35 protein-coding genes and 4 pseudogenes (1 of these 39 cut by a window edge) are annotated in these 45,259 nt (G+C 64.1%); 22 read left to right on the top strand and 17 right to left on the bottom strand.

Annotation, left to right across the window (positions count from 1 at the left end; genetic code table 11):
* The 8 genes from AB4Z16_RS11600 to ssb form a co-directional block, all read left to right on the top strand.
* Positions 1–869, top strand: the 3' portion of a protein-coding gene (locus AB4Z16_RS11600) for an MdtA/MuxA family multidrug efflux RND transporter periplasmic adaptor subunit (protein ID WP_441511497.1). The gene continues 388 nt to the left of window position 1, outside the view; the window shows 869 of its 1,257 coding nt (coding positions 389–1,257); its start codon lies beyond the left edge, outside the window; the stop codon is at positions 867–869.
* On the top strand, positions 866–3,979 hold the full coding sequence (locus AB4Z16_RS11605; protein ID WP_441511498.1) for an MdtB/MuxB family multidrug efflux RND transporter permease subunit: 3,114 nt from the start codon (positions 866–868) through the stop codon (positions 3,977–3,979). The genes AB4Z16_RS11600 and AB4Z16_RS11605 overlap by 4 nt, the downstream gene beginning before the upstream one ends.
* Positions 3,976–7,251 carry an efflux RND transporter permease subunit gene (locus AB4Z16_RS11610; protein WP_441511499.1) on the top strand — a complete coding sequence of 1,092 codons (3,276 nt, stop codon included), beginning with the start codon at positions 3,976–3,978 and terminating at the stop codon, positions 7,249–7,251. Before AB4Z16_RS11605 ends, AB4Z16_RS11610 begins: the two co-directional genes overlap by 4 nt.
* A gap of 135 nt (positions 7,252–7,386) precedes the next feature.
* On the top strand, positions 7,387–8,844 hold the full coding sequence (locus tag AB4Z16_RS11615; RefSeq protein WP_441511500.1) for an efflux transporter outer membrane subunit: 1,458 nt from the start codon (positions 7,387–7,389) through the stop codon (positions 8,842–8,844).
* Between the two features lie 444 nt (positions 8,845–9,288).
* Positions 9,289–10,281: an ABC transporter substrate-binding protein gene (locus AB4Z16_RS11620; RefSeq protein ID WP_441511501.1), complete on the top strand. Its 993-nt coding sequence runs from the start codon at positions 9,289–9,291 to the stop codon at positions 10,279–10,281.
* Positions 10,278–11,135, top strand: coding sequence for an ABC transporter permease (locus tag AB4Z16_RS11625; RefSeq protein WP_441511502.1), 858 nt, complete (start codon positions 10,278–10,280; stop codon positions 11,133–11,135). Before AB4Z16_RS11620 ends, AB4Z16_RS11625 begins: the two co-directional genes overlap by 4 nt.
* Before the next feature lie 120 nt (positions 11,136–11,255).
* Complete coding sequence (locus AB4Z16_RS11630; RefSeq protein WP_441511503.1) at positions 11,256–12,521, top strand: 3-phosphoshikimate 1-carboxyvinyltransferase; 1,266 nt, start codon at positions 11,256–11,258, stop codon at positions 12,519–12,521.
* 165 nt (positions 12,522–12,686) lie between these two features.
* Complete coding sequence (ssb, locus tag AB4Z16_RS11635) at positions 12,687–13,232, top strand: single-stranded DNA-binding protein (protein ID WP_441511504.1); 546 nt, start codon at positions 12,687–12,689, stop codon at positions 13,230–13,232.
* A 45-nt stretch (positions 13,233–13,277) separates the two neighbouring features.
* Here the strand turns inward: ssb and AB4Z16_RS11640 are convergent, their stop codons facing one another.
* Complete coding sequence (locus AB4Z16_RS11640) at positions 13,278–14,582, bottom strand: threonine synthase (protein WP_441511505.1); 1,305 nt, start codon at positions 14,580–14,582, stop codon at positions 13,278–13,280.
* A 7-nt stretch (positions 14,583–14,589) separates the two neighbouring features.
* The gene (locus AB4Z16_RS11645; RefSeq protein WP_441511506.1) at positions 14,590–15,615 is read right to left on the bottom strand and encodes an amino acid ABC transporter substrate-binding protein; all 1,026 of its coding nucleotides are present in this window, start codon (positions 15,613–15,615) and stop codon (positions 14,590–14,592) included.
* A 130-nt stretch (positions 15,616–15,745) separates the two neighbouring features.
* On the opposite strand from AB4Z16_RS11645, the pseudogene AB4Z16_RS11650 reads away from it, so the two are divergent.
* From AB4Z16_RS11650 to AB4Z16_RS11660, 3 genes and pseudogenes are all read left to right on the top strand, one after another.
* A pseudogene (locus tag AB4Z16_RS11650) lies at positions 15,746–15,835 on the top strand (helix-turn-helix domain-containing protein); the annotation flags it as partial.
* 60 nt (positions 15,836–15,895) lie between these two features.
* The gene (locus tag AB4Z16_RS11655) at positions 15,896–16,615 is read left to right on the top strand and encodes a LysR substrate-binding domain-containing protein (RefSeq protein ID WP_441511537.1); all 720 of its coding nucleotides are present in this window, start codon (positions 15,896–15,898) and stop codon (positions 16,613–16,615) included.
* Positions 16,616–16,717: 102 nt separating this feature from the next.
* Positions 16,718–16,849 (top strand): annotated as a pseudogene (locus tag AB4Z16_RS11660) (IS3 family transposase); the annotation flags it as partial.
* 91 nt (positions 16,850–16,940) lie between these two features.
* Here AB4Z16_RS11660 and AB4Z16_RS11665 read toward each other — a convergent pair.
* Positions 16,941–17,834: a DMT family transporter gene (locus AB4Z16_RS11665; protein ID WP_441511507.1), complete on the bottom strand. Its 894-nt coding sequence runs from the start codon at positions 17,832–17,834 to the stop codon at positions 16,941–16,943.
* A gap of 253 nt (positions 17,835–18,087) precedes the next feature.
* On the opposite strand from AB4Z16_RS11665, the gene AB4Z16_RS11670 reads away from it, so the two are divergent.
* Together AB4Z16_RS11670 and AB4Z16_RS11675 are read left to right on the top strand one after the other, a co-directional pair.
* Positions 18,088–19,668, top strand: a complete 1,581-nt coding sequence (locus AB4Z16_RS11670; protein ID WP_441511508.1) for an ABC transporter substrate-binding protein — start codon at positions 18,088–18,090, stop codon at positions 19,666–19,668.
* Positions 19,665–21,173: a M81 family metallopeptidase gene (locus AB4Z16_RS11675; RefSeq protein WP_441511509.1), complete on the top strand. Its 1,509-nt coding sequence runs from the start codon at positions 19,665–19,667 to the stop codon at positions 21,171–21,173. Before AB4Z16_RS11670 ends, AB4Z16_RS11675 begins: the two co-directional genes overlap by 4 nt.
* A gap of 187 nt (positions 21,174–21,360) precedes the next feature.
* Here AB4Z16_RS11675 and AB4Z16_RS11680 read toward each other — a convergent pair whose 3' ends face one another.
* From AB4Z16_RS11680 to AB4Z16_RS11700, 5 genes are read right to left on the bottom strand one after another with little or no spacing between them, the layout of a single operon-like run.
* Positions 21,361–23,103, bottom strand: coding sequence for a hydantoinase B/oxoprolinase family protein (locus AB4Z16_RS11680; RefSeq protein ID WP_441511510.1), 1,743 nt, complete (start codon positions 23,101–23,103; stop codon positions 21,361–21,363).
* Between the two features lie 11 nt (positions 23,104–23,114).
* A complete protein-coding gene (locus AB4Z16_RS11685; protein WP_441511511.1) occupies positions 23,115–25,196 on the bottom strand; it encodes a hydantoinase/oxoprolinase family protein in 2,082 nt (693 codons plus the stop codon).
* Positions 25,197–25,237: 41 nt separating this feature from the next.
* On the bottom strand, positions 25,238–26,914 hold the full coding sequence (locus AB4Z16_RS11690) for an ATP-binding cassette domain-containing protein (protein ID WP_441511512.1): 1,677 nt from the start codon (positions 26,912–26,914) through the stop codon (positions 25,238–25,240).
* A gap of 8 nt (positions 26,915–26,922) precedes the next feature.
* The gene (locus AB4Z16_RS11695; protein ID WP_441511513.1) at positions 26,923–28,797 is read right to left on the bottom strand and encodes an ABC transporter permease; all 1,875 of its coding nucleotides are present in this window, start codon (positions 28,795–28,797) and stop codon (positions 26,923–26,925) included.
* Between the two features lie 42 nt (positions 28,798–28,839).
* Positions 28,840–29,970 (bottom strand): ABC transporter substrate-binding protein, encoded by a 1,131-nt coding sequence (locus tag AB4Z16_RS11700; protein WP_441511514.1) that lies wholly within the window; start codon positions 29,968–29,970, stop codon positions 28,840–28,842.
* 323 nt (positions 29,971–30,293) lie between these two features.
* Here AB4Z16_RS11700 and AB4Z16_RS11705 point away from each other — a divergent pair, with 323 nt between their 5' ends.
* The 5 genes from AB4Z16_RS11705 (at position 30,294) to AB4Z16_RS11725 (ending at position 33,511) form a co-directional block, all read left to right on the top strand.
* Positions 30,294–30,767, top strand: coding sequence for a hypothetical protein (locus AB4Z16_RS11705; RefSeq protein ID WP_441511515.1), 474 nt, complete (start codon positions 30,294–30,296; stop codon positions 30,765–30,767).
* The gene (locus AB4Z16_RS11710) at positions 30,764–31,462 is read left to right on the top strand and encodes a DUF1028 domain-containing protein (RefSeq protein WP_441511516.1); all 699 of its coding nucleotides are present in this window, start codon (positions 30,764–30,766) and stop codon (positions 31,460–31,462) included. Before AB4Z16_RS11705 ends, AB4Z16_RS11710 begins: the two co-directional genes overlap by 4 nt.
* A 23-nt stretch (positions 31,463–31,485) precedes the next feature.
* Positions 31,486–32,220 carry a DUF1028 domain-containing protein gene (locus AB4Z16_RS11715; RefSeq protein WP_441511517.1) on the top strand — a complete coding sequence of 245 codons (735 nt, stop codon included), beginning with the start codon at positions 31,486–31,488 and terminating at the stop codon, positions 32,218–32,220.
* Between the two features lie 366 nt (positions 32,221–32,586).
* Complete coding sequence (locus tag AB4Z16_RS11720; RefSeq protein WP_441511518.1) at positions 32,587–32,904, top strand: helix-turn-helix domain-containing protein; 318 nt, start codon at positions 32,587–32,589, stop codon at positions 32,902–32,904.
* A 208-nt stretch (positions 32,905–33,112) separates the two neighbouring features.
* The gene (locus tag AB4Z16_RS11725; protein ID WP_441511519.1) at positions 33,113–33,511 is read left to right on the top strand and encodes a c-type cytochrome; all 399 of its coding nucleotides are present in this window, start codon (positions 33,113–33,115) and stop codon (positions 33,509–33,511) included.
* A gap of 40 nt (positions 33,512–33,551) precedes the next feature.
* Here the strand turns inward: AB4Z16_RS11725 and AB4Z16_RS11730 are convergent, their stop codons facing one another.
* Both AB4Z16_RS11730 and AB4Z16_RS11735 read right to left on the bottom strand, forming a co-directional pair.
* Positions 33,552–34,121 (bottom strand): nitroreductase family protein, encoded by a 570-nt coding sequence (locus AB4Z16_RS11730; protein WP_441511520.1) that lies wholly within the window; start codon positions 34,119–34,121, stop codon positions 33,552–33,554.
* Between the two features lie 536 nt (positions 34,122–34,657).
* The gene (locus AB4Z16_RS11735; RefSeq protein ID WP_441511521.1) at positions 34,658–34,894 is read right to left on the bottom strand and encodes a ChaB family protein; all 237 of its coding nucleotides are present in this window, start codon (positions 34,892–34,894) and stop codon (positions 34,658–34,660) included.
* A 28-nt stretch (positions 34,895–34,922) separates the two neighbouring features.
* On the opposite strand from AB4Z16_RS11735, the pseudogene AB4Z16_RS11740 reads away from it, so the two are divergent.
* Positions 34,923–35,246, top strand: a pseudogene (locus AB4Z16_RS11740) (MBL fold metallo-hydrolase); the annotation flags it as partial.
* A gap of 286 nt (positions 35,247–35,532) precedes the next feature.
* Positions 35,533–37,098, top strand: coding sequence for a bifunctional aminoglycoside phosphotransferase/ATP-binding protein (locus AB4Z16_RS11745; protein WP_441511522.1), 1,566 nt, complete (start codon positions 35,533–35,535; stop codon positions 37,096–37,098).
* Positions 37,099–37,144: 46 nt separating this feature from the next.
* Here the strand turns inward: AB4Z16_RS11745 and AB4Z16_RS11750 are convergent, their stop codons facing one another.
* Entirely contained in the window at positions 37,145–39,049 is a 1,905-nt protein-coding gene (locus AB4Z16_RS11750) for a hybrid sensor histidine kinase/response regulator (protein WP_441511523.1), read from the bottom strand.
* 9 nt (positions 39,050–39,058) lie between these two features.
* The gene (locus tag AB4Z16_RS11755) at positions 39,059–39,811 is read right to left on the bottom strand and encodes a Crp/Fnr family transcriptional regulator (RefSeq protein WP_441511524.1); all 753 of its coding nucleotides are present in this window, start codon (positions 39,809–39,811) and stop codon (positions 39,059–39,061) included.
* 138 nt (positions 39,812–39,949) lie between these two features.
* On the opposite strand from AB4Z16_RS11755, the gene AB4Z16_RS11760 reads away from it, so the two are divergent.
* Positions 39,950–40,693 (top strand): response regulator, encoded by a 744-nt coding sequence (locus AB4Z16_RS11760; RefSeq protein ID WP_441511525.1) that lies wholly within the window; start codon positions 39,950–39,952, stop codon positions 40,691–40,693.
* A gap of 163 nt (positions 40,694–40,856) precedes the next feature.
* On the opposite strand, the pseudogene AB4Z16_RS11765 reads toward AB4Z16_RS11760, so the two are convergent.
* Together AB4Z16_RS11765 and AB4Z16_RS11770 are read right to left on the bottom strand one after the other, a co-directional pair.
* Positions 40,857–41,110, bottom strand: a pseudogene (locus tag AB4Z16_RS11765) (phosphoketolase family protein); the annotation flags it as partial.
* A gap of 85 nt (positions 41,111–41,195) precedes the next feature.
* Positions 41,196–41,402 carry a hypothetical protein gene (locus AB4Z16_RS11770; protein WP_441511526.1) on the bottom strand — a complete coding sequence of 69 codons (207 nt, stop codon included), beginning with the start codon at positions 41,400–41,402 and terminating at the stop codon, positions 41,196–41,198.
* On the opposite strand from AB4Z16_RS11770, the gene AB4Z16_RS11775 reads away from it, so the two are divergent.
* A complete protein-coding gene (locus tag AB4Z16_RS11775; protein ID WP_441511527.1) occupies positions 41,401–41,919 on the top strand; it encodes a GNAT family N-acetyltransferase in 519 nt (172 codons plus the stop codon). The two genes, AB4Z16_RS11770 and AB4Z16_RS11775, sit on opposite strands and share 2 nt — an antisense overlap.
* 1,157 nt (positions 41,920–43,076) lie before the next feature.
* Here AB4Z16_RS11775 and AB4Z16_RS11780 read toward each other — a convergent pair.
* The 3 genes from AB4Z16_RS11780 to AB4Z16_RS11790 all read right to left on the bottom strand — a co-directional run bounded on the left by AB4Z16_RS11780 (position 43,077) and on the right by AB4Z16_RS11790 (position 45,001).
* Positions 43,077–43,724: a BON domain-containing protein gene (locus AB4Z16_RS11780; RefSeq protein WP_441511528.1), complete on the bottom strand. Its 648-nt coding sequence runs from the start codon at positions 43,722–43,724 to the stop codon at positions 43,077–43,079.
* A 127-nt stretch (positions 43,725–43,851) separates the two neighbouring features.
* Positions 43,852–44,682 (bottom strand): universal stress protein, encoded by an 831-nt coding sequence (locus AB4Z16_RS11785; RefSeq protein WP_441511529.1) that lies wholly within the window; start codon positions 44,680–44,682, stop codon positions 43,852–43,854.
* A gap of 25 nt (positions 44,683–44,707) precedes the next feature.
* A complete protein-coding gene (locus AB4Z16_RS11790) occupies positions 44,708–45,001 on the bottom strand; it encodes a hypothetical protein (RefSeq protein WP_441511530.1) in 294 nt (97 codons plus the stop codon).
* Between the last annotated feature and the right edge of the window lie 258 nt (positions 45,002–45,259).

The following is a 45,259-nucleotide window of genomic DNA, read 5'->3' on the forward strand; positions in this document are numbered from 1 at the left end:
CTCTGGCTCAGGCGAAGGGGCAATTGGCGCGCGATGAGGCGCTGCTCAGCGGGGCACGGGTCGACCTGCAGCGCTACAGGAGCCTTTCAGCCCAGAACGCCGTGCCGCATCAGACTCTCGATACGCAGGTCGCGCTGGTCGCCCAATATGAGGGCACGGTCGCGGCGGATCACGCGCAGGTCACGGCCGCCGAGGTCAATCTCCAATATTGCAGGATCGTCTCGCCGATCGACGGGCGCGCCGGTCTACGCCAGGTCGACGCGGGAAATTACGTCACGGCCGGCGACGCCAGCGGCATCGTCGTGATCACGCAGCTCGAGCCGATCAGCGTGCTCTTCACCCTGCCGGAGGACAATCTCCAGGCGATCGCCGCGCGCCTGCGGGCGGGCGCGACATTGCCGGTCCAGGCCTTCAACCGCGGCGGCACGACGAAACTCGCGGATGGGTCCCTCAAGACCTTCGACAGCCAGATCGATCCCACCACGGGCACGATCAAGTTGCGCGCGACCTTCGGGAACGGGGAGCGATCGCTCTATCCCAACCAGTTCGTCAATATCCGCCTGTTGCTCGACACGCGCAGGGGCGTGACGCAAATCCCGTCGGCGGGCGTCCAGCGCGGCGTGCCCGGCACCTTCGTCTATATCGTCAACCCCAACGACACCGTCTCGGTTCGCAAGGTCGAGCTCGGCGTGACCGATGGCGATCATGTGGAGATCCTGTCGGGCCTCAAGCCGGGCGACGCGGTCGTCATCGACGGCGCCGACAAGCTGCGCGAAGGCGCCAGGATCAGCGTGCGGGCGCCGCCCGACGCAACGCCGCCGCAGGCCGCGGGCTCCGGCCGCCGCACGGGCGCGAGGCCAGGCCCGTGAGCCCGTCCCGGCCCTTCATTCTGCGGCCCGTGGCCACCACGCTGCTGATGGTGGCGATCATGCTCTCGGGCATCCTCGCCTTCCGGTTTCTCCCTGTGGCGGCTCTGCCCGAGGTCGACTACCCCACCATCCAGGTGCAGACCTTCTATCCGGGCGCCAGCCCCGATGTGATGACCTCCTCGGTGACGGCGCCGCTCGAGGTGCAGTTCGGCCAGATGCCGAACCTGAACCAGATGAGTTCGGTCAGTTCGGGCGGCGCCTCGGTCATCACTCTGCAATTCGACCTGAACATCTCGCTGGACGTGGCGGAGCAGGAGGTTCAGGCCGCTATCAACGCCGCCGGCAACCTTCTGCCGGCGGACCTGCCGGCGCCTCCGATCTACGCGAAGGTCAACCCTGCCGACGCGCCGATCCTGACGCTCGGTCTGACCTCCGCCACCGTTCCGCTGACGCAGGTGCAGGACTTCGCCAATACACGGCTGGCGCAGAAGATTTCGCAGCTTCCCGGGGTCGGTCTCGTTACCATCAGCGGCGGCCAGCGCCCCGCCGTGCGGATCCGCGCCGATATCCGCAAGCTCGCCGCCTACGGCCTGAACATCGACGACCTGCGCACCACCTTGGGCAATGCCAATATCAACACGCCCAAGGGCAGTTTCGACGGGCCGATGCGGGCCTCGACGATCAATGCCAATGACCAGATCCGCTCCGCCGACGGCTACCGTTCCCTGATCGTGGCCTACAAGAACGGCGCTCCGGTTCGGCTGAGCGATGTCGGAGAGGTCGTCGACGGCGCCGAGAACGACAAGCTCGGTGCCTGGATGAATGCGACGCCGGCTGTGATTCTGAACATCCAGCGTCAGCCGGGCGCCAATGTCATCTCGGTGGTCGACAGCATCAAGGCGCTGCTACCGCAACTCAAGGCGTCGCTGCCGGAAGCCGTCGACATGACGATTCTGACCGACCGCACGGTGACCATCCGGGCCTCGGTCCGCGACGTCGAATACGAGCTCGCCCTGGCGGTCATGCTCGTCGTGCTGGTGATCTTCGTCTTCCTGCGCAGCCCGCGCGCGACGCTGATCCCGAGCCTGTCCGTTCCCCTCTCGCTCGTAGGGACGCTCGGCGCGATGTATCTGATGGGCTTCAGCCTCAACAACCTGACGCTGATGGCGCTGACCATCTCGACCGGCTTCGTCGTCGACGACGCGATCGTCGTGATCGAGAACATCTCGCGCTACATCGAGGAGGGGGATTCCCCGCTCGAGGCCGCCCTGCGCGGCTCGGAGCAGATCGGCTTCACCATCATTTCGCTGACGGTCTCGCTGGTCGCGGTGCTGATCCCCCTGCTGTTCATGGGCGACGTGGTCGGCCGATTGTTCCGCGAGTTCGCGGTGACGCTGGCGGTGACGATCCTGATCTCGGCCGTCGTCTCCCTGACGCTGGTGCCGATGGCCTGCGCCAAGCTTCTGAAGCCGGCCGCCGAGGCGCGCGAGAACCGCTTCCAGCGCGTCAGCCGGGAAGCCTTCGACAGCATCATTGCGGGTTATGGCCGCATGCTGGACTGGGTGCTCGATCGGCAGACGCTGGTGCTGCTGATCGCGCTCGGGACCTTCGGGCTGACGGGGTACCTTTACGCCGTCATCCCCAAGGGCTTCTTCCCGCTGCAGGACACCGGGGTCATCCAGGGCATCACGGAGGCGCCGCAGTCCGTTTCCTACGCCGCGATGGCCAGCCGGCAGCAGGCGCTCGCCGCCGCGATCCTGGAGGATCCCGATGTCGCCAGCCTGTCCTCCTTCATCGGGGTCGACGGCACCAACAGCACGCTGAACAGCGGGCGCATCCTGATCAACCTGAAGCCTCACGAGGAGCGCAGATCCAACATCGCGGCGGTGATGGAGCGCCTGCGACAGCGCACGGCCGCGCTGCCGGGCATCTCGCTCTACATGCAGCCGGTGCAGGACCTCACGGTCGAGGGCATTGTCAGCCGCATGCAGTACCAGTTCGTCCTGCAGGATGCCGATGCGGCTCAGCTCGCCGAATGGACGCCGAAACTGGTCGAGCGGCTGGCGGCGCTGCCGCAGATCGCCGAGGTCGCGAGCGACATCTCCGCACGAGGGCTCGCCGTCTTCGTCGACATCGACCGCGACCAGGCGGCCCGCTTCGGCATCACCCCGGCCACGATCGACAACGCGCTCTATGATTCCTTCGGTCAGCGCATCGTCTCCACGATCTTCACCAATGCGAACCAGTACCGTGTCATCCTGGAGGCCGATCCGCTGCTGCAGACCTCCCTGCGTTCGCTCTCGGCGATCTATTTGCCGTCGGCGGTGGGCGGTGGACCTGTCCCGCTGGCGGTCGTCGCGAGGATCCGCGAGGGCACCGCACCGCTCCAGGTCTCGCATCTCGGCCAGTTTCCCTCGGCCACGGTCTCCTTCAACCTGACACCCGGAACCTCGCTCGGCGAAGCCGTGACTGCGATCAGGCAGGCCCAGGCCGAAATCGGCCTGCCGGAAAGCGTGACCAGCAGCTTCCTGGGCGCAGCGCAGGCCTTCCAGTCGTCGCTGTCGAACCAGATCCTGCTCATCCTCGCGGCGATCGTGACGGTCTATATCGTGCTGGGCGTGCTCTATGAGAGCTTCATCCACCCTCTCACGATTCTCTCGACGCTTCCGTCGGCGGGCATCGGCGCATTGTTGGCGCTGATGATGGCGGGCCAGCAACTCACCATCGTCGCCATCATCGGCATCATCCTGCTGATTGGCATCGTGAAGAAAAACGCGATCATGATGATCGATTTTGCGCTGGACGCCGAGCGTAACGAGGGGAGGACACCGCGCGAGGCGATCCGTCAGGCCTGTCTGCTGCGGTTCCGGCCCATTTTGATGACGACGATGGCTGCCGTGCTGGGGGCCCTGCCGCTGATGCTCGGAACCGGCGCGGGCTCCGAACTCCGGCATCCGCTCGGTATCGCGATCGTCGGCGGGCTGCTGCTCAGCCAGCTGCTGACCCTGTTCACGACGCCGGTCATCTATCTCTGGTTCGATCGGCTGGCCGTCGGCGCCACCGATGCCCGGTTGGCCCTGCCGCCGTCCCACGAAGTGCCTGGGCCATGAACCCGTCGCGGACCTTCATCCGCCGCCCGGTTGCGACCACGCTGCTGACCGCCTGGCTGGCAGGGGTGGGTGCCGTCGCCTTCTTCCAACTCCCCGTCTCGCCGCTCCCGGAAGTCGATTTCCCGACGATCTCGGTCCAGGCCACGTTGCCGGGAGGCAGCCCGCAAGATGTGGCGGCGACCGTCGCGAGCCCGCTGGAGCGCCATCTCGGCCAGATCGCCAATGTGACGGAGATGACCTCGTCAAGCACGGTCGGGGGAACGCGGATCACCCTCCAGTTCGGCCTGAACCGCGATATCGACGGCGCTGCGCGCGACGTACAGGCTGCGATCAATGCGGCTCGCGCCGACCTGCCGGCAAGCCTCCGTGCGAATCCGACCTATCGAAAGGTCAATCCGGCGGACGCCCCCGTGCTCATCCTGACGCTGACCTCGGATACCAAGACCCGGGGCGAACTCTACGACGCGGCCACCACGGTGCTCGCGCAAAAGCTGTCTCAGGTCGAGGGTGTCGGCGAGGTCCTCGTCGGCGGCGGCTCGCTGCCAGCCGTCAGGGTCGAGTTGAATCCGCAGGCCGTCTATAAATACGGCATCGGCCTGGAGGATGTCCGTGCCGCCATAGCCAGCGCCAATGCCCACAGCCCCAAGGGCGGGATCGATGTCGGCGATCGACGCTACCAGATCTACGCCAACGACCAGGCGGAAAAGGCGGCACAGTATCGCTCTCTAACCATCGCCTATCGCGGCGGCGCCCCCATCCGGCTGTCCGATATCGGGGAAGTGACGGATTCGGTCGAGAATCTGCGCAATGCCGGGCTCGTCGACGGCAAGCCGGGCGTTCTCCTCGTCTTGTTCCGGCAACCCAACGCGAACATCATCGGTGTGGTCGACCGGGTGAAGGCGCTCCTGCCGACGCTGCGGGCCTCGATTTCCCCCGCCATCGATCTCGCGCCTGCGGTCGACCGGTCCACGACGATCCGGGCTTCGCTCCAGGACGTCGAGCGCACGCTGGTGATCGCGATCCTGCTCGTGATCGCCGTGGTGTTCGCGTTCCTGCGCGACTGGCGGTCGATGCTCGTGCCGGTCGTGGCCGTCTCCGTATCGCTGATCGCGACCTTCGCGGCGATGTACCTGCTCGGCTACAGCCTCAACAACCTGTCGCTGATGGCCTTGACCGTCGCGACGGGTTTCGTGGTCGACGACTGCATTGTGGTTCTCGAAAACGTCGCGCGCCATGTGGAGAGCGGGATGGAGCCGCGCGCGGCCGCGCTCAAGGGCGCGCAGGAGGTCGGCTTCACGGTCCTGTCGATGAGCATCTCGCTCGTCGCCGTGTTCATTCCGATCCTGCTGATGGGGGGGATCGTCGGCCGGCTGTTTCGTGAATTCGCCATGACAACCTCGCTGGCGATCATGATCTCGCTGCTGATTTCGCTGACGACGACGCCGATGATGTGCGCCGTGCTTCTGCGCAGAAACGCCGAGCTCAGGCATGGCCGATTATATCGCGGCAGCGAGCGGGTCTTCGCCTGGATGCTGGATGGATACAGGCGAACGCTGACAGCCGCGCTTGGCCATCCCGGGGCGGTCATGCTGGTCTTGGCGGCTGTGCTGGGCCTCAACCTCTATCTCTACGACACTATTCCGAAGGGCTTCTTTCCCCAGCAGGATACGGGGCGCATCGTCGGTGCCATCCAGGCCGATCAGAGCATCTCCTTCCAATTGATGCAGCAGAAGCTTTCGCGCTTCGTCTCGATCGTCAAGGCCGACCCGGCCGTCGACACGGTGGTCGGGTTCACCGGCGGCGGGCAGACCAATTCCGGCAGCGTCTTCATCGCGCTGAAGCCGCTCGCCGAACGCGTCGTCTCGGCCGACCAGGTGATCGCGCGCCTGCGGCGGAATCTGGCAGTCGTGCCCGGCGCGAGCCTCTTCCTGCAGGCGGTTCAGGATATCCGGGTCGGCGGCCGGGCCGGCAATGCCCAGTACCAATACACCCTGCAAGGCTCGACCCTGGAGGATCTTGCGGAATGGACGCCGCGGATCGCAGCCGCACTGCAGGCGCTGCCGACACTCGCCGACGTCAACAGCGACCAGCAGAACAAGGGGCTGGAATCCAATGTCATCGTCGATCGCGACACCGCCGCGCGCCTCGGCGTCACCATGGCGCAGGTGAACAACACCCTTTACGACGCCTTCGGCCAGCGGCAGGTGTCGACCATCTATGTCCCGCGCAACCAATACCACGTGATCATGGAGGTGGCGCCGCGGTTCTGGCAGAATCCGGAAACGCTGAAGCAGGTCTTCATCAGTACCGCCGGCGGGTCGGTCGGGGGCTCTCAGGCAACCAATGCGGTCGCCGGCACGGTCGTGGCCGCGGGCAAATCGACCACGGCGAGCAGCGTCGCGGCCGATGCGGCGCGCAATCTCGCGACCAACTCCATCGGCGCTACCGGCAAGGGGGCGGTTTCGACGGGTTCGGCGGTCAGCACGGTGCAGGAGACGATGATACCGCTCTCGGCGATCGCACATTTCGGACAGGGCGCGACGCCGCTGGCCGTCAACCACCAGGGGTTGCTTGTCGCCAATACCATCTCGTTCAACCTCCCGGCGGGCGTGTCGCTGAGCACGGGAATTGAGTCGATCGAGGCTGCCATGAACCGGCTGGGCGTCCCCGCCACGATCCACGGCACCTATCAGGGGACGGCCCGCGCCTTCCAGGCCTCCCTGGGCAGCCAGCCCTATCTCATATTGGCGGCATTGGTGACGATCTACCTTGTGCTGGGAGTGCTCTATGAGAGCTTCGTCCACCCGCTGACGATCCTATCGACGCTGCCCTCCGCCGGGGTCGGCGCATTGCTCGCCCTGATGGCCTTCGGAGTCGAATTCAGCATCATGGCGCTGATCGGGGTGATCCTTCTGATCGGCATCGTTAAGAAGAATGCGATCATGATGATCGACTTCGCGCTCGACGCGCAGCGCCATCGCGGCCTGTCTCCGTTCGATGCCATTCAGGAGGCCTGCCTGCTGCGGTTCCGGCCGATCATGATGACGACGATGGCAGCGATGTTCGGTGCGATGCCGCTCGCGATCGGCTTCGGCGAAGGCGGCGAACTGCGGCGCCCGCTCGGCATCGCCATCGTCGGCGGTCTGGTCCTGAGCCAGATTCTGACGCTCTACACGACGCCGGTCGTTTATCTCTACGCTGACCGCTTCCGCGCCTGGTGCGGGAATCTGCGCAGGCGTCCCCCTCAGCCGGTCGCGGATCTCACGGCATGACGCGGCGAGACGGCGAGGCGCCGGAGCGAGCGCGGCGACGTCTCATGATGCAAAAACATTTGCTGTTGCCTGGCCGAGTCTATCGCTTCGCGGTGCGATCGGATGAACTCCAAGGATTGGCGAAGGAGTTCATGCATGCGTGACGGCGTCGCGTCCGCTTCGGTTTGCGTCTTGGCAAGGCGCAAGCCGTCGTTCCGCTGGCGCGGTATCGGCGCATCGATCGCCGTTGCGCTTGGCCTGTCGGGTTGCATTCTCGGCAGCGAGAATCCGGCGGTCGATCTGGAGGTGCCTGCCAGCTACCGGGGCGGAAACCGAAGCCCGGACGCCGCGCTGCCCGGCCTCGACTGGTGGCGCGGCTTCCGCTCCGCCGAGCTCACGAGCCTGATCGAAGCCGCACAATCCGCCAACCTGGATATCGCGGTCGCGGTTGCGCAGATCGTCCAGGCGGATGCGCAGGCCGGCATCGCCGGCGCGCCATTGCTCCCCACGGTGACCGGAGTTGGAAATACGGAGCGGATAAGGCTGGCCACGACCAGCGGCAGCTCGGGGTCCAGCACGAGGTCCCAGGTCAACGTCGGGCTGACGGCGAGCTACATGATCGACTTCTGGGGCAAGAACCGCGCGACCCTATTTGCCGCGCAGGAAGATGCCATCGCGGCCCGGTACAATCGCGACGTCGTCACCCTCAGCACGACCGTCAGCGTGGCCAATACCTACTTCCAGATTCTGACGGCCAATGACCGCTTGCGGATCGCCCGCGGCAACGTCGCCGCGGCCGAGCGGATCCTGACTCTGGTGCGGCAGCAGTTCAACGCCGGAACGGTGTCGCAACTGGATCTTTCCCAACAGGAGACGCTCGTCGCGACGCAGAAGGCGGCGGTCCCGCCACTCGAGCTTGCCGCGGCTCAGAGCAACGTGACCCTGGCCCTCCTGCTCGCCCGGGCATCTGCGAATTTCACAGTGATCGGCGGTGGCATGGCGAAGGTCTCGGTGCCGCGCGTGACGCCGGGGCTGCCATCGGAGCTGTTGCGCCGCAGGCCGGATGTGCTGCAGGCCGAGTCACAGCTCGCCGCCTCGAATTTCAGCGTCGAGTCGGCCCGGGCAGCCTTCTTTCCGCAGATCCAGCTGACGGGCGATGCCGGCTTCCAGAGCAAGGCGCTCGCCTCGCTGTTTGGGCCGGGCGCCTGGTACTACACGCTGGCTGCCGGCTTGACGCAGCCGATCTTCGACGGATGGCTGCTGCAGAGCCAGCTCGACCAGGCGAGGGGCGCGCAGTCGCAGGCCCTGCAGGCCTACCGTCAATCGGTTCTCTCGTCCTTCGCCGATGTCGAGAAGGCACTCGTGGCGCTGACCCAGACGACCCGGCAGGAAAGGCTGCAGTCGGAGGTCGTCAGCAGCGCGCGCCGGGCCTTCGAAGTGGCGGAAGCGCAGCTGCGCGGCGGCACGGCGAATCTCATCAGCGTATTGCAGAGCCAGCAAACGCTTTTCACCGCCGAGGACAATCTGGCGCAGGTCAGACTAAGCCGCTTTCTTGCCGCGACGAGCCTGTTTCAGGCATTGGGCGGCGGATGGACCCGCGATCCGCCTCTTTGATCGAGCGGCGTCTGCCTGGGCGGCGATCGCCCTGAACCCGCGCAGGATCTGCAGATTCAAGACCTGCATCGGCACTTCGGATTTGACTTCGACGGGGTCCACGAAACCGGTCCCCCTCCAGCAGCAGACGTTCTCTCCGCTACGCAATCTTTTGGCAGCATCGATCTCTGTCCTCTCTTACCCACCTCTGGCGATCAGGAACCTCGCTCAATGGCCGGCAAGCTCGGTCGATGAGGTATCACTCGCGTCGGCTGCCAGGTCACGCCTATGGTCCTGACGGGCCCTGGCAGGGTGGGGTGTGGTTCTATGGCCTCACTTGGGCGATGCTGCCACGCGGGAAGGGCGGAAGGACGGATCAATTCGCCCGGTTCCGCGTTACTGCGCGAACCGCCCGGGCGATCGGCCCCGGCGGCATCTGTCATGGCCAGCGCGGGAGCATTGACGATGAAAGCCTTTTTGGGAGCCGCCACGCTTGCTTTCGGCCTCGGTCTCGGCGCCTCGGCCATGGCTTGCGAGCTTGACCGCCCGCTGAAGATGGCAGGGCTCGACTATGATTCCGCCGCCTTCCACACCGCCGTTGCCAGCGCGATCGCCGAGCGGGGTTTCGGCTGCAAGGTCGAGCGCGTGCCCGGCGCCATCGCGCCTCTGGTCAACGGCGTGGCGCGGGGCGATGTCGACATCGTCATGGAAATCTGGACGGCCAACCCGGTCGAAGCCTGGGTGAAGGCGGCCGAGGCCGGCAAGGTCGAGCCGCTGGGTACCACCTTTCCGGATGCGAGCGAGGGCTGGTTCGTGCCGCGCTATCTGGTCGCCGGGCCGGACGCCAAGGCGCCGGACTTGAAGACCGCTGAAGATCTCAAGCGCTACAAGGCTCTGTTCGCTGATCCGGAAGAGCCGGGGAAGGGGCGCTTCTACAACTGCGTCGCAGGCTGGGTCTGCGAAGGCATCAACACCAAGAAACTCGCCGTCTACGGGCTCGCCGGGGACTTCACCAACACGCGCGGCGGCTCGGGCGAGGCGCTGGTCGCGGCGATCGAGGCCGCACTCAAGCGCAAGCGCCCGGTCGTATTCTACTATTGGGGGCCGAGCTGGCTGCTGGGTGCCTATGACCTCGTCAAGCTCGACGAGCCGCCCTTCGACCCCGCTGTTTGGGCAGAGCTCAAGGCGAGCGACAACCCCAAGCGCGCCACAGCCTATCCGATGAGCAAGGTGGTCATCGGCGCCAATGTCGACCTCGCCAAGAAGGCGCCGCAGCTGGCGAGCTTCTTCAAGAGCTACGGCACGACCAGCGACATGACCTCGAAGATGCTGGCCGAGGCGCGCGAGAAAGGGGTCACGCCTGAGCAGCAGGCCGTGGTCTTCCTCAAGACGCAGCCCGATATCTGGCGCAAATGGCTGCCGGCCGATATCGCCACGAAGGTCGCATCGAGCCTGTGACGGCCGCTTCGGTGCCGGAATTCGGCAAGGCGCTGCAGGGCGCCGTCAACCGCGCGGTTGATGCCATCGTCACCGGCTATGGCGACAAGCTCGATGGTTTCGGCGCAACGCTGACCGCGCCGGTCCGCCTGGTCGAAACGGCGCTCCAGCACATCCCGGTTCCGGCATTCGTCCTCGCGGTCGCGGCGGGCGCCTGGCTCGCGACGCGACGGATCGGTTTCGCCCTGGCGATGGCGGCCCTGCCGGTGGCGCTGGCCGGTCTCGGCGTCTGGGGTGAGGCGATGCAGTCGCTCGCTCTGGTCACCGTCGCCGTGCTCTTCGTCGTGCTGCTCGGGCTGCCGCTCGGCGTTGCGGCGGCGCGGCTTCCGCGACTGGGCCGCGCGCTCGCGCCGCTCTATGACCTCATGCAGACCATCCCGAGCTTCGTCTATCTGATCCCGGTGGCGATGGTGCTCGGGCTCGGGCGCGCGCCGGCGCTGGTCGCGACGTTGATCTATGCGCTGCCGCCCTTCGCGCGGCTGACGGAACTGGGCCTGCGCGGCGTCGACCCCGGTTTCATCGAGGCCGCCCGGGCGCTCGGCCTGCGACCCCGGCAGAGCTTCTGGCTGATCGAGCTGCCGCTTGCCCAGCCCACGATCCTGCAAGGGCTGAACCAGGCGATCATGATGGCGCTGGCCATGGTCGTCGTCGCCTCGATGATCGGCGCCAAGGGGCTCGGCGAGATCGTCCTGCTCGGCTTGCAGCGGGCCGATCCCGGCCTCGGCTTCGTCGGCGGGCTCGCCATCGTCCTGCTCGCCGTGCTGCTGGACCGGATGGCGCAGGCCGTCCTCGTGTCGCGGCGGCAGGGTGGCTGATTGTCGGGAGCCGGGCGAGGAACGCTCGGCGCTTCGTCCGCGACAAGCCGAGCCGGCCACGCTATGAGCTTGCGCGCGCCGTTTCGGCGCGGGCTTTGAAACGCGCAAAGGCTACGGACGATGAATGCGACGGCCGCACTGACGATCGTTCCGCCGGACGCGCCGCTGCGGGGCAGGGTGGTGCCGCCCGGCTCGAAATCCATCACGAACCGTGCCTTGCTCGTGGCGGCGCTGGCCGGAGGCACGAGCCGGCTGACCGGCGCCCTGAAGAGCGACGACACCCGCTACATGGCGCAGGCGGTTCGCGCGATGGGCGTCGCGGTCGAGGAGCCTGATGCGACCACCTTTGTCGTCGCCGGAACCGGCCGGCTGCAGCCGCCGGCCGAGCCGCTCTTCCTCGGCAACGCCGGTACTGCGACACGCTTCCTGACCGCAGCCGCCGCGCTGGTCGACGGCACCGTGATCGTCGACGGCGACGAGCACATGCGCAAACGCCCGATCGCGCCGCTGGTCGAGGCGCTGCGGACATTGGATGTCGCGGTGACGGCTCCGAGCGGTTGCCCCCCGGTTAAGGTCCAGGGGCAGGGGAGCTTCCCCGCCGGACGCGTGGAGATCGATGGCGGCTTGTCCAGCCAGTATGTGTCCGCCCTGCTGATGGCGGCGGCCTGCGGGCGTGGGCCTGTCGAGATCGCCTTGACGGGCAAGGAAATCGGCGCCCGCGGCTATATCGATCTGACGCTGGCGGTGATGAAGGCCTTCGGAGCGAAGGTTTCACAGCCGGATCCGGCGACATGGCGGGTGGAGCCCACCGGCTACAGGGCGGCCGACTTCCTGGTCGAACCCGATGCCTCCGCCGCCACCTATCTCTGGGCGGCCGAGGTGCTGACCGGCGGCGCTATCGATCTCGGCGTCGCCCCCTCGGCCTTCACCCAGCCCGATGCCGCCGCGCACAAGGTCATCGCCAGCTTTCCGAACCTTCCGGACGTCATCGACGGCTCGCAGATGCAGGATGCGGTTCCCACGCTCGCCGTGCTCGCGGCCTTCAACCGGCGGCCGGTTCGCTTCGTCGGGATCGCCAATCTGCGTGTCAAGGAATGCGACCGGGTGTCGGCCTTGGCGCAGGGGTTGTCGCGCATCCGGCCGGGCCTCGGCGTGGAGGAGGGCGACGATCTTCTGGTCGCGTCCGATCCGGCCCTCACCGGACAGACCCTTCCAGCGCGGATCGACAGCCATGCCGATCACCGCATCGCGATGAGCTTCGCACTGGCGGGTCTCAAGCTCAACGGCATCACCATCCTGGACCCCGCCTGCGTCGGCAAGACCTATCCCGGCTATTGGCGGGCGCTGGTTTCGCTCGGCGTCAGGCTGGAGGGCGACCTGCCATAGCCCTCCGACGGTTCGTCTGCGGCGACCGCCGGGCGCCGCGATTCGATAGGGGAAAACCACTTGAACAAAACGAGAACATCATTGATAATGCCTTAATCGGCCGATAGGGTTCGGCTCCGGTCAAGCGGCCGGTTTGTGTGAAGTGCGCAGGAAGTGGAGCCTGTCATGGCTGGTAGCGTCAACAAGGTCATTCTGGTCGGCAATCTCGGGCGCGACCCCGAAGTGCGCCGCCTCGGCAGCGGCGAGCCTGTCGTCAATCTGCGTATCGCCACCTCCGAGACCTGGCGCGACAAGCAGAGCGGCGAGCGCAAGGAGCGCACCGAGTGGCACTCGGTCGTGATCTTCAACGAGAACCTGGCGAAAGTGGCCGAGCAGTACCTCAAGAAGGGCTCGAAGATTTACATCGAGGGTCAGCTCCAGACCCGGAAATGGCAGGACCAGTCCGGCGTGGAGAAATACACCACGGAGATCGTGCTGCAGCGCTTCCGCGGCGAACTCACCATCCTCGACAGCCGCCAGGGCGGCTCGGATGAGTACAGCGAGGGCGGCGGTGGCGGCGGCTACGTCGACGATCGCTCGGGCGGCGGTGGCTCCTTCGGCCGCTCCGGCGCGATGGGCGGTGGCGGAGCTTCGCGCCAGCCGGCCATGCCCGGCGGCGGTGGCGGTGGCCGTTCCTCGTCGACCCATCTCGACGACGATATTCCGTTCTGATGTGCGGTACATAGGCGCGATGCCCTCCCGCACGCCGTGGTTGGGTCAGTCGAGAGACACGTTGTAGCTAGCAGCCAGGACCCCGCGCAGTTCGTCCCAATCGGCGTGAGCGAGGTGCGGAATCCCCACAGCCCCACGATAGGGCGCCTTCAGACCTGTTGAAGTGGAGATGTGAACTACGGGGCCGGGCGGCAAGAGTGCCTTTTGGGCAGCGATGCGCAAGGCTGCCAGACCCGCGGCCGACGCCGGCTCGCTCCATAGACCGTCGAGCGCCAAGGCAGCCTGGGCATCCGCAATACTCCGATCGTGAACCGCAACAGCGTGCCCCCTGGACCGATGCAGTGCGGCTATTCCACGAAAGCCGCCGCGGGCGGAGCCAATACCGTGAGCAATGGTTTCGACCGGCTCGAGGGTACTGGACGAGCCGCTGGCGCAGAACCGGCCAAGGGCATCCGATCCCTCGGGCTCGGCGGCGATCAAGATAGGCTCTTCCGTCGCCAGGCCCAGTGCCTTGAGCTCGGAAAAGCCTTTGCCGATCCCGAACAGCAGCTCGCCGTAGCTCGTCGGTACGGACACTGCGGCAGGTACTCGTCCGAGTTCGAGGAAGAGTTCATATGCGATGGTCTTGTAGCCCTCTGGGCCGAATGGATGGCCGGTATGGGTCGGGGCCGTGTTGCCAATCAGATACCAACCCGGCTGGCGCGACAGGACATCGAGGAGCGGCCACCGCGCCGTGCGTGGCATCGCGATCACGGCGGCACCATAGGCGCGCATCTGTCGTGCATGGGCCGGCGAAACCGCGTCGTCGCAAAGCACGATGCATTTCAGACCGGCGCGTGCCGAGTAGGCCGCGGCCGAAGCGCCATGATTGCCGGATGAAGAGATGACCGTGCCAAGGGCGCCGGCGGCGGCAGCAGCGCTGACGGTGCAAAGGCTCAGGCGGTCCTTGTGACTCCAGCTCGGATTGGCGCTCTCGTCCTTGACGAAGAGCTCGGGCAGGCAGGCCCAAGCGGCCGCCCGCGGCGCAGAAACCAGCGGCGTCGCGCCCTCGCCGCAGGACAGGCCGGGCAGGAGTGGCGGCAGGAGCGGCGCCCAGCGTTCGAGGCCGCTGCCGAAGCGTGGCGCAAACAGGTCGCCTGCAAGTCGCTCGTAGGCGTAGCCGACCTCGTAGGGATAATGGAACGGCTCGGCGCCGGTCTCGTCGATATGAGCGACGAACGGAGGAACCTGCGGATAGAGCGGGCGCCGAACGCCATCGGACATCGAGATCAGGGCGTCGGCCAGGGATGGCGATGTGGTGACCCAGGACGGCACAGCCGCCTCCGGGCCACGATCGGCGAAGCGGTCCATTCTTGCCTCAGCGCAGCGGCAGGGCGTAGATCTGGCCGCCGCGCGTCCAGAGGTCGTTCTGGCCGCGTTCGAGGCCTATGCGCGAGCCCTTGCCGAGATTGCGCTCGAAGATCTCGCCATAGTTGCCGACGGCGGCGATCATCCGGGCGACCCAGCGCTCGTCGAGACCGAGCGCCTTGCCGAGGCCCGGCTCGCTGCCGAGCAGGCGCTTGACGGCCGGCGGGCCTTTCGCGGCAAGTTCTGCCGCATTGGCGGAGGTCACACCCATCTCCTCGGCCTCCATCAGCGCGAAGACCGCCCAGCGGACGATGTCGTAGAATTGCTCGTCGCCTTTTCGGATTGCGAGCGCTGTCGGTTCCTTCGACAGGCGTTCCGGCAGCAGGACATAATCGTCGGGCCGTTCGGCCTTGAGCCGCATGCCGATCAGCGGTGTCGAGTCGTTGCTGTAGGCATCGCAGCGGCCGGAAAAGAATGCATCCTCGACCGCATCGAGCGTGGCGACCGTCACCGGCGAGAAGGTCATACCGTTCGTGCGGAAATATTCGGAGAGGTTGAGTTCTGAGGTACTGCCCTGCTGGACGCAAATGGTGGCGCCGCTGAGCTGCCTGGCGCTGGTGACGCCGAGCTTGCGTGCGACGATGATCGCCTGTCCGTCATAGAACCAGATCGGCGCGAAGCGCAGGCCGAGCTGGGCCTCGCGAGTCAAGGTCGCGGTCGCCGTCCGCGAAAGCACGTCGATCTCGCCGCTCTGCAAGGCGGTGAAGCGCGTGACGGTGGTCGTCGGGACGAAATCGACCTTGGTCGCGTCACCGAGGACGGCTGCGGCTACGGCGCGGCAGAGATCGGCATAGATCCCGGTCCATTTACCCTCGCGGTCCGGCATGGTGATGCCCGGCGTGCCCTCGGAGGTGCCGCATTTGAGAACGCCACGCTGCTTCAGCGCGTCGAGGTGCGGCCCTGCGGCAGCAGGTGGAAGCGATGAGAGCAGCAGGCCTCCCGCAAGCGCCGTGGTCTTGATGACACCCCTGATCATTCGCCCCTCCATTCTTGGTCGGTTGAGACTAGGCAGGGCAAGGCTATGCGTCCAATATCAGCTGACGCGGACTTGATAACGAAAGCTGATAGATATGCAGCATCGACAGATCGAAGCCTTCGCCGCCGTCATGACCAGCGGCAGCGCGTCGCGTGCAGCCGAATTGCTCAGTGTCACCCAGCCGGCGATCAGCCGCTGCATCGCCGAGCTGGAACGCGAACTCGGCTTTGCCCTGTTCGACCGGGTTCGCAGCCGCATAGTTCCAACATTCGAGGGGCGGATGTTCTTCCGCGAGGTCGACAGCCACTTCCTGGCGATGGCGAAGCTGGAAGCGGCGGCCGCCCGTATCCGGGAGTTTGGAGCGGGTGAGCTCAAGATCGCGAGCTTGCATTCGCTGGGAGGGCGGCTAGTGCCCAAGGCGCTGGCCCTATTCCAAAGGGCGTTCCCGAAGATCAACGTCACCTTGCAGGTGCAATCGTCCAGCCAGGTCAGGGACCTCGTAGAATCGGGGCAGTTCGACCTTGGGCTGTGCTCGGAAGAGGTCGATCTCAATGGTGTCGAGCATCAGCATTTTGCCGATTACCGGATGGTCGCTGTGCTGTCGCACGCTCATCCTCTCGCGTCCCGGGCCGTGATCCGACCGGAGGATCTGCATGACCAACCCTTCCTCCAGCTCGATTTCGACGAACGCCTGTCACGAGATCTCCACGCCGCATTCGCCGCCGTGCATGCGAAGCCGCGCGTCGTCGTGGACGCGGAGTATTCAGCTACGATCTGCGCGCTGGCCTCGGAGGGGGCGGGGATCGGCCTCGTCAACCCAGCGGCGATCGCCGGGCTGGATCGCTGGGGGGTCAGGGTGCTGCGCTTCGAGCCTGCGCTGCATTTCCGCAAGCATCTTGTTTTCCCGCCGGGGCGCCCGCGGCCGCAGCTTGTGCGCGACTTCCTTGGGATTTTGGCCGAGGTAAGGAACCGTTTTACGCTTCAGCTCGACAACGCATGACAAGGGCCAGTTCCAGACATTGGGCGATCGCCGCGAAGCGGACGCTCAGGATCAGTTTCGCCGGTCAGATGACGGCCCATCTCGGACCCACGCGGCGGGCCCTACCGAACACGCGACGATGCTCGTGCCGACGTGTTCGATTGCATTGAGCGGTTCCACAATGCCGTTCGCAGGCACTCGACCATCGGCTACATCAGCCCGGTCGAGTTCGAACAGAAGGTGGGGTTAGCCTAACGCCCTGTCCACGAAACGGGCAGCAGGCCACTACGAACATCCCGCTCTCCTCAGGCTCGAATTTCGCCGCAGCCCTCTCAAGATTGCCGCGCTAGGCTTTGCCGCGCCGGAGCTCGGAGAGAGTGTACCAGACGACCGCCGCGAAGATCACTGCTCCACCAACGATCGTCGCGAAGGGCGGCGGCTCCGCGAAGAGGAGCCAGACCCAGACCGGCGTCATGACGACTTCGGTCGTGCCGATCAAGGCCGATTCCGCCGGCGGCAGGTGCCGTGCGCCGATGATGAAGAGCACCAGCGCGATCGAGAAATTGGTCGCTCCGAAGGCCGCTAGCACCACGAGGTTATGGGCATCGAGCGAGCTCCAGGAGCTGAACGGCGCGAAGAGCAGGAAGGTCAGCACCGCGCTGATGAAGATCGGCGGCATCGCCGGAAGGTCCGGGTCCAGCCGCGGGATGACAATGACGAAGGCGAATGTCACCGTCATCAGCAGGGCCAGCAGGTCGCCGATGATGCGACCCGCGCCCAGCGAAGCCGAGATGATGATTCCGACGCCGATGAGGCAGGCGAGCCCTGCCGCCATCGTCCGCAGGACGATGCGCTCCTTCAGGAGCAGCCAGCCGAGCACGGCGGCGATGAAGGGCGCAGTCGCGTAGATCACTGCGACATTCGCCACGCTGGTCATGTAGTAGGCGCCGATGAAGGCGGCCTGGCTGATCGTCTGGAACGCGATCAGGGCCAGCCCGGTCGGCCCGAACGCCTTTTTCCAGGCCCGGCGCGTCCTGGCGCCGCCGAACATGGCCATGGGGACGATCAGGAAGAGGGCGGCAAACAGAGCTCGCCAGGCGATGGCGGTCAGGGCATCCGTCGTCAGCAGGCGCGCATAGATGCCGCTGGCGCTCCAGGCCACGGTCGCGGCGAAGACGAGCAGGACGCCACGGGAATGTGCGGTCGAAGAAGAGGTTTCGCTGGTCAAAGTCGCACGCATGGCAGGATCGGGCAGCACCGCTCGCATATCGGGCTCCGTCGCGGAATATCATTCCGCGAATAGCGAGATGTTGGCAGGAACATGCCAACCTTCTCGCGTGGGTGGCTTCGCGTCGTTGAAGGGGCGCTCCTGCGCTTGGAGAAGGGCTACTCCGCTTGCGTCGGTCAATTCCCACATCCTAGGATCGGCTGACTGCATTTGCGGCGGCGCGTCCTGCGCAGCTTTTCCACCCCCTTGGGCGAGGGTTCACGGCATGAAGCGTCGGACGTTTCTGGGTGTCGCTGCAGGTGCCGCGGTTTCCACTGTGGCCAAACCGGCCCTTGCGCAGCGGGCAAAGGTGCTGAAATTCATCCCGGAATCGGATGTCGCGATCGTCGACCCGGTCTGGACGACTGCGACCGTAACGCGCAATCACGGCTATCTGGTCTTCGACACGCTCTACGGCCAGAACGCCAATTACGGTTTCGAACCGCAGATGCTCGCCGGCCATACGGTCGAGGATGACGGCAAGACCTGGCGGCTGACGCTGCGCGAAGGCCTGCGCTTCCATGATGGCGAGCCGGTCCGGGCGCAGGACGTGGTGCCCAGCATCCGTCGTTTCTCCGCCCGCGACGCTTTCGGCCGCGCCCTGATGGACGCGACGGACGAGCTCTCGGTCGAATCCGATCGCGTCGTGAAGTTCCGGCTGAAGCGCCCGTTCCCGCTGCTGCCGGCCGCGCTCGGCAAGACCGGCACCTCCATGCCCTGCATCATGCCGGAGCGCTTTGCGGTCACCGACCCGAACAGGCAGGTCACTGAGATGATCGGCAGCGGTCCGTTCCGCTTCAAGGCCGATGAGCGCATCCCGGGCGCACTGACCGTCTATGAGCGCTTCGACGGCTATGTTCCGCGCGCGGATGGCTCGGCCACCTTCACGGCGGGCCCGAAACACGTTCATTTCGACCGGATCGAGTGGCGCATCATTCCCGATCCGCAGACGGCGGCGAATGCGCTCGCCAATGGCGAGGTCGACTGGTGGCAGAACCCCACGCCCGACCTGCAAGGCACTCTCAACGGTCGATCTGGCCTCAAGCTGGAGGGCCTCGACCCGGCCGGCGGCATCGGCTGCCTGCGCTTCAACGCGCTGCATCCGCCCTTCGACAATCCGGCGATCCGGCGGGCGCTGCTCGGCGCCATCGACCAGAGCGAGTGCATGACGGCGGTCGCCGGTGATGAGCGCTCGCTCTGGAAGGATCATGTCGGCGTCTTCAGCCCGGATACGCCGATGGCGACGACGGCTGGGACCGAGGTCCTCGTCGGCAAGCGCGATTTCGCCGCCGTCAAGCGCGCTTTGGCCGATGCCGGCTACAAGGGCGAGCGCGTCGTGCTGCTCGACCCGACCGACTATCCCTCGACCCATGCGCTCGCGGCGGTAGCTGCCGATGCCCTGCAGAAATCCGGGGTGAATGTCGAGCTGGTCTCGACCGACTGGGGTACGGTCGTGCAGCGCCGGGCGAGCCGCCAGCCGATCGACAAGGGCGGCTGGAGCATCTTCTTCACCTATCTGAACGGTACCAATAATTTCGATCCGGCGAGCCAACTCGGCATCCGCGGCAATGGCGACCAGGCTTGGTTCGGCTGGCCGAAATCTCCGCGCCTCGAAGAGCTCCGGCTCGACTGGTTCGCCGCCAAGGATCTCGCGACGCAAAAGGCGATCTGCGCCGAGATCCAGAAGCAGTTCTTCATCGACGTGCCCTATATCCCGCTCGGCGCCTATTACGAGAAGACCGCCTATCGCGGGATTACCGGCATGCGCATCGGTTTCGCTCAATTCTACGACGTCAGGCCGCTGTGACACAGTCCAAGATCCGGATCGCCGTTCTCCAGTTCGCTCATGAGACGGTGACATTCCTCCCCAACGACACGACGCGGGAGGATTTCATCTATCCCGGCTCCCCGGCCTCCGGCGAAGACCTGCTTTCTACCGATCCGAAGGGCTATATGGGCGGCTTCGTGCAGGTCGCCCGCGAGTTCGCCGATGTCGAGCTCATCGGCATCACCTCGCCGCTTTGGCCACGCACCGGAACCGGCTCGGGCTGGGTTACCGAGGATGCCTATGAGCATTTCATGAGCATCATGATCGCGGAGCTGACGGCGCAGCCGCAGTTCGACGGCGTCTATCTCGCGCTCCATGGCGCGCTCGCCGTGCGAGGCGTGCCACGGCCGGAGGCAGATATCGCCAGGCGCGTCCGCGAGGTCGTCGGCGACAAGGCCTTCATCACCGCAACCTTCGATCCGCATGGCAACGAGGACGACGCCTTCCTCGCGCAGGCCGACATGGCCTTCTGCGTGAAGTACTTCCCGCATTACGACATGCATCTGCAGGGCGAGCGCGCGGCGCGCATGCTGGTCCGCGCGATCCGCGGCAGCTTCAAGCCGGTGCATCGCACTCTGCGCATCCCGATCATCGCCCCGACCGTGGTGATGTGGACCGGCGCCTCGCCTTGGTCCGACCTCATCCAGCGCGCGCTGATCTGGGAGGCGCGCGAGCCCGACGTCTTCGTCAACGTGTTCTTCGGCTTTCCCTGGTCGGACGTGCCCGATGCCGGCATGTCGCTGCAGGTATTGACCAATGACGACCCCGACCTCGCTGAGCGCGTCATCCGCGACATGGCGGAATGGACCTGGCGCCGTCGTCAGGCGCTGCTGGACACCGTCAGGATCTACAAGACGAAGGAGGCGGTCGCGCTGGCCCGCGAGGCGGTTGCCGAGGGCAAGGGGCCCGTCCTTCTCGCCGACTACAGCGACCGCTCGGGCTATGCGACCTGGCTGCTCCAGGAGATCGTGGCGCAGAAGCTCGAACGCACGCTGATCGCGACGATTGCCTCGCCGGAGGCGATCCGCACCATCATCGCGTCCGGCGCGAAGCCCGGCGATGCCTTCGACGCGGAAATCGGCGGCCTCTTCGATGAATCGGCGGGAGCGCCGATCCGCATTTCCGGCAGGCTGCGATCCGTGGGGCCGGCGACGACCGCGCGCGGCACTGGCAAGGACTGGGTCTGCGTCGAATTCGGCCGGGGCAACGTGCTGGTGCTCAGCCCCTACCTCGTCCAGATCATCGAGCCTTCGGAGCTCTGGCAGCTTGGCCTCGCGCCTGATGATTTCGACGTGATCGCGATCAAGTCGCGCGTCCATTTCCGCCGCGGCTTCGACGATAGCGGCTTCACACCGACCATCATCCTCGTCGAGCCGCCCGAGCCCTTCATGGGCACCGTTCATCTCGATGCTCTGTCCTACGAGAATCTCACGCTGAAGGACTATTATCCCTATGGCAGCCCGAGCTTCTCACCGGAAGGCTGAGGAGTAAAGTGGTCGAGAGGGCGCCATTAGCCGACATCTGGCTACTACCCAGCAGCAGGCGTTAGATTTTGCGTCGCAGCGTAATCGACGGCGAGGATGGGCTCGCCGTCGGCGTTTCCTTGGCTGTGGTCCTCGGTTTTCCAGAGAGAAGCAGTGAATCTCCTACCGAGTTTGGACATTTGTTCCTTTAGTGTGAGGTGACCATCAGGTTGTGCCGCGAACGCATAGCTTCGGTCGCCTCAGCATCGATGTCGTCAGCGTCGTTTGCGATCGCCACTCTGTAAACTCGTCGCGCAGCCTCCGCTGAGACGAGACCTTGCTTTACATCGCGCAGCACGGCAGCTGGATCGCGCGTCGCAGGATCGCCGAAGCCTCCCGCGCCGGCCGTGCGCATGCTGAGGACGTCGCCCTTCCGAAGCGGATAGGTGCCCTTCGAGTGCAGGCGTTGCTCCGCAGGCGTGTCGGGGTTGAGAACCGTCGCCGCCTTGGAGCCGTGCAGCCCACCCTCTAGACCGTAGGGGGCGTTGACATAGCGGTCTCCGAGATTGGTGACGAGCCCGGCATCGGCCAGGAGGCGCACATCCTTGCGCACGGCCATGCCGCCGCGGAAACGGCCGGCGCCGGCGGTATCCGGGATCAGCTCCATGCGCTCGACGAAGACCGGCGCGTTCATCTCCTGAACTTCGATCGGCGTGTTGGTGCCATTGGTCGGCGAGGTCGTGGCTTCCTGCCCGTCGCAATGGCGATGGGCGCCGACGCCGCCGATCGCCGTCATCCAGGCGAGGAAGGGCTTGCCGGTATGCGGGCTTAGCGTGCCGCTGACCTTGGGATTGCAGAAACCGGAGCTCGCGGCGATAACGCGGTCCGGCACGATTTGCGCCAGTGCGCCCATCACCACCTCGTAGATGCGGTTGGCGTTTACGGCGCGCGCGCCGCTCGCCGCACCGGGGTTCGGGTTGACGTAACAGCCCTTCGGGGCGCGGATCTCGATGCAGTCGATGATGCCGAAGTTCTGGGGCGAGCGCGGCAGCGTCACGCCCTTGATCGCGGCGATGCAGTAGGAGCGGGTGTACTGCATATAGGCGTTGATGCCGGCCGGCCGCTGTGGGCCGGTGCCCTCCCAGTCGCAGATGATGCGCCCTGGCTCGACAGTCAGCGCCAGTTTGAACGGCACCGGCTCGGTGTCCGGGCCGACATCGTCGAGCACGTCCTCGAATCGGTAGGTGCCATAAGGGAGTTCGGCGATCGCCTCGACCATGGCGTCGCGGCTGCGCGCCACGATCTCGCGCATGCAAGCGGCGAGCTGCTCCGGCCCGTATTGCCGGGCGAGCCCCTGCATGCGGGCGACGCCGGTCATGTTGGCGGCGTATTGCGCATGAAGATCGCCGAGCACGTCCTTGATGCGGACATTGCCCTCGATGATGCGCAGGATTTCCTTGATCGGTTCGCCGGCCTTGTAGAGCAGTACGGGCATCAGCTTGATGCCCTCCTGGCAGGTCTCGCTGACGCCGACGACCTCCTCGCTGCCCGGTGCGCTGCCGCCGACATCGATATGGTGCGCGATATTGACCGCGTAACCGATCAATTCCTCGTCATCGAAGACGGGCGTGACCATGAAGATGTCCGGCAGGTGGCCGGAGCCGATCGTCGGGTCGTTGCAGATCACCGCATCGCCTGGGCCAAGTGAGCCTTCGGGATAGTAGTCGAGCATTTGGCGGACGGTGAACGCCATCGAGCCGAGATGGCCGGGGCTGTAGTCGCCCTGGGCGATCATGTTGCCCTCGGCATCGAAGACGCCGGTCGAGAAGTCGGAGCCCTCGCGGACGGTCATGGAATAGGCGGTGCGTAGCAGCGTGCTGCCCATCTCGGCCGCGGCGGAGAGAAGGCCGCCCCAGACCACCGAGAAGGTTACGGGATCAATCGTGTTCATGGTGGATACCTTCAGGCGAGCGTGGTGATGAGATTGCCGTGCGAGTCGACGGTAGTTTCGCAGCCCGGCGGCAGGACGATGGTGGACTCGCGTTCCTCGACGATGGCCGGCCCGGCGAAGACGTCTCCTGCGCTGAGCCGATAGCGATCGTAGACGTCGCAGAGCGTGAAGCCGTCGGTTTCGGGAAACCAGACCTGGCGCTGGCTGCGGCGGGCACGCTCGACGCCGCCGGCCTGCTTCGGCAGCTCGTCCATGGTCAGAGTCTTGCCGACTGCGATGGCCCTCAGGCGCCAATGGACCGCGACTATGGTCCAGTCCGGATCGAAAGTTCTGGCGCCGTAAGATTTGGCGTAGGCCGCATGGAAGGCCCCGCGCAGCGTTTCCAGATCTCCGGGCGCATAGGGATAGGCCGGCAGGTCCACGGCGATCTCGAAGCCCTGGCCGGCGAAGCGCATATCGCAGCTGGCGGAGAAGCTCTGGCGCTCGCGCGGCACTCCGGCCTCGTCGAGCTGCCGGCGGGCTTGCACTTCCAGGTCGGCATAGAGCGTGTTGATCTCGGCGAGGGCGTCGTCGTCCAGGTTCATCACCTGCGTGCGGGCGAGATCGAGCGAGGTCTCCGCCATCAACAGGCCGACGGCGGATTCGACTCCGGCCGCGCGCGGGAAGACCACTTTCGGGCAGCCGAGCATGCGGGCGAGCCGGGTGCCGTGCACCGGGCCCGCGCCCCCGAAAGGCACCAGAGCGAACAGGCGCGGATCCTTGCCGCAATTGATTGTGACGGCGCGCGCGGCCTGCGCCATCTGTGCGGTGACGATCTCGTGGATGCCCCAAGCCGCCTGCATCACGTCGATGCCGAGCGGCACCGCGACGTCGGCCTCGATCGCGGTCAGCGCGGCCTCGGCGTCGAGCTTCATCTCGCCGCCGAGGAAATAGTCGGGGTTGAGATAGCCGAGGACGAGGTCGGCATCCGTGACGGTCGGCCTGTTGCCGCCACGGCCATAGCAGGTCGGGCCGGGCACCGAACCCGCGCTCTCCGGGCCGACGGCGATGGCGCCGAGCTCGACCTTGGCGATGCTGCCGCCGCCGGAGCCGATCTCGATCAGGTCGACGGCGGGGATACTCACCGGCAGTCCGCTGCCCTTCTTGAGATGGGTCATGTCCACCTCGAACTGGCTGGTCAGCAGCGGCTTGCCGCCCTCCACGAGGCAGAGCTTGGCGGTGGTGCCGCCCATGTCGAAGGAGATGAGGTTGTCGGTGCCAGCGGCGGGCGCGAACCGCGCGGCCGTCAGCACGCCTGCGGCCGGGCCGCTCTCGATGATGCGGATCGGGAAGCGCTTGACGGTATCGGCGGTGGCGACACCGCCGTTCGACTGCATGATCAGCATGGGAACCAGTGCGCCGAGCGCCCGCAACTGGCGGTCGAGGCGTTCCACATAGGAGGCGACGCCGGGCATGACATAGGCGTTCATCACAGTGGTGCTGGTGCGCTCGAACTCGCGATAGAGCGGCGAGACCTCGCTGGAGACCGAGACCATCAGCTCCGGCGCTTCCTCGCGCAGGATCTCGGCGACGCGCCTCTCATGCGCTGGGTTGGCGTATGAATGCAGAAAGCAAATCGCGACGGCGACGACGCCGCGCTCGACGAGCTGCCGTGCAACGAGGCGGGCACCGGCTTCGTCGAGAGCCGTCTGGACCACGCCGGTGAAGAGCATGCGCTCCTCGATCTCGAAGACGAAGTCGCGCGGCACCAGCGGCAGGGGCCGGCCGGCCATGTTGTCATAAAGCTCGTAGCGCTTCTGGCGGCCGATCAGGATGACGTCGCGGAAGCCTTTGGTGGTGATCAGCGCGGTCGTCGGACCCTTGCGCTGGATCACGGTGTTAGTCGCGATAGTGGTGGCGTGCACGACTTCGCTGATTTCGCCCATCTGCCGGCCGCTCTGGGCCATGCGGGCCTTCAGCCCCTCGATGACCGCCTCGGCCGGATCAGCCGGGGTGCTCAGCACCTTGCCGATTTCGAAATGACCGGTTTCGGGGTCGAGCACCGCAAAATCGGTAAATGTGCCGCCGATATCGACGCCAACGCGCAAGCCCATCGTGAGGTACTCCCAGGTGGAACGGCTTTTCGAGAGCCGGATCAGTGAACGGAACTGGGCGCGAGGCCCGAGGAAGCGGAGGCGGAGGGCGAGATGTTGTCTCCTCCGAGATAGGCCTCGCGCACGGCTTGGTTATCGCGCAGCTCTGCGGCGCGACCTTCCAGCGAGACGATGCCGTTGCGCAGCACATAGGCACGGTCGACCAGTTCCAGCGCCTTGTTGGCGCTCTGCTCGACCATGAGGATGGTCAGCCCCTGCGATTTCCAGCGCGCGAGGATTTCGTAGACACGGTCGACCATGAGCGGCGACAGGCCCATTGATGGCTCGTCGATGCACAGCACGAGTGGCTTTCGCAACCAGGCCCGCGCCATGGCGACCATCTGCTGCTCGCCCCCGGACAGGGTGCCCGCGAGCTGGTCAAGTCGGCTGGACAGCCAGGGGAACTCGGCGACCGTGGCCTCGATGTCCCGATCGATATCCCGCCGCGGGGCGGCTCTACGGGCATAGGCGCCCATCAGGATGTTGTCGCGCACGGTCAGCTCGGCGAACATGCGCCGGCCCTCGGGGATCGAGGCGATGCCTTGGGCGATCACCTCGGCGGTGCTCTTGACCTGCAAAGGCCGGCCATAGAGCATGATCTGGCCCTTGCGCGGGGTGACGAGCCGCAACACGGTCTTGATTGTCGTCGATTTGCCGGATGCGTTGCCGCCGAGCACCGCCACCGCCTCGCCGCGTCCGACCTTCAGCGAGACGCCGAACAGCGCCTGGATCGGCCCGTAGAAGATGTCGACGTCCTTCAGTTCGATCGCCGGACTCTCCACCGGGCCGGGCATCGGGACCTCGGGTCCGTGGTCGAGATGGCCTTTGACGACGACTTGGCTGCGAGCGCCGCCGCCGCCCTGGCCAAGATAGGCGGCTGCGACCTGGGGATCGGCGAAGGCGCGGTCCGGCTCGTCGTCGACGATGACCTTGCCCTGCGCCATGACGACGGTCCGCTGGGTCAATTTGCGGACGATGTCGAGCTTGTGCTCGACCATGACGATCGCCATCGCCGGGAAACGCCGGCGCATGTCTAGCAGGAGGTCGGCGAGTTCGTGGCTCTCCGTCGGGTTCATTCCGGCCGTCGGCTCGTCGAGCAGCAGCAGATCCGGTGAGGTCGCGAGCGCGCGAGCAATATCGAGCCTGCGGCGATTGGCATAGGAGAGGCTGTGGGTTGGCTGATCGCGGCGCGGCCAGAGCCGCTCGCCGAAGAGCTTGAGAATCTCGTCAACCCTGGCCTCGGCCTCCCGCGCCGCCGCGCCATAGCCGCCCAAACCGAACAACGCGCCGAGCGGCTCCTTGATGCGGCCGAAGCGTGCAGGCGAACGACCGCCCCCGATCAAGGCGCGTTGGCTGCCGATCCTAACGCTCTCGGCGATCGTGAGTGCCGGAAAGACGCGGCTGGTCTGGAAGGTGCGCGCCACGCCGAGCGCGGCGATGTCTTCCGGCGCGCGCCCGTCCAGGCGATGGCGGGCAAAGGCGATGGTGCCGGCGGTAGGCTGCACGAAGCCTGTGATCGTCTGGATCAGCGTCGATTTGCCGGCGCCGTTGGGACCGACGATGCCGACGAATTCGCCGGGTGCGACCTTGAGATCGACCCCGCCGACCGCCTTGAGGCCGCCGAAGGCGACTTCCACGCCGGTGAGCTCGAGACCCCCGGCGATGGGCTGATTGCGCATGCCGTGCATCAGCGGACTCCTGCGATGCCCTGCGGCCGGAACCGCAGCGTGAGATAAAGGACAGCACCGAACAGGATCATCCGGAACTCCGCCGCCTCGCGTAGCGCCTCGGGCAGCACGATCAGGGCGATCGCGCCCAGCAGAGCGCCTGTGAGGTTTCCGAGGCCGCCGAGGACGATGATCGCGACCATCAGAAAGGAGGTATCGAGGCGGAAGCTGTCGGGGCTGATGAAGCGCTGCAGGAAGGCGAAGAGTCCGCCTGCGAGACCGGCGCAGACACCGGCGAGGACGAAGGCGGTGACGAGATAGCGCCGCACCGGAAGGCCGGCAGCATGGGCGGCGACGCGGTCCTCGCGGATGGCGCGCCAGCTCAACCCGACCGGAGAGGCAAGCAGCCGCCCGACCCCGAGCACGACCAGGACCAGCAGCGCCAGCGCCAGCCAATACTGCGCCGAGACCGACGTCATCGGTACGTCCCTGAGGAAGGACAGCGAAGGACGCGGGACGCCGAACACGCCGTTCGGTCCGCCGGTGACATCGGTCCAGTTCAGCAGGACGAGCCAGATCAGCACGCCGATGGCAAGCGTCGCGAGGCCGACGACATGGCCCGTCAAGCCGGAGCAGAGGAGACCAATCAGCCCGGCCAGCGCGGCACAGAGCAGCGCCGCCGCGAACAAGGCGAGATCGGCCGGCGCGCCCTGCTTGGCTGTCAGCGCGGCGACATAGGCACCGACGCCGAAGAAGCCGGAGAAGCCAAGGAACATGATCCCTGAGGCGCCCGACAGCATCGTCAGCCCCGCAGCGAGCAAGGCGAAGATCGCGACCTGGAGCGCCACCTGCATGACGTAGGGAGAGACCGGCAATAAGGGCAGGGCGGCGCAGGCCGCCACAGCCACGGCCAGCAGCGGATAAGGCAGTGCGAGCAGCCGTACCTGTGGCAGCGGCTGGCCGCCCTGGCCGATGAGGATGCTCGTCGACGGCATGACGCCTGAGGCGCCGCGCGAGCCGCCGAGCGCATCGAGACGCTTGTCGCCGAACAGGCCCTGGGGCCTAAAGGTGAGGATGACCAGCAGGATGCCGAAGGCGACCATGTCGCGAAAGCCTTCGCCGACATAGCCGACAGCGAGCGCCTCGAGTACGCCGAGAAGCAGGCCGCCGGCGACCGCGCCGGGAATGCTGGCCAGCCCGCCCAGCAGGGCGGCGGTGAAGCCCTTGAGGCCGAAGGGCACACCCATCTGGGGATAGACCGTCTGGTAGTACATCGCGACCATGACACCGGCGATGGCGGCGAGCGCCGAGCCGAGGCCGAAGGCGAGCAGGCGCAGACGGTCGGTGTTCACGCCCATCTGCCTGACGGCGTCCATGTCCTGCGACATCGCCCGCAAGGCGCGCCCTGCCCAGCTGCGCGTCAGGAAGAAATAGAGCGAGGCCATGGAGGCGAGAGAGATCGCCAGGATGGCGGCGTCCATGCCCGTAACATAGGCCGCACCGATGGTGACGCTGTAGCCGGAAAGCGGGTTCGGGAAGGCATGCGCTTCCGGCGTCCAGATGATCTCGGCCGCCTGATCCAGTATGAAGGTGATCGCGAGCGTGGACAAAAGCGGCGCGATCCAGGGTGCGTTCTCAAGCGGGCGCAGCGCGACCCGCTCGATCAGCATACCGACCGCGGTGGTAACCGCGACCGAGGCGAGCGCCGCCAGCGGGAGCGGCAGACCCAGCCGCACGCCGGTATAGGCGAAGAGCGCGCCGAGCATCAGAAGAGAGCCCTGGGCGAAGTTGATCAGATTGGTGACGCCGAAGATCAGCGAGAAGCCGATGGCGACGAGCGCGTAGACGTTCCCTATTACCAGTCCGTTCAGGATCTGGCTGAGGAATTCGACCATGATTGCGGGCTCCCCTTTGAGGCCGGCAGCGTTCGAGGGCGGTCAGTTGTAGGGGCGGTAACCTTTGCCCTTGACCACGATGTAGTTAATCTCGCGCTCGCCGAGATCGCCGGAGCCTTCGTATTTCAGGCTGCCGCTGACGCCCTGGATCGGCGCCGAGGAGGCAATCTGGTCCCGGATGGCCTGGCGGGTCAGCGGCTTGCCGTCGGCGACGAGCTGCTTCATCGCGCTGGTGACGATCAACATCGCGTCCCAGGTGAAGGCGGAGTAGTAATTCGGTTCTTTGGCGAACTTGGCCTCATAGGCTTTCGAGAATTTGATCGCCTCCGGAGCATCGGCGAGAAATTGCGTCGGCATCACGACCCCTTCTGCCGCATCGCCGGCCAATTCGATGAATTTGGGGTCGTTCAGCGTATCGGTGCCGGCGACCTTCAGGGTCGGGTCGGCCTGACGCAGCTGCTGCATGAACAACGCCGATTCCGCATAGTGGCTCACGAGAAAGATTCCATCGGGCGCGGCAGCTTTGATCTTGGTGATGAGCGGGCGGAAGTCTCGCGTCTCGGGGATCATCGCCTCGGACAGCACGGCCTCGGCGCCGAGTTCTTTGAGGCGTTTGGCAACCAGCGTGTTGGTGACCATGCCCCAATCGTCTTTGAAATAGACGATCGCGATCTTCTTCATGCGGAGCTTCTTGATCAGCATGTCCACATGCGGCTGCACCATGGAGGCTTGCGTCGGCGTGGTGCGGAACTGATAGGGGCTTATCTTGACATAGTCGGGGTGGCTTGCGGTGGGCGCCACCTGAGCCAGCTTGGCCTCGGCGAGAATTGGCCCGGCCGCCATCGATTCCGTTGAGGTCTGCCCCCCGACCACTGCAAGCACCGCAGGATCCTGCCCGAATTTCTGGGCGATGGTCGCCGCTTCCCGCGGGGCGCCGCGCGTATCCTCGACGCGGATCTCGATCTGCCGTCCGCCGATGCCGCCCGTTGCATTCACCTCGTCGGCGAACATCGAGGCTGCTTCCTTGAAACGCGTACCGAGGGCGGAACGCTCGCCCGACATCGGGCCAAACAAACCAATGACGATTGGCTCGGCGGCTTTCGCCGGAGCGAGCCCCTGACTGCCGAACGCGACCGCAATAGCCGCGCCCATCAAAAACGCTGTTCCCTTCATATGACCCCTCCCAGGGTTGGTGTGATCACCGTCAAAAAGTTTATTGACTAAACTTATCGGCCGGCAAGGGGAAAAATGCGACAGAACCTGCTCAGGCGCTCGCCAGGGCGAGAATGATGGAATTATCTATTTATAATTGCTGGCATTTATTGAAATGTACAAATGTACGGCAAACGGATTCTTTCGATCAAAATGACGCTGAAATGGGCATAATTGCTCGTTCTCGATGCGGCGTTTTGGTCTATGAGGCGTTTGGTTGAGCAGGCGATCTGCTAAACATTTCACTTGCCCGACGCATCGGAATCGCGTTTGGTTGGAGTATGATGAAGCCGAAGAAGATCGCCAGCTCCACCGCCCGCGAGTTCGAGCTGTTCGACGAGCTGATGCCGGTGCGCCGCTATAAGCTGCTGCTGCAGACCTTCCTGAAGCGCCGCGGTTCGGGCGCGCGACAGGCCATCGCCGAGTCGCTCGGGCACACACGCAGCTTCGTCACCCAGATCACCAGCCCGGCCTACGACCTCGCCATCCCCGCGGGACAGGTTCATGCCATCCTCAAGCTCGCGGAGCTGACCGCCGAAGAGGAGCGCATCTTCCTCGAGGCCTATGTCGAGGCGCATCCCGAGCGGGCGACGGAGATCTACGCGGCCTCGCATCGCGCTTTGACGATAGCGCTGCCCGATCTCGGCGATGCGGCAGCGCAAGCCCGGCTCGAGACGTTGATCCGCCGCCTCGCGGAGAGTGCGATCGAGAGCTTCGTCGACGAGGCGCGCATGCGCCAGCCGGGCCGCGCGGCATGAATATCGACCACACGCACAAGGGCACGATGCTGAGCGTGCTCGCGCGGGATCCGGCGGACGGCACCCTCGGCATTGCGTTGGCGTCCAGTTCGATCGCGATCGGTGCGCGATGCCCGCATGTCGAGACGGGGCGCGCTGCCGTGGCAAGCCAGGGGTTCACCAATCTCAAGGTCGGCCCGCTCGCGCTCGACCTCGTGCGCTGCGGGCTTACAGCGGCGGAGGTGCTGGAAGCACTGCGCCAACACGATCGCTGGCTCGACTACCGCCAGATCGGCATCCTCACCGCCGATGGCCAGATCGGCGCCCATACGGGCGCGCGGGCCACGAACTGGGCCGGCCATCGCATCGGCGGCGACCTGCTCATATTGGGCAACGGCCTTTCGCGCGGAGAGGCAGCGTTCGACGCGGCCTTGGCAGGACATGCCGGAAGCGCCGGTTCGCCGATGGCGAACCGGCTGCTCTGCGCGCTGGAGGAGGCCAAGGCTCTCCTTGGCGACGCCTTTCCTGTCAACTCAGCCTCGCTGCTGGTGCGCTCGCCAGGCGCCGAAAGCCAAATCGATCTTCGGGCCGACCTGCCCGGCCGCCCGATCGACGAGGGCGGCAGCGGACTCGCCGATCTCAGGCGGCTCTATGAAGAGTATCTGCCGCTGGTCGACATCTATGCAGCGCGTTCCGTAGCGCCACGACCCTTCTGACATCGAACCCGGGACGTCCTTTCATGACCTTCACCATCGTCGCCCGTTGTCCGGAGACCGAGCACCTCGGTGTTTGTCTCGCCACCAGTCCGCTCGGCGTCGCCTCGCGCTGCCCGCATGTGCGCGGCGGCGTGGCCGCGATCTCTTCCCAATGCCACTCCGACTGGCGCCACGGGCTGACGGGGCTCGACCTTGCCGCCCGGGGCTGGAGTCCCGAGGACATCCTCAGCGCCATCCGCCAGAAGGATCGCTTCTACGATTACCGCCAGATCGGCATCGTTACTGCGGAGGGTCGCGCTGCCGCGCACAGTCCCTCGAAGGGTTCGGACTGGACCGGGCATCGTGTCGGCGACGGCTTCGTCGCCATGGGTAACGGGCTGGTCGGGCCGAGGGTTGTCGATGCGATCTTCGACTGCTTCGTGGCGAGCGGCGGCATGCCATTCTTCGAGCGGCTCGTGACGGCGATCGAGGCAGGCGGGGCGGCGGGCGGCGAGCTGATCGGTCACAAATCATCCGGCATCATCGCTTGCGCACCGGGCGTGGACAGGCCCCTGATCGATCTTCGCATCGACATGGCCAATCCGCTTCCGGAGGAGGGCGGCGATGCGATCCGCGACTTGAGGCGCGTCTTCGACGCCTATGAACCATTGGTGCCGTACTATGCCGAGCATTGGCTCGACAATCCTGAGGTCTCCTACAGCGCTTATCTGGCCATGCCTTCAGCGGAGCGGGAAAGGCTGTCGGCGACGGGGCGATAGCGGTACGCGCCAGAGGCGGACTCTAGCTCCTCGTCCGAAACCGGGCCTTCGCGGTGCGGGACGCGATGTGCGTCGCGCGCAGTTGAAGAGGCAGAATTCGCGCCCACAAACACGACGGCGGCAGCCAAAATACCAGCGGCCGTCGGGCGTAGTGCCGGGGCCGGCTAAATTGCGGCAGCCCAGCTCGCTCAGGCGCTGCCTCTCTGTATAACAGCATAATCTACATTCTTGATCGTCGCATCGATCGGCGAGCCCTCGATGCGGGAGATCAGCATGTCAGCGGCCGCCCACCCCATCTGCGCCGGCTTCACGATTCCGCGAAATCCATCGCGGACGGTTGAAATGGTTGCGGCGTAGGAGGGCGTGATGCCGGATGATCACGCGCCCTCGAGGCCGCAAGAACTCCATGCCGATTTCGAACAAAATGTTCGGATTATAACTCGCGATATGGTTGCCGGCCGGTTGGTAATTGCAGCTCGCGGACTCCTCGGTTGGGAGCAGGCCGAGCTTGCCGGGAGGGCGGGCATCCGTCGGCAGACGCTTGCGGAGATGGAAGGTGATGTTCGGCGCCAGCAGGTCCGCGTTCGTAACGCCATTCTTGGGGTGTTGGAAGCCGAAGGAGTTCGCTTCGCAGAGGTGGGGGGGGCTTGCGGCGTCCTGAATGCCGGAGCCGGCAAACCATGATGCCTTCGATCCGTTGATTGCGCCTACACTTTTGCCTTTGCCGGTGACGCCCGGCGACGCTCCTTGCCTCCGAAAGTTCGCGGTTTTTGACCTTCGTCAAGGCCGAGCGGGCATTTCCGTGCGTCATATTGCTTCTCATGTCCGCATGGCTTGCGGGAGATAGCCCGTCCCTCGTCAGCCGGCACGAAGGCAAGGTTGGGACCGCGTCATGGCACAGAAAGCGATCAAACTCGCGGGGTTCGCGTTCTTCGTCCTGTTCGTATCGGGAGCTCATTTTCCTCTTCAAGCCGACGCGGATGAAGCAGGGAAGGCAGAATACGACAGCAGATGCGCGAGCTGCCATGGGCGAGGCGGCGCCGGCGATGGCGTGGTCGCTCCCGCCCTGAGAACCAAGCCTTCCGACCTGCGGAGGCTAACGCGGAATAACGGTGGTGTGTTTCCTGAACGTTTTCTTGTGAACGTTATAGATGGTCGGAAGTCGCTTCGCGCTCATGGCAATTATGAGATGCCGGTTTGGGGACGCGATTTGTCCAATGGTAATGCGGAAACATCGGAATCCGCAAATATTAAATCAATCGTCGATTATCTTAAAAGCATACAACAGTGAGCCCATAGAGAGTGGATTGGTTTCAATCCATTGAGATATTTCAAATCTCAATCTTGCTTCCGATCCATCGAGTGCGAGCGGGTGTTCTCGGAACGGCTGCGGCTTTCTCCGACGGGTAGCCTATGATGATTGGAGCGATCGGCATGAACCCAGCCGGGAGCTCGATGGCGCGCCTGCCATCTTCCGTTTCAAGCCAGCGCTGCGCGAGACCGCTCCAGCATGAGCCGAGTCCGAATGCATGAGCGGCCAGCATGAGGTTCTCCGCAGCAAGCGTTCCATCTTCGACCGCCCATTCTCCAGTTCGCGCCGAGACAACGATCAAGGCCGGCGCGTGATAGAGAATGTTGAAATTGGGATCGTGCATGTGAGCGTGAATTGATCGTGGCGGAGCGCGTTCAGCAACGTTGCTCATCAGTTCCTTCGCTGCTCCTGCAATCCGGTCCAGTCGCTCGTACTCCTGGATGATCGCGAAATCACAAGGCTGCTCATTGATCGCGCTTGGAGCTTGGATCGCCGCATCGATCTGGCGCTCGATGACCGGCCTGGATACCGGCTGGGGGGAAAATGCGCGGGTCGCCCGTCGACCATTTAGGGCTTCGAAGAATTCCATGGCGTTCTCCTCCCTGCCGCCAGAATTGAGCAAGTTGGGGCGCTAACCTTGATCCGGATCAATAAGCCATCGATCTTGAGTTCGTTGCGCCGAGTCCGGACCGCCTTATCTTCGAGTTCGGGCATTCAGCCGCGGGCAAGCTGAGGCGTGTGCTGATCGATCGGCAGTCGCTTCAATATCGCGACCTTAAGCGCATCGAGGACCGGGCCGAAGCGAGCGCTGGCCATTGCTCGGCACGAGCATGCTTCCAGGCTCGTCGAACCGGACATGAGACCTGACGTTCGGGAGCCGGGCAGGGAGCAAGGCCCGCTGGACATGGAGTTCGCGGCTTGCCCTCGCCGGTTGATTCATGGCGCCCCTGCCTGGCTGAATCGTGATTGCGCTCTATGGAACCAGATCCAGGCAAGCTGACCCTTGATGGCTGTCACGCCGGGAACATTTTCGGCGGCGATGCGGGCGAGTACCTCACGCGTTCATCGAATATCACGCCCGAGAGCGCCGCAATTTCCGAAACGATCTCCCAAGAAATCCGTCGACTATGGTCGTTTCGCCGAGACGGCGTGGTCACCGAGGAGAACCCAATGATCGCCATCTTTCGCGTAGGAGCGCTTGACCGCGGCCCAGGCGATGCGGTGGGCGATTTCCTCGCGTTCGGCATCGGCAGCATGGGAAGCAAAGGCATGGTTGAAGGTTGCGCGGTAGATATCCTGAGCATGCTCGGGCAGATGACCGCGCACCGTTGGCGGCAGGTCCATGTTAGCGGCATAGGGCATGGAGAAGTCCTCCGACTGCGACGCTGCGCTGATGAAGACAGGCAGCATCCCGACGGCGCCGATATTCGTCGATTCACCGCTTGCGACCAAGGCGAGCGGGGTCTTCGAGAAACACGCGGGCGACATGGCCAACGGTGACGCCTTGCTCGAGGCCTTGCAGGATCGCCAAGTCCGGTTCACGGAATCCGTCGAGCAAAGCAAGGCCATCGACCGCTTCCGCGGCTTTCATATCGTGATCGCAGCAAGCGGCATGTGCGATGCGGGACGCATACGGCATCATTTGAAGGAATGGCTGTGGCGCGGTACCGCGACGATCCTGTTCGTCGGCTTCCAAGCGCAGGGGACGCTCGGTACGGAAGGCTCTCATGTCCGAGTGAGCTTTGGCCGCTCTATGGCAGCCGATCGGCGGGATTGTCTTAGCGGGACATAACTTCGCGAATGAGACTGATGAAGGTCCGCAGACGCAGCCCGTCGGCAGTCCTTGATCATCGTCAAGGAGGAAGCCCAGTTCCTAAAGCGACGCGATTGCGATGGGCTGGTTCCGCCTACGTTTCGGAGATGCGAAGAGGCCTGCTTGACGAGTATCAAGGAGATTTCTCTGGGCGGCACGATAGTGGTTCTTCGTCCGGAGACTCGTCATGCAGATGACCAGCCAGAATGAAACGATCTGCTTCCTCGGTTCATGCGACACTTTCGGCGGTGGAGCGGAGTGGATGGAACTGATCTCCACCCACATTTCGGTCGTCTTGCTGATAGGATCCCGCGCCCTCAAGCTGAAACGCGCGGTCAAGCTCGCCTACGTGGATCTATCGACGCCGGAACGGCGGTTGGCGATGTGCGAGCAAGAACTGATGCTGAACCGTCGGACGGCTCCGGGTCTCTATCGCGCGGTCCATCGCATTACGCGCGAACGAAACGGCGAGCTCGCGTTGAACGGCCTCGGAGAGCTGGTCGACGCCGTTCTGGAAATGGAACGCTTAATTGACACCTTCCTCTTCGATCGAATGGCGCAACGGGACCGTTTGATCACGTCCGACATCTCTGAGCTCGCGGGCGCGATCGCTCGATTCCATCGAGCAGCGCCCGTCTCGTCGGATGGCGAGGGGGCCAAGCGGATGGAGCGCGTACTTGCTGTCAATGAGCGAGCTTTCGCCGATGCGGATATTCTCTCGCGCAGCCAAATCGAACCCGTCGTGACGGGCTGTCGGGAAGCGCTCGCGCGTCATGCGGGCTTGCTGGACCAGAGGGCTCGCGAGGGAAAGGTCCGGCGCGGGCATGGCGACCTGCATCTGCGCAACATCTGTCTGTCCGAGGGCAAACCGTTGCTCTTCGATTGCCTCGAGTTCGATGAGGACCTGGCGACCGTGGATGTTCTCTATGATCTCGCGTTCGTTCTCATGGACCTCTGGCACCGCAAGCTTGAAGCGCTCGCGAACGTCCTTTTCAATCGCTATCTCGACGCCTTTGACGACGAACTTGGAATCCGACTGCTGCCATTCTTCATGGCGGTTAGAGCGGCGGTCCGCGCTCATGTCGTTGCGGTCAACAGTGGGAGACCGGAGTCCGACCGGTTGAGCGAGGCGAGAGGCTATCTCGACCTTTGCCGCCGCCTGCTACGAGCCGGAACTCCTCTGCTGGCCGCCGTGGGCGGCTATTCAGGTTCGGGGAAGTCAACGCTTGCAGCGAGGCTCGCGCCAATGCTGGGGCCGCCTCCAGGCGCCCGCATAGCCGCGACGGATCGCATTCGAAAAAAGCTGTATGGCGTTCCGGTAGAGACCCGACTACCGACGGATGCCTATAGTGCGGATGTCTCCGTTCGAAGCTACTCGGCTATGATGCAGACAGCGGATATGGCGTTGATGCAGGGTCATGCCGCCATCGCCGACGCCGTGTTCGACCACCGGATCGATCGCGAGCGGATCGGGGAGGTGGCTCGACGTGCCGGGGTGCCTTTTTGCGGGCTTTGGCTCCAGGCATCGCGAGAGATGCTTTTGGAGCGCGTCTCGGCGCGCCGTGGTGATCCATCCGATGCCACGCCCAGCGTCGTAATCGATCAGATTTCCCGGCATGGGGCAGCGACGGAATGGACGAGAATCGCGGCACAGGAGAACATCGGCATCGTCGCCACGGCCGCTTTTGCAGCGATCGGGTTACACGCTGGAGCCGCGGCGGTTTGGCCAGTCCAATCTATGCGCGACCAGTGACACGCGCGGTGTAGGCATAGGCTTGCCGTCGTGCTTGCGTGGAACTTCAGTCGAGCAGCATGCGCAGGCGCGTGGCCAGCTCCCGCGCAGTATATGGTTTCTTGAGCCAGCTTCCTTCCGCGAGCTCGCGTCCGGCGAGGCTGGGTTCGGCATAGCCGGAGGTGAAGAGGACCTTCAGGCCCGGGCGAAGAAGGCGAGCTTCCCTGGCAAGTTCATCGCCGAACATGCCTCCGGGCATGATAATGTCGGTGAAAAGCAGTCGGATTTCTGGGTGCTCGGCAATCAGCGACAGCGCTCCCTTGCCGTCGGCTGCCTGGATGACGCGATATCCTTCCTCTTCGAGGCGCGCGATGACGACCTTTCGTACGCGGGCATCGTCCTCGACCACGAGGATACATTCGTCCGCGCGCGGCTTAACGGCAGGAACCGGATCGATGTTGCTCGTATCGGCAACGCGTTCCGGATTGGCGGCGGGAAGAAACAATCGGACGGTCGTTCCCTCGTTGAGTTCGCTGTACAGTTGGATGTGGCCGCCGGATTGACGTGCGAAGCCGTAGACCATGCTGAGTCCGAGCCCCGTCCCGGCGCCCACACCTTTCGTGGTGAAGAAGGGGTCGAATGCGCGTTGCTTGACCTCTTCGGTCATCCCGACTCCGGTATCGGAGACGCTGATAAGAACGTAGTCGCCCAGCCGAACCTGCGGGTACATCCGGACATAGTCGGGATCGAGGTGAATTCGCGCGGTCTCAACCTTGAGGCGTCCGCCGCGCGGCATCGCGTCCCGGGCATTGAGAGCAAGGTTCAGCAATGCATTCTGCAACTGGGTCGTGTCGACGAGCGCCGTCAGAGAATGGCCGGTGGCGACGGTCTGCAATTCGATGGTTTCGCCAAGAGTTCTCCGCAGCAGCTCGGCGAACGTCGACACGAGCTGCTCTATATCCGTGAGTTTTGCATTGAGGGCTTGCCGCCGGCCGAAGGCGAGAAGTTGGCCCGTGAGTTTGGCTCCGTCATCGGCCGCTCCCTGTGCCTCGCGTAGCAGTTCTCGCAACCGGCCGTCTTCGAGACGTCGTTCGATCATCTCCAGGTTCCCGCTGATCACCGTCAGCAGGTTGTTGAAGTCGTGTGCGATCCCGCCGGTGAGCTGACCGATGGCCTCCATCTTCTGAGATTGCCGCAATTCCTCCTCCATCCGGTGTCGGCTGGTCAGATCGCGGACGAAGCCGGTAAAAATGCGCTTGCCGCTGGCTTCGGCTTCCCCAACTGCGAGTTCCATTGGAAATGTCGTTCCGTCCTTGCGTTGGCCGGAGACTACGCGCCCAAACCCGATGATTCGCCGTTCGCCGGTCGTGAGGTAGCGATTGATGTATCCGTCATGCCGCCTCCGATCGGGATCGGGCATGAGGACCTTGACGTTTTGCCCGCAGACTTCGTCGGCCATGTACCCGAACAGCCTCTCCGCGGCCTTGCTGAAGGACATCACGATACCGGCTTCGTCGATCACCACCATGGCTTCCGGCACTGTTTCGAGGATGGAGAGCAGGTGCGACTGGCGAGAGGCAAGGGCGGTCTGCGCGTTTTTCAGGTCGCTGATGTCGATATTGGTTGCAAGGACGATCAGGTCGCCGGGGGACTGCCCGGTTACGATCACCCATCGGCTGACCACGGATATCGAGCGTCCGTCCCTGTGGCGCTGGGTCAGCTCTCCCTTCCAGGTTCCGTCCCGGCGCAATTCCGCGAGGATTTCATCGAGGGGCTGCGGAAATTCCGTCCTCAGGAGCTGGCGGACATTCCGACCGAGTGCCTCCCGGCTGGTCCAACCGTAGAGATCGTCGCAGCCACCGCTCCAACGAATTATCGTACCGTCGAACTCATAGACCAGGATATTGGCGTCATCGAGAACCTGATCCAGGCTCCGCTGACTGATGGCCCTTGGCCCGCGCGCTACCGTCATGGTCACCCGTCAATGCGTTCGCGTGGTCTGTTGGCGGGGAGGTTTGCGGTGTAGATTATCGTGTTCGTCTCCGCCATCGGCAAGGCTCCTCAAGAGTGCCGGCTTGCGAATCGTAAACCGATAGCGCGCGATGGACTGAATGACCCCCCGCTTGATCAGATTCGTCATCGTTCTCGATACTGTTTCGATCGTGAGGCCGAGATAGTCTGCCATGTCGACGCGGCTGATCGGGATTTCGATCTCGGTGGCCGGGTCGTCGTCGTTGCCTGCACGTCTCGCGAGCATGACCAGGAGATCGCACACGCGCTCTTCGGCCTTCTTGCGTGCCAGCAGCACCAGTCTTGCCTGCGCACTCGCCATCTCCTGGCACAGCCAGTTGATGAATTGGGGGCGCAATTGTTCGGAGCTGTCGACCGCCTGCTGAAAGCGATTCCGATTCAAACGCCGGAGTTTCACCTCTCCGACGGCCTCGGCGTCACCGAGAAAGTGTTCGGCCGGAGAAAGGCCGAAGATTTCGCCGGGATAGAAGAAGCCCGTGATGACGCGACTGCCATCGCTGAGAATCTTGGAAACGCGGACGAGTCCGGCCACGATCTTGAAGACGTGCATCGCTGGATCGCCGTCCCGGCAAACGGTCTGGCCACGCCCGAACGTTTCGAGAGGCTGCTGGCTGAAGAGGCCTAACAATCCGGGTTTCGGTTCGCTGTTTGTGACGATGGGCAATGGGGAAGGAAAATTGGACGCCGCATTCACGATGAGCATAGCGCTATCCTCCGCTTCGATCTGGCGACGGGAGGAAAGCGGCGACGCATGGCGCCGCCAAGGTCTGCGTGTTAGCGTGCGTCTAAAATTGTTACGGATTGTAACATCCGATCCGTCGTCCAATCGGTGCAACCCGCGATGGCCGAGCCGACAACCCGAGCCGCCCATGTTCTGGTCGTGGACGACGATCCCCGTATCCGCCAGATGTTGATCCGCTACTTCGAGGAGGAAGGATACCATGTCAGTGCGGTGGCCGACGGACGCGGAATGAGAGACGCGCTACAGCGCAACGCGATCGACATCGTCCTGCTGGACCTGATCCTCGGCAACGGAGAGGACGGACTGATGCTCGCCCGAGAGATCCGCGGCAAGTCGGATGTACCCATCATCATGCTGACAGGGCGGGATGACGTCGTGGACAGGATCGTCGGGCTGGAAATGGGGGCGGATGACTACATTGCAAAGCCGTTCCACCTGCGAGAAGTCTTGGCGAGGTTGCGCACGGTATTGCGCCGACACCATCCGCTTCCGGTGCAAGCGGTCGATGGTGAAGGCGCAGAAGTCATTCGATTCAATGGATGGATTCTCGATCCTCAGGAGCGCCGTCTTGTCACCCCGGAGGGGTCGGATGTTGCGCTGACGACGGGGGAATTCAATATTCTCCTCGTGATGGCCAAGCATCCCGGCCGCGTTTTCTCTCGCGATACGTTGATGAATTTGACGAAAGGCCGAAATTACGAAGCTTTCGACCGGGCGATCGACGCGCAGATCTCGCGCCTGCGCAGGAAGATCGAGCTGGGCAAAAATCCGACGGTCCTGATCAAATCCGTTCGCGGAGTGGGATACGTCTTCACCGGGCAGCGTTCGGTCGACGCGACGTAAATTATCAAGCTGGCGCGGGGCGAAGTTCGCGAAAGCCACTTTAGATTTCCAAAGGGGATGCGAGCTCGGGTCGGACGCCCGGCGACCTTCACCGGGCCGGGGACCACTGCCAATCGCTCACCTCCGGCATGTCAACACCGTGCTGGCGGATATAGCGCCCGTGCTCGATCAGCGTGCTCGCCACCACACCCGGCGCGCCATGCCCCGCCCGGCAAGGAAGAGGATGTCGAGATTTCGGGCGCTGATGATGCGATTTAGGTGCAATTAGATAAAGTTCAGGCCGGGGGTCGTGCCCCAATGGCCGAGCAACCGTGGCTTGATGTGCTCGATCTCCAGAGGCTCGCGCAGCAGTGGGTTATCCGACAGGTAAATTTGCGCGACCGAGAGATAGCTAGCGGCCCGCCACCACGCCTGCATCAACGCGATCTCCCCGGAACCCAGAGCTGAGTGCGTCACGGTATCGATGTCCCGAGAGGTCATTGCCGTGCTCCATCAAGGGGCTTCAGAAGAGAAATCGATACGACTGCGCCAACGCCATCCGCTTTGATTTTAAGCAAAGCGGATCCGTCACTCGGAGAGTACGAAAGGGCAGATCCGCGCAGGGTTGATCGACCATCATCGTGGCGTCGATCTGTTCGTGGTCCGCCAGAAATGCCGAGCCGCCGAATTCCGTATTCTCGATCGCCCAGCGATTGGAGGGAAATCTCATGATGACCGACGTTTTGAGCCGCTACCTCGACACGCGAGCGGGTTTCCGGTTTCTCGTAAGGCCCGCCCGCCCCGATGACGAAGCGGGACTGGCCGAATTCTTCCGGCACGTGACGCCCGAGGATCTGCGCTTTCGCTTTCTGACCACGGTCAAGGAGGTCGGACATGATCGCTTGGCGGCCATGACGAAGCTCGAGGACAGGCAGACCGAAAACTTCATCGCCTTCACCGATGACGGGAAGAAGATCATCGCCGCCGGCATGCTCGCTTGCGACGCCGACTTGGAGAAAGGGGAGGTCGCGATCTCGATCCGACGCGAATATAAGCATAGAGGCGTGGGCTGGGAGCTGCTAAGGCACATTTGCAAGTTCGCCGAAAATAAGGGCGTGAAGGCCGTCGAATCTCTCGAGGATCGACAAAATCACGAAGCAATCGAGATCGAGATCGAGCAGGGGTTCGAGGTTGATGAATGCCCCGACGATGTTCGTCTTGTCGTGCTCAGAAAGAAATTCAAGTAATCTTGGACAGGGGCGGTGGCCGAAAGTCCCAGCATTAGGCAGCAACCCGCCGACCTGATGGGGGCCGTTTGGTAGCATCCGGATCCCTTTGACGGTGCGTGAGCAATTGGAGGTCGTCGAGGAACGGAAGGGTGTGCGCGCCGGGCTCATGGGCTAGGAGACGTCCCCGAGGAGCCCCTCGCTCCGCTCCGGCGAATTCGGCAACGGGAGGGAAGGTTGTCGAAGCGTTCGCCGTCGAATGCGATCTGGACACGGAGCGCTTTCGTTGCAGAACCGAAGTCGAGAGCGAATGCCGCGCGGCAGCGGTCGAATCCACCGATCTCTGGAGATCGACCGGGTGCGATCCTGGCAGCGCAATTCGCACTGCTCAATCATCTCGAGACGATGCTATCCGGCAAGGTCGCTTGAGCCGCCGGTATCGGGCGGCTTGCTATCTGCTTTTGCGATACTTGCGTTGAAATGGGATAATGTTGGACGGTGCTTTTCGGTTTTGTGTCTTAAGCAATTCCGTCAGCGCGTCTTCAATATATTTTCGAAGATGATTATCGATTGAGGATTGACCCATGATACAGAAATACGCGCTCAACAGAAGTGTGTTGCATTGATCGTAGTCCGATTTTGTATCCTGGTTGCCTTTCATAATCGACCTCACGCGTCGCATGACGTTAACATTATAGCCGAGACAGATGAACGCTGCCCAACGTGTTTGGCTGTGACTGTCCTTTGATGTCGAGCAAAGCGGATTGCAGCGGGGCAATGCCGAGGGCACGAATTCAGCCGGATCTCTTGAGATCCCTCATGGCCGAACGGCCCTCTTGCTTGGCAGGGAACTCTCTCACCAGGTCCGCGGACGGCAATCAGGCGGATTCGGGTGGCGGTCTGGCCTCCTATCTCGTTTCTCCTGCAAAGAGCCGCCCCGCAGCGTGTCGATCCGCTCGATTTTTCCGCTGGGCCAAATCCGAAGAACGCTCCCGTCGTCGCGCATCAGGTAGGCCGGAATCGAAGCGGAGTGCGTTCGCCGAACGCTTCGCACTTCGCTTATCGTCAGCCGGGTCGCAGGCATGATCGCTCCTTGCCATCAATCAGCCTTCGAGACTGTTCAAAGGGACCGACCGAGACGCCCATCTCAGCCGGTCTGACGCTTTTTGGGAGGCTCCTCAGGCGACCGCGAGATGATCCACGACGATATTGACGCCAGGGGCCGCCCAGGCGGCTCGCTCGGCGAGCACGCGTTCGTGCCAGGCACTCACCTTTCCCTCGAGGGTCACACGACCGCCCGATACGAGCACGCGGATCTGGTTCGCCTCGAGTTCCGCGTTGCGTTTCAACGCGTCCTCGATCCGATGCTTGATGTCACCGGCTTGGACGGCGGGCTTGATGACGATGTTGTTGGTGATCCCGATCACGCCCGACAGCTTCCGAACGGCGGATTCTGCGGCGCTGCTTTGGAAGTACCAGGCAACCTCGCCGGTCAGGGTGACCCAGCCCTTCTGCACCTTGAGCTGGACCTTGCCGTTGGGAATGGTGGTGTCCCATTCGATGATCTTGAGCGCCCGCTGCGCGATTTCGTCATCATTGGACTTCTGATGTGACGGCCAGCGGACTTCGATCTCCTGCGCGATGGCTCGGACGCCTTTCACCCGTTGGACGACACGCTCTGCCATCAACTTCTCGGCGAAGCTGCCGACATGCCCGGATAAAGTGACGACGCCGTGGTCGGCGGCGACGCCGATATGCGCCGCATTGACGCTGGGTTCGAATTCCAGCTCGTTCAGCACGCTTTCGCGAAGTGATAGATCACTCATGGCGACCTCCTGCGTTTCGATATGATTGGTATTCTAAAGTGTCGTACCAAATTGAATTTGATTATTATCAATTTACAAATATATTTCTCTTTACCGTCCGTATTGGTCGAGTAATTTTGCTTCAAATTCAATGAGACATAAAAAGGGGGACGGGCGAATTTTTGAGAAGATCGCCCGTAACACCTCCGAAAATCCATTCAAACGTGCGGTAGTGCCCGTAAGCGCCCGATACTATCAGGTCGCTACCCTCCTCCAACGCAGCATCCACGATGGCATCGGCGCAGGAGCCGGATCCCGACGCACGGATCAAATGCCGAGCGGTGACCCCATGTCGTGCCAGATGCGTGCAGACATCCTCTGTGTCCTTGACACTTGTTTCCTCCCCAACAGAAAGAACAGTCACGGTTTCAGCGCGTTGGAGAAATGGCAGAGCATCAAGCACGGCGCGCCGCGCTTCCCGCGTATCCTTCCAGGTGACGATGATGCTACGGGCCAGAACTTCTCGGCTGTCGTGCGGGACCACGAGTACAGGCCGCCCCAGTCCCAACACGGCATCGCCTGGATCGATCGTCATGAGGCGGCGGGAAGTGCCCGAAGATGACCTTGTGACGATGATGAGATCGACCGCTCGTGCTTGGCTGGCGATGAAGTCCAGCGGGCTTTGAACATTGCTACGCCATTCAATATCGGAAAGATGGCTGGCACCGCGTCTGAAATTTGCCTCTGCCTGCGCCAAGTCTTCTAGGGCCGCGTTGCGCGCGTTCTCGATAAGGATCGAGCGTGCCGCCGCTAGACCATCTTCGAGATAAGGAAGCGTTGCCTCTTCGGCGGCTATGCCGATCAGGTGGCTGCCGAAACGGGACGCGAGCGAAGCGGCCAGCGCAACACGATTTTCAGCGCTGCTCGACAGCCCAACGCAAACCATGATGCTTGCGAAATTTCGAATGGTCGAAGCCATCGCAGGGGCCTTTCGAATGCGGCTGTCAGGCCGAACGGCGGTGCAGCGCGGAGGCGCAGAATGGCTTCTCAATCCGCGTAGGCGGTGGTTGCAGTTTCAGGGAGGCAACTCGAAACGGCAGTAGCTCCCCATCGTCGGCTTCTCTGATTGAGATATGATCGCCCGCTCCAAAGCGGTGCCCTTCAATCCTATAGCCAGGTTCGTCGTCTGCCGTGCTGGTATCGTCGTCGGCGATGCTCCATGTCGCGCCGCCTGACCCGTCGGCCCGGTGCATCAGCCAGCCGTAGCGGTCGGATTCGCCGGTCCAGAAGCGCCGCACGCGGCACTTTTCGCGGCTCCGTCTCCAAGCTTTCGCGTCGAGATGCAGTGTCGAGTCGAGTGGGGCATGAATCTCATAGCCGCAGCCCGGATGACCGTCGGGATAGCTGGTGATCCGCCCCCGCCGGCTGGTCCAAGGTGATTGTTAGTGGACGGTTGGTCTCGACACCAGCGCGGGCGGCGTAGCTGGTCCGGGTTGCGCAGCCGCCCTCGCGGTCATGGCGGGGATGAAGACCTCTGGCGCGGGAGGCTTGTATCC

The sequence above is a fragment of the Allobosea sp. TAF32 genome, from assembly GCF_052113585.1.
Lineage (GTDB): Bacteria > Pseudomonadota > Alphaproteobacteria > Rhizobiales > Beijerinckiaceae > Allobosea.

Bases quoted from the DNA above. Each gene is read 5' to 3' on its own strand.
- AB4Z16_RS11610 (WP_441511499.1), top strand. From the start codon at position 3,976: ATGAACCCGTCGCGGACCTTCATCCGCCGCCCGGTTGCGACCACGCTG.
- AB4Z16_RS11615 (WP_441511500.1), top strand. From the start codon at position 7,387: ATGCGTGACGGCGTCGCGTCCGCTTCGGTTTGCGTCTTGGCAAGGCGC.
- AB4Z16_RS11620 (WP_441511501.1), top strand. From the start codon at position 9,289: ATGAAAGCCTTTTTGGGAGCCGCCACGCTTGCTTTCGGCCTCGGTCTC.
- AB4Z16_RS11630 (WP_441511503.1), top strand. From the start codon at position 11,256: ATGAATGCGACGGCCGCACTGACGATCGTTCCGCCGGACGCGCCGCTG.
- ssb (WP_441511504.1), top strand. From the start codon at position 12,687: ATGGCTGGTAGCGTCAACAAGGTCATTCTGGTCGGCAATCTCGGGCGC.
- AB4Z16_RS11640 (WP_441511505.1), bottom strand. From the start codon at position 14,582: ATGGACCGCTTCGCCGATCGTGGCCCGGAGGCGGCTGTGCCGTCCTGG.
- AB4Z16_RS11645 (WP_441511506.1), bottom strand. From the start codon at position 15,615: ATGATCAGGGGTGTCATCAAGACCACGGCGCTTGCGGGAGGCCTGCTG.
- AB4Z16_RS11655 (WP_441511537.1), top strand. From the start codon at position 15,896: ATGTTCTTCCGCGAGGTCGACAGCCACTTCCTGGCGATGGCGAAGCTG.
- AB4Z16_RS11665 (WP_441511507.1), bottom strand. From the start codon at position 17,834: ATGCGTGCGACTTTGACCAGCGAAACCTCTTCTTCGACCGCACATTCC.
- AB4Z16_RS11670 (WP_441511508.1), top strand. From the start codon at position 18,088: ATGAAGCGTCGGACGTTTCTGGGTGTCGCTGCAGGTGCCGCGGTTTCC.
- AB4Z16_RS11680 (WP_441511510.1), bottom strand. From the start codon at position 23,103: ATGAACACGATTGATCCCGTAACCTTCTCGGTGGTCTGGGGCGGCCTT.
- AB4Z16_RS11685 (WP_441511511.1), bottom strand. From the start codon at position 25,196: ATGGGCTTGCGCGTTGGCGTCGATATCGGCGGCACATTTACCGATTTT.
- AB4Z16_RS11690 (WP_441511512.1), bottom strand. From the start codon at position 26,914: ATGCGCAATCAGCCCATCGCCGGGGGTCTCGAGCTCACCGGCGTGGAA.
- AB4Z16_RS11695 (WP_441511513.1), bottom strand. From the start codon at position 28,797: ATGGTCGAATTCCTCAGCCAGATCCTGAACGGACTGGTAATAGGGAAC.
- AB4Z16_RS11700 (WP_441511514.1), bottom strand. From the start codon at position 29,970: ATGAAGGGAACAGCGTTTTTGATGGGCGCGGCTATTGCGGTCGCGTTC.
- AB4Z16_RS11705 (WP_441511515.1), top strand. From the start codon at position 30,294: ATGAAGCCGAAGAAGATCGCCAGCTCCACCGCCCGCGAGTTCGAGCTG.
- AB4Z16_RS11710 (WP_441511516.1), top strand. From the start codon at position 30,764: ATGAATATCGACCACACGCACAAGGGCACGATGCTGAGCGTGCTCGCG.
- AB4Z16_RS11715 (WP_441511517.1), top strand. From the start codon at position 31,486: ATGACCTTCACCATCGTCGCCCGTTGTCCGGAGACCGAGCACCTCGGT.
- AB4Z16_RS11720 (WP_441511518.1), top strand. From the start codon at position 32,587: ATGCCGGATGATCACGCGCCCTCGAGGCCGCAAGAACTCCATGCCGAT.
- AB4Z16_RS11725 (WP_441511519.1), top strand. From the start codon at position 33,113: ATGGCACAGAAAGCGATCAAACTCGCGGGGTTCGCGTTCTTCGTCCTG.
- AB4Z16_RS11730 (WP_441511520.1), bottom strand. From the start codon at position 34,121: ATGGAATTCTTCGAAGCCCTAAATGGTCGACGGGCGACCCGCGCATTT.
- AB4Z16_RS11735 (WP_441511521.1), bottom strand. From the start codon at position 34,894: ATGCCCTATGCCGCTAACATGGACCTGCCGCCAACGGTGCGCGGTCAT.
- AB4Z16_RS11745 (WP_441511522.1), top strand. From the start codon at position 35,533: ATGCAGATGACCAGCCAGAATGAAACGATCTGCTTCCTCGGTTCATGC.
- AB4Z16_RS11750 (WP_441511523.1), bottom strand. From the start codon at position 39,049: ATGACGGTAGCGCGCGGGCCAAGGGCCATCAGTCAGCGGAGCCTGGAT.
- AB4Z16_RS11755 (WP_441511524.1), bottom strand. From the start codon at position 39,811: ATGCTCATCGTGAATGCGGCGTCCAATTTTCCTTCCCCATTGCCCATC.
- AB4Z16_RS11760 (WP_441511525.1), top strand. From the start codon at position 39,950: ATGGCCGAGCCGACAACCCGAGCCGCCCATGTTCTGGTCGTGGACGAC.
- AB4Z16_RS11775 (WP_441511527.1), top strand. From the start codon at position 41,401: ATGATGACCGACGTTTTGAGCCGCTACCTCGACACGCGAGCGGGTTTC.
- AB4Z16_RS11770 (WP_441511526.1), bottom strand. From the start codon at position 41,402: ATGAGATTTCCCTCCAATCGCTGGGCGATCGAGAATACGGAATTCGGC.
- AB4Z16_RS11780 (WP_441511528.1), bottom strand. From the start codon at position 43,724: ATGAGTGATCTATCACTTCGCGAAAGCGTGCTGAACGAGCTGGAATTC.
- AB4Z16_RS11785 (WP_441511529.1), bottom strand. From the start codon at position 44,682: ATGGCTTCGACCATTCGAAATTTCGCAAGCATCATGGTTTGCGTTGGG.